A 57,671-nucleotide genomic window follows, 5' to 3' on the forward strand; every position below is an offset into this window, starting at 1 on the left:
TCCTGCCCCGTTGACTGGTACAGCACCGTAGCAGTCACGGCTGCGCCGCCGTTGGTAAACGAGCGTCCATTGTCGCGGGCGATGGTGGAGCGCGTTCTGGCGCACTGGCAGTATCCTGCGCACTGGAGTAACGAGATTCGCGTCGATGTGCGTTCGTCAATTCCCGTTGCCAAAGGCATGGCCAGCAGCACCGCAGATATCGCCGCTACGGCGGTGGCAACGGCGCATCATCTTGGCCATTCGCTGGATGAAACCACCCTTGCACAGCTTTGCGTCTCAATCGAACCCACTGATAGCACCGTTTTTCATCAGTTAACGCTGTTTGATCATAATAATGCGGCCACGCAAATCGCCTGCGAGCCACCGCCGCCAATCGATTTGCTGGTACTGGAAAGCCCGGTCACACTGCGCACGCAAGATTACCACCGTCTCCCTCGCCAGCAGAAATTAATAGCAAGTTCACCAACCTTGCAGCAGGCCTGGAATCTGGTGCAGGAAGCCTGTATAACGCAAAATCCGCTCCGACTGGGTGAGGCGGCTACGCTTAGCGCTATCGCCAGCCAGACGCTGTTACCTAAGCCAGGATTTACCGCCCTGCTGTCGCTGGTCGAAGAGTGTGATTTATACGGATTGAACGTGGCACATAGCGGTAGCGTGGTGGGTCTGATGCTGGACCGGAAACGTCATGACATTGCGCGCCTGAAAGGTAAGCTGGCAGAGAAAAAACTTACCCGACACTGGCCAAAACAACATTTACTCAAGATGGTCACAGGCGGGGTCAAACTGCAGTGAGAGCCTGATATACGCTCCCACTGCCGTAGCGCATTATTCGGCTTTTACATCGGCGTGTTTCATTTCGCCCATCGCTTTCAGCTTTTTGGAAATGTCGCGACGCTCTTTGGAGATTTCGGCATTTTTAATGATGTAGTCATCAACGCGATCTTCATAGTCGCTTTTCATACTGGCGATGATACCCTGAATCGCCTCAACGCTCATACCTGGCTTGATGTAGTCGCTCAGGTTGTCCAGCAGCAGCACACGCTTCTGGTTGTCACGGATCTTCTTCTCAATGTCCTGAATTTCACGCTGCAGTTTATTTTTACGACGGAACAGACGAACAAACTCCAGCACGTCCTGGAAAGAAGGCTTGGTTGTTTCCATTTTTACACCCCTGATAATGTGAGATTCGGATTCGTTAAGCAACTGCTAGTGGATAAACATTACGTTTATCCCCGTCATACTTCAAGCCGCCAGAGGAAACACCGTTACGTCGCCGTCTGGGGAAACCTGAAGGTTCGGGGATAAAATCGTTGCCAGTAGCACTCATTTTATCCTTATATTAGTATCATACTCTTAATCTTTGCTGAATCGAAGCAGCAACAAATTCATTCGCCCCATCTGCTTTTTATTTGCGCAAAGCCCGGCAGATCAAATGTGAAAGCAGTTCCAACTGTCGGGCCGTTTCCATACTTAGCCAAACATAGCCGTGGATGGGGGTTTCAGCCACCGCGTCGCCCTGCTGCTCGTTCATTAGCTGCCGCAACTCGGCAGCAATATCATTCAGTTTACCGGTGTTTGCCAGTACCGGTTGCGGGTTGCCTTCAAACAACGCGTGGGCGATCGTTAGCAAGGTTTGCTGCGTCATCTGCTGGGTTTCACGCAATGTGTGCGCGTTAAGCATCACAAAATGGCTGGCGCGCGTCGCCCAGTGGGCATTGATTTGTAATTCAAGCATACAAACCAGATTGCGGTTGATAGTCTGAATGGCCTCGAAAATAGATTTTTGTATCCGGGTTTCTTTACTGGCTGGCGTTATCAGCCCGCGCATTTTGACGACATCGTTCAGCAACCGTTGCAAATGTTTATCCAACCGGGGGCGCTCCAGCAAATTCGGCGACAGCGCTGCCTGATACACCCGATTATACGCCGTGACGCAATGCGCCAGTTGGATGCGCCAGTGCAAAAAGGCGCGCTGTGGCCAGATGCCGGTAAACAACATCGCCAGTAGCGACCCCAAAATCACATCCCCGCCACGCCATAATGCCGTATCCATATCACCAGCGGGAGCACCGACAACAACGGCAAGCGTTATGCCTATCAGTAGCGCCTGATACGGTTTTTTCCCTAAGGCCAGCCAGCCGCACAAAAACATCGCTATCGCACACCACACCAGCATCAGCGGTAAGGAAAAGAGCTCCAGGCGTAACGCCACCAGCCCTAACGCCGCGCCCAGGATCGTACCGCCTATGCGCTCAAAAGCACGAGGCACTACATTTCCCCAGAATGCGATGGGCCCCATAATCACCACTAACGTGATGAGCGGCCATGTGCCCTCGGGAATAGAAAACAGACGAACCAGCAGAAAGGTAAGAATGAACGCCAGGGCGATACGTATGCCATGCACGATGCGATAATGACGGTACAACCGTATTTCAAAAGGGCTTAATGACTTATCGGCACGCACGCTTGCGCTCCTTACGGGAATGGCAAAAAATGCATTGTACCTGCTTTATAGCAAAAATAGCGCACTGGCGGACGGAACACATTATCCGTCCGCTCTTTTCAGCCAGGAAACCAGTCGATCACTTCCGCTGTACCGGAATATACATTTCAATATCCCAGTATCCATCTTCCATGCCGTTATTCAGATAGGTTTCAAAACAGGGCGCAGAGGCTATCTGATAAGCGCTATCCTGCTCGAGGACATCAAAAAACCGTTCCCACGGCTTCGCAAAGTCACGGTCTTCCACTCGCGCGACAGCAGTGGCATATTCGCCGCCTTCAATGGCGGTCACGATTACGCCTTCGCTATTGTCCGGCAGGATGAAATTCTCTGCCACGGACACCACGGTATCGCAGCGGAGTTTTTCTGCAGGTACGACATCTGGATTGTCGTAATAGACGGCAATCCATTCAACTGGCACGATCCGCTGTCGATCCACCCACGTCATCAGTTGTTCAAAACCCTGCTTCACGGTGTGTTCCCATGGACCGACCATGTGGAAACCGGCTATCTTGCGTTTTTGTTCCTGCCTGATTTCGTAATCCATGCTGCCTCCGTCACTTTACTATACTGTATGAATGTACAGTATAATTACAGCCTTTTACGGTCACAAGGACAGCGTGATCATTTTGTGAGCAACCTCGCAATCCCGCCCTTTTGGCACCTCAGATGACGGTGAACGGTGTGTGACAACGGCTTACGCTTTATGCTGAAAATAGTCGCTCAGACGAGAGAACATACCGCCTTTACCCACCGATTCCAGAGTGACCAGCGGCCACTGAGCGATCAGTTTATCCCGATCGTAGAGCTCTATTTCACCTACCCGTTGATGAGCGGCGATTGGCGCCTCCAGCTCTTTTCTATCCAGCACATATTTTGCTTTGATATGCGGAATTTCCGCTTTAGGCAGCGCCATCCAGAAATCCTGTTCCGTACCCAGCGCAATCTTTTCTTTGTCTCCATACCAGATTCGCTCGCTGCCCACTTTTTTACTGCTGTGCAAAATCTGCACCGTCGCAAAGTTTTGCTGGCCCCACTGCAACAGTTTTCGCGCCTGTTCCTCACGACCTTTCGAACTTTTTGCTCCCATCACGACGGCGATAAGTCGGCGCTGCCCGTCCACCGCCGATGCGATAAGATTAAATCCCGCCCCCGATGTGTGTCCGGTTTTAAGCCCATCGATATGCATGGTCTTATCCCATAACAAGCCGTTGCGGTTCTGCTGCGTGATGCCGTTCCAGGTCAGGCTTTTCTCGCTGTACATGTGATAAAATTCAGGTTCGCCGTGAATAATCGCCCGGGAGAGTACGGCCAGATCATACGCGGAGCTATGTTGTCCCGGCGCATCCAGACCGTGGACGGTTTCAAAATGGGTATCCTGTAAATTGAGTTTTTTCACATAGCTGTTCATCATCGCCACAAACTGCGGCTGCCCGCCCGCGATATAATCCGCCAGCGCCACACAGGCATCGTTACCGGAATCCACAATTAAGCCACGGCTTAAATCGCGTACCGACACGCGATCCCCTTCTTTTAAAAACATCAACGAGGAGCCGACAAACACCGGATTATCCTTCGCCCAGGCGTCGCGCCCAACGGTGACGATATCGTCAGGGCTGATACGATGACTATCGATGGCGCGATCGACGACGTAGCCCGTCATTAGCTTGGTAAGGCTGGCGGGATTACGTTGCTGGTGTTCATTACCGGCGGTAAGAACCTGCCCCGTAGTGTAATCCATCAACACCCAGGCGCCTGCATCAATGGCTGGCGGTTGGGGAGCAAAACTTACGGCATCGGCCGCAAGCGCAGGAGAAAGGTGCATCGCGAATAAAGAAGCGGCAATAAACAAACGGCGTTTCAACAGCATGTCCTCAGGATGGTCTCTATTTGCCGTTCTTTTTACGGAAGTTCAGTTAAACAAACATGGATAAATTGCAAGAAAATGTGACACAAGGCACATTTTCTTGCTGACATTATTTTATGGATACGCTCAGACGGCGGACTTATCCCCGCGCGGCGCGGTACGATGACGATGATAGCCGTCAACCATGCTACGGAAAATTTGTCCCGGCGTGTCGCCAAGAGTACACAGATAGAGATGCGCGCAAATAAACAGTAAGCCGATGATAGCAAGCGCCATATGCAGCACCAGCATCACAGGGCCCAGACCCGCAACCTGCGGATAGAGACACAGCAAACCGGTGATGATTAACAGCGGTACCAGCGCGTACATAATCGCCAGATATGCCAGTTGTTGCAGTGGATTGAACTTATTCTGCTCTGTTGCCGCGAACGGATGCGCTTCCCCTTTCATAATGCCAAAAAGGTAAAAACGCGTCTGGCGTATGCAACGCGTTACCAGTCCGGAAAAATTTACCCGATAGTGACGCCCGTTACCTGTGGTGAGGTTGATCAGCACAAACCCGCCCCAGAAAGCCAGTAAGGCAAAACCACACCAGGTATGCACTTGTACCATTAGCGCTACAGGGCCGAGAGAAAAATGACCAAATAAACCGCTTAACAGTAATAAAACAAACAGTAACGCATTTCCCCAATGCCAACGGCGAATCGCCAGCGAGTAGAGATAGTCACGATGCTCTTCGCCGCCCGCCGTTTTTGGCGCCAGCATCCGGCGCAATAACGCATGGATAACCAGCCCAACAAGCATGAGCAGCACCACGACGCCTGCATAAATTAACCACAGCGGCCAATAATCTGGCGCATAGTGTAGTTCCGCTCCCCAGATAGTATTCATGCTTTACCCTCCTGATGGACTTCTTTACGACGGTACAGACTGACCGCGCCGCTACGCGCCTCCTGCTGGCGATAGACCTCTTTCTGACCGACCCAGCGCTGGATCTCGCTCTCATCCAGTCTGCCGAATTTCAGCGCGTCCGTTGGGCAAACGGATACGCACGCCGGAGACTGGCCAGCCGCCAACCGCGTGTCGGCGCAGAAGTTACACTTGTCGGCGACACCGGTTTGCGGATTCAAATAGCGCACATGGAAAGGACACGCGGCAACACAATAATCGCAGCCAATACAGCGCGATTTATCCACCTGCACGATCCCGTTTTCATCACGATATGACGCTCCGGTAGGACAAACGCTGACACATGGCGCATTTTCACAGTGCTGACAGGAGACGCGGACAAATTGAAAATGGGTTAGTGCGTTGGATGCCTGTTCAGGGGCGCGAATTTGTACCTGTACGCGGCTAAATCCCTCCGGTACGTCATTAAGCACTTTGCAGGCAACGGTACACGCCTGGCAGCCGATACAACGTTTTTCATCATGCAGCATGACGTACTGATTCGTAAAATGATTCATGGTTCCCTCCTCCCTCATGCCCGGCTCAGCGTCACGCCTGCGGTATGCACTACCGTACCGGATACCGGACTCGTCACGTGCGGCAGTAAATTTCCGCAGTGGATACCGTGTGTCGTCGCCGCCGTTTTGGCCCCAGCTTTAGCGCCAAATCCCATATAGACAAAAAGCGTGTCCGGGCGGATACCGGGCGTCACCAGCGCCTTACCTTTCTCTTTACCCGTGGCATTTTCCAGCCAGATCTCATCGCCGGTCTTAATGCCTTTTTCTTGCGCCGTTTGCGGATGAACCCAGACCGCGTTATCCCACATTAGCTCGCTGAGTAAAGGTACATACTGCGTCGCGCCATTGGTATGCACGGCCACCTTGCCCTGAATGAAGTAAAGCTCATTCTCTTTTTTCAGCGCAAAGTCACGAACGCGCGGAACGCCGTAGCCAGGGAGCAATTCCTCCAGGGTTGCGGAATAAAGTTCGATTTTGCCGGAGGGCGATTTGAAGCGAAGCTGTTCGCCATAGGTGTTGTCACTGTCCGTCGCGATAGCGCCGGGGTAACGCGCCGTAAACTGACGAACGGATTCTGGTTCGCGTAATAGCAGCGGAACGCCCCATTCGAGATACCCTTTCTGTCGCAGTTCCTTCGCTAAGGCATGGTCGCCGTTCAACTGATAGAGTTGGCGCGTCTGCATATCCTGCCACGGATAGTACTGCCCTAATCCCAACTGCTCGCCAAGTTCTTTCCAGATTTGCCAACTCGGACGCGCCTCGCCAATCGGCTCTACGACCTGTTGGCGCAGAGCGTAAGCCGGGTGCAGTCCCGACATATCGGATACCTCTTCGTCCCGTTCGAGATAGGTGCATTCCGGCAGCAGATAGTCGGCATATGCCGCGCTCTCGCTCAAATAGACATCGCAGCTGACCACCAGATCCAGTTGCTCAACGGTTTTTACCAGGTCCGAACGACAGGTGACGGTCTGGAAAGGATTATGCCGCGACATAATCCACGCCTTTATCGGGTAAGGCTTCTGGGTTAACGCCGAGTCAATAATGCTTTGCACCACGCCGCCGCCAGCGGCGATATATTTAAACTGCGGTGCGACCAAATCGATGCGTTGCGCCGTCGGTTTCGGCATATTTTTAATGTTGAGTTTCGCCAGCGTTGGCGCGACCTTTTCTCCGGCCAGTTTATTGTAAACAGACGCGTTTTTTTTCTGATATAGCCCGCCTTCGCGCTCAATATTACCGAGCAGCACATTAAGCGTAAAAATCATACGCCGCATATCGATCTCTTCCTGCGAGAACGTCGCGCGATGACCAGGACTGACAATAGCGTGAGGCGCGCAGGCAGCCAGTTCGCGTGTCACCCGGACAATAACGTCGGCTGGGACATCGGCCTGCGCGGCGGCCCATTCCGGCGTCGTCTCTTTTACCGCCTGTGCTAACTGTTCAAATCCGCTGGTATAACGCTCAACAAAAGACGCATCGTAGAGCTGTTCATCAATCATGACGTGGCACATCGCCAGCAGAACCGCTAAATCCCCCCCGGGACGAATAGCGTGCCACTCATCCGCCTTGCTGGAAAATATCGACAAACGCGGATCGAAGCTCACCATTTTGGCCCCCTTCTCTTGCGCGGTCATTAACTCATGGGTATCGGCAACTTCAATCCCTTCATACAAATTGTGGCCAAACGAAACCAGATAGCGCGTGTTAGCGATATCCATCGCCAGATCGCCGCCCATCATCACTTTTGCCGCAATGGCTTTCCCGGCAGGGCATGTTGAGGCGTGAGTAAAGGTATTAGGCGAACCAAAGGCCGTAGCCAGATGGAAAAGATGGCTGGAGAGCGAGCCCGATTTGGAAGAGAAAGCCACGCTCTCGGGGCCATGCTGCGCTTTGATGGCATTCATTTTCGCCGCGATTTCCTGGTAAGCCTGTTGCCAGCTAATCACCTGCCATTCACCGTCGCCGCGTGGCCCGGTGCGTTTCATAGGTTTTACAATCCGTTGCGGGTCATTGACCAGGCTGACGCCGCTCCCGCCCCTGGCGCATATGCGCGTCCCCTGCTGCGGCGCAGAAGGATTGCCCTGGATAAAAACGGTCTTGTTATTGACTACCTGCGCCTGAATAGGGCAACGAAAGGAACACATTTCGCACAAACTTGGCGTTAGCGTGGTTTTACCGTTAATGCCGGCAATCGGGTTGCGCGCCAGCGCCCCGGGCGGAAAAGCGCCCAGCGCGCAGGCAGAGCAGCCTATGCCTACCCCCTGCAAAAAAGAACGACGACTAATGCTCATATAACCTCCTGTTATTAGATATAGCTGAAGATTATATTTAATTTGTATTATGAAATGTCGGCTTCAATCACAATTTGAAATAGTTGTTAAAATGAGCATGCCAACACGATAAAACCTTTTATTTTATAAATATTTTACATTTTCTGAACACGCACATGGACTGTCATCGAATAATCAGCAGAATTACCAAACAACCCACTGTTAATTATAAAAATGATACAATTCCAATAACACGTAATAATATTTAAAAGAAAACGATTATTTCCTGAAAAGCGATTTCACGCGCTTTACGCAGTTCTTTCTCATACGCGCCGGAACGTCCGCCGACGATATCCCGAATGCCGGTGAAAAACGCTGGTTGAGCATCGAAGCGGGTTTACTTTTGCGTGCACACGGGCTTCGTTACCCGACCCGCTCCCTTATGCCTTGATTTTTCCGCAGATACGTCAGCGTCCCACAATACGGTGACATGATGACAGGATGGACACTTTCTGAAAGAAACCTGCCAGATAACATGGTGAATTGTGATCTCCATCGCCATACCGACATATGAAGCTTACTTTTAAGGCGTTAAAAATCCAGACCGTTTTTTCATAATGATGTTGATAAGGAATTCTAATGAAGATATCATCAGGCGCAATTAATTTTTCTACTATTCCTAACCAGGTTAAAAAATTAATTACCTCTATTCGTGAACATACGAAAAACGGGCTCGCCTCAAAAATAACCAGTGTTAAAAACACGCATACATCTTTAAATGAAAAATTTAAAACAGGAAAGGACTCACCGATTGAGTTCGCGTTACCACAAAAAATAAAAGACTTCTTTCAGCCGAAAGATAAAAACACCTTAAACAAAACATTGATTACTGTTAAAAATATTAAAGATACAAATAATGCAGGCAAGAAAAATATTTCAGCAGAAGATGTCTCAAAAATGAATGCAGCATTCATGCGTAAGCATATTGCAAATCAAACATGTGATTATAATTACAGAATGACAGGTGCGGCCCCGCTCCCCGGTGGAGTCTCTGTATCAGCCAATAACAGGCCCACGGTTTCTGAAGGTAGAACACCACCAGTATCCCCCTCCCTCTCACTTCAGGCTACGTCTTCCCCGTCATCACCTGCCGACTGGGCTAAGAAACTCACAGATGCAGTTTTACGACAGAAAGCCGGAGAAACCCTTACGGCCGCAGATCGCGATTTTTCAAACGCAGATTTCCGTAATATTACATTCAGCAAAATATTGCCCCCCAGCTTCATGGAGCGAGACGGCGATATTATTAAGGGGTTCAACTTTTCAAATTCAAAATTTACTTATTCTGATATATCTCATTTACATTTTGACGAATGCCGATTCACTTATTCGACACTGAGTGATGTAGTCTGCAGTAATACGAAATTTAGTAATTCAGACATGAATGAAGTGGTTTTACAGTATTCAATTACTACACAACAACAGCCCTCTTTTATTGATACAACATTAAAAAATACGCTTATACGTCACAAAGCCAACCTCTCTGGCGTTATTTTAAATGAACCGGATAATTCATCACCTCCGTCAGTGTCAGGGGGCGGAAATTTTATTCGTCTAGGTGATATCTGGCTGCAAATGCCACTCCTTTGGACTGAGAACGCTGTGGATGGATTTTTAAATCATGAGCACAATAATGGTAAAAGTATTCTGATGACCATTGACAGCCTGCCCGATAAATACAGTCAGGAAAAAGTCCAGGCAATGGAAGACCTGGTTAAGTCATTGCGGGGTGGCCGCTTAACAGAGGCATGTATCCGGCCAGTTGAAAGTTCGCTGGTAAGCGTACTGGCCCACCCTCCCTATACGCAAAGTGCGCTTATCCGCGAGTGGCTCGGGCCTGTTCAGGAACGTTTTTTTGCCCACCAGTGCCAGACCTATAATGACGTTCCCCTGCCGACTCCTGACACATATTATCAGCAGCGCATACTGCCAGTGTTGCTGGATTCGTTTGACAGGAACAGCGCCGCCATGACCACTCACAGCGGACTCTTTAATCAGGTGATTTTACACTGTATGACAGGCGTGGACTGCACTGATGGCACCCGCCAGAAAGCTGCAGCGCTTTATGAACAGTATCTTGCTCACCCGGCGGTGTCTCCCCACATCCATAATGGGCTCTTCGGCAATTATGACGGCAGCTCGGACTGGACAACCCGCGCTGCAGATAATTTCCTGCTGCTTTCCTCCCAAGATTCAGACACGGCGATGATGCTCTCCACTGACACGCTGTTAACAATGCTAAACCCTACTCCTGACACTGCATGGGACAACTTTTACCTGCTGCGAGCCGGAGAGAACGTTTCCACCGCGCAAATCTCTCCGGTAGAGTTATTCCGTCATGACTTTCCGGTGTTTCTCGCCGCATTTAATCAGCAGGCCACGCAGCGACGCTTTGGGGAGCTGATTGATATCATCCTCAGCACTGAAGAGCACGGGGAGCTGAACCAGCAGTTTATTGCCGCCACGAACCAGAAACATTCCACCGTGAAGTTGATTGATGATGCCTCAGTGTCGCGTCTGGCCACCATTTTTGCCCCCTTGCTTCCTGAAGGCAAACTCAGCCCGGCACACTACCAGCACATCCTCAGTGCTTATCACCTGACGGACGCCACCCCACAGAAGCAGGCGGAAACCCTGTTCTGTCTCAGTACCGCATTCGCACGCTATTCCTCCAGCGCCATTTTCGGCACTGAGCATGACTCTCCGCCCGCCCTGAGAGGCTATGCGGAGGCGCTGATGCAGAAAGCCTGGGAGCTGTCTCCGGCGATATTCCCGTCCAGCGAACAGTTTACCGACTGGTCCGACCGTTTTCACGGCCTCCATGGCGCCTTTACCTGTACCAGCGTTGTGGCGGATAGTATGCAACGTCATGCCAGAAAATATTTCCCGAGTGTTCTGTCATCCATCCTGCCACTGTCCTGGGCGTAGTCCAGCCTCAACCCGCATGGAGTTAAGGGACACAGCGTTGTGTCCCTCTGTAAATAGACCCGTTTTAGTCCATGCATTTTTTGAGATCCCGGCCAGATTGACCCTGGCCTAAATTCCATACAGTACTAAATCAGAATCAGTAATTTCAGATGGGCCGGAATATGGTTTACCATAGAGGGAGCGTAGCTTAGTGTCGCTGATGATCATTTTAGTATTTTGTACTCAATGATTTTAATGTTTATGTACTCACCATCGCATGTACGAACATTAGCAACAATATCAATTGGTGTACAAATACAATCAATCAACGACAAAATAAAAGAATAAAATATTTCATATACAGATAACATCAGGCGTGTACATCAAGTGACAGTTAAAAACGACAGCATACAGAGCACATTCCTCTTCCACGATTACGAAACCTTCGGTACGCATCCGGCCCTCGACAGACCTGCGCAATTCGCCGCGCTCCGTACGGATAACGACTTCAACGTTATTGGCGAGCCGGAGGTGTTTTATTGCAAACCCGCCGATGATTATCTACCGCAGCCCGGCGCGGTGCTGATTACCGGCATCACGCCGCAGGAAGCGCGTGAGAAAGGAGAAAACGAAGCCGCTTTCGCCAGACGCATTCATGCGCTGTTTACCGTTCCTAAAACCTGCGTTGTGGGCTACAACAATGTGCGCTTTGATGATGAAGTCACGCGCAATATTTTTTATCGCAACTTTTACGATCCCTATGCCTGGAGCTGGCAGCATGATAATTCACGTTGGGATCTATTGGATGTCATGCGCGCCTGTTATGCGCTGCGCCCGGAGGGAATTAACTGGCCGGAAAACGACGACGGCCTGCCCAGCTTTCGTCTGGAACATTTAACCCAGGCGAACGGGATCGAACACAGCAACGCGCATGATGCGATGGCGGATGTCTACGCCACTATTGCGATGGCGCAACTGGTGAAAACACGCCAGCCGCGACTGTTTGATTATCTTTATAGCCACCGCAGTAAACATAAACTGGCGGCGCTGATTGACGTTCCGCAGATGAAGCCGCTGGTGCATGTCTCCGGCATGTTTGGCGCGTGGCGCGGTAATACAAGCTGGGTCGCGCCGCTGGCGTGGCATCCTGAAAACCGTAACGCGGTGATCATGGTCGATTTAGCAGGCGATATTTCTCCTCTTCTTGAGCTGGACAGCGACACCCTTCGCGAGCGGCTTTATACGGCCAAAGCCGATCTTGGCGATCACGTCGCAGTGCCGGTAAAGCTGGTGCATATCAATAAATGTCCGGTACTGGCGCAGGCGAATACCTTGCGCCCGGAGGATGCCGACCGGCTGGGAATTAACCGCCAGCACTGCCTGGATAACCTGAAAGTGTTGCGTGAAAACCCGCAGGTCCGCGACAAAGTGGTGGCGATTTTTGCCGAAGCCGAACCTTTTGCCGCCTCGGATAACGTTGATGCCCAGCTCTATGATGGTTTTTTCAGCGATGCCGATCGCGCAGCCATGAAAATCGTACTCGAAACCGAGCCGCGTAACCTGCCCGCGCTGGATATTACCTTTGTCGATAAGCGCATTGAGAAGCTGCTGTTTAATTACCGCGCACGCAATTTTCCCGGTACGCTGGATGACGCAGAGCAGCAGCGCTGGCTAGAGCATCGCCGTCAGGTGCTGACGCCGGAGTTTTTACAACAATATGCCAATGAATTGCAGATGCTTTCTCAGCAGTATGCGGAAGATAAAACGAAGCTGGGGTTGCTGAAATCACTGTGGCAGTACGCAACTGAGATTGTGTAATTGACCAATGCCTGACGAGCATTGTTAATCCAGATCGGATAAAGAGTGACGCCGCCATCCGGTAAACATGCTGGATGACAAACAAAAAACCGGAGGCACTGCCTCCGGTTTTACTATTGCCGATAATACGCGCGATTACGCGACGTCTTCGTACTGTGGAACCGGGTTGCGGAAGCTTTTAGTTACGCACGCCAGATAAATCAGCCCGATACCCGCCCAGATCAGGCCCAGTACCATTGAGCTCTCTTCCAGGTTAACCCACAACGCACCAACCGTGAGCGCGCCGCACATGGGCAGGAACAGATACTGGAAGTGATCTTTCAACGTTTTATTACGCTTCTCACGGATCCAGAACTGCGAAATCACCGACAGGTTAACAAAGGTAAACGCGACCAGCGCACCAAAGTTAATCAGCGCCGTCGCCATCACCAGGTCAAAATTAATCGCTAGCAGCGCGATCGCCCCGACCAGGATGATGTTCATCGCTGGCGTACGCCATTTCGGATGAACGTAACCGAAGAAGCTTTTCGGGAATACGCCGTCGCGCCCCATTACGTACATCAGGCGCGCTACGCCTGCATGCGCCGCCATACCGGAAGCCAGTACGGTGATAGTAGAGAAGATCAGCGCGCCCACCTGGAAGGTTTTACCCGCCACGTACAGCATGATTTCCGGCTGAGACGCATCCGGATCTTTAAAGCGAGAGATATCCGGGAAGTACAATTGCAGGAAATAGGTTGCAAAGATGAAGATCAGGCCGCCAATCAGCGCGGTCAGAAAAATCGCACGCGGGATCACGCGCTCAGCATCTTTGGTCTCTTCCGACAGGTTACTGATGCCGTCAAAGCCGGTAAAGGAGAAGCACAGGATCGTCGCTCCCGTAATCATCGGGATAACGTGCGCATCGCCGGACCAGAACGGACGGGTGCTCGCCAGCGTACCGGCGCCTTCGCCTTCAAATACGCCATAAACCACCATGCCCAGAATGACCGCAATCAGCACCACCTGTAGCACTACAATCACGGTGTTGAAGTTAGCGACCGATTTGAGGCTGCGCAGGTTAAAGGCCGTCATAAAGGCCACCAGCGCCACGACAAACACCCATGACGGAATGGAGGGCACCAGCGCTTCAAAATAAATTTTCGCCAACAGAATGTTGATCATCGGCGCGAACAGGTAATCGAGCAGAGAAGACCAACCCACCATAAAGCCAACGGTCGGGCTGATGGATTTCTGGGCATAGGTGTACGCCGAACCCGCGGAAGGATAGCGACGCACCAGTTTCCCGTAGCTCAACGCCGTAAACAGAATCGCGATTAACGCGAATGCATACGCCGTCGGTACGTGACCGTCAGTGAGGCCTGAAACGATACCAAATGTATCGAACAGCGTCATCGGCTGCATATAGGCAAGACCCATCATTACAACCGGAACTAACGTAAGCGTTTTACGTAATTCCACGCGAGAGGTGTTTGGAGTAACGTTATGCGACATGGTCATTCTCCTTTACGGCGAATGCCGTCGCGTAAGCAAAAAATTGCCCCATTTTCTGGATTCCTCAGCGACAACAACTGTCGATTTTTAAGTAAGTATCTATCCGGTACGAAGCCCGGCCTCTTGGTATTGAATGATGTGTTTGAAGCAAAAAAATAACCGACGCGTATTAAAACGTCGGTTAGTGTCATTTTTTGCAAGCGGCGTATTCTGCCCTAAATTGAAGTGAAATGACAAGAGAATGCGAGCGCGTTCAAAAAATTATTTTTCATAAGCGATTGATTTTTAAACCGGCGATTTTGCATACACCCCAGCAATAGCATTATTTGCTAAAATTTCATCCCGCCACCAGCCGCTGGCCAGCCCGGCGGTCTGTTCATTCCAGCCAACCCACACCGGTTCATAGACGATTTGCGCCACAACTTTCTTCTCTATAAGCGCGCCGCTTTCCAAAAATCGCTGCGCCAGATAACGCGGTAAATAGCCGCATCCCAGGCCGCTAATTTGCAGCTCCAGCTTGGTTTTAAAATCAAACACGGTAATCGCTTCCTGAGCGTCGAGCAGTTCAGACCCTATTGATCGCGAGGAATGGACGCTATCGCCAACCACAATCGCGCGAAAACGTTTGATCGTCTGGCGGCTAAGCGGTTCCTCTTCATGAACCAGCGGATGATGCGGAGCGACAGCAAACACCAGTTCAAGATCGCCCAGTCTTGCAAAGCCAAAGCCGGTGTCAGGCGGCGGCGCGCGCATGGCGCCAACAATAATATCCGCCCTTCCCTGCGTCAGCGTCTCCCATGAACCGCCGAGAACGCCATTGACAAATTTAAGGCGCGTCACGCTGTGGCGTTGATAAAAAGCGTCGATAAGCGGGGCCAGAAGAGAAAAGGGAAAGGTATCATCCACACCGATGACCAGTTCGTTCTCCCAGCCTTCATGCAGTTTAATCGCCTGCTTTTCCAGCTCGCGAACGGTGTGCAGCACTTCACGGCCTTTTTCCAGTAGCATCTTACCGGTTCGCGTAAATCGCGCGCGATGCCCGCTACGGTCGAGCAGTTGGATATTAAGATCGTTTTCCAGCTTATGAACGGTATAACTGAGGGCGGACGGCGTTTTAAATAATTTTGCCGACGCCGCCGCGAAGCTGCCTTCTTTTTCTAACGCATCAAGAATAATCAGAACGTCCAGCAGTGGTTTCATACTCGTCCCCTTGCGCTATATGGCGACCACCTGCTGGACAGCGACTCACTCCATCGGCATCACCAGCGGATCGGGATATTGATATTCAAATCCCAGCTCATTACAAATCCGGCTACCGTCGATAATCTTCCCTTTGCCGTTGTCCGGTGCGTCACGAAAATGCGGCGGCGCCATTCCCAGCAAGCGCGTCATTTGCGGATAAAACACGTTGCGGGCTGGATGCGCCGGCGCACATATATTATAGATGTGCCCCCCTTTTGGCGCCTGTAGCAAAAGGGTAATTGCGCCAACCACGTCTTCAAGATGCACCAGATTGACCCCGTGTTGACCATCCGGCGCGGTTTTTCCGGCAAAGAAACGACCGGGATGGCGTCCAGGCCCGACCAACCCCGCCAGCCGCAGAATATCCACTGACGTGCCCGGCAGATTATGCAGCCAATCTTCCAGTTCCTTCAGGGTACGCCCGCTGGCCGTGACCGGATTACGCGGCGTATTCTCTTTCACCACGCCTTGCGCATCGCCGTAAACAGACGTCGAACTGGTAAAAATAATACGCGGGATACGATAAGCCAGCGCGCTGTCGACCAGCTCCTGCATCGCCTGCAGATAAAAATCCTCTCCCGGACCGCTACGGCGCGCGGGCAGTGTTATCACCAGCGCATCGACATCCAACAGAGCGTCAAGATCGTCCGCCTCACAGACCAGCTCCGGCTCCAGACGCAGCGGATAGCTTTCAATTCCACTCATACGGGCCGCTTCCACCCCGTCAAGGGTGGTTTTGCTGCCGGTAACCTGCCAGCCTCTCGCTGCCAGCGACATTGCCAGCGGCATGCCTAACCAACCTAAACCGACAATTGCGACCTTTTTCATCCATTTTCTCCTGACTTTAACGCCTTATACATAAGGCTACGCCAGCCCGCCGTGACTGACAATTCATACTATAAATGCGAAATGAAAAAAGCGCTTGCTTTAAGGCGTAAAAGTGGTTTAGGTTAAAAGGTATCAAATGAATAAGCATTCATCGGAATTTTTATGACACGCGTTCAATTTAAACACCACCATCATCACCATCATCCTGACTAGTCTTTCAGGCGATGTGTGCTGGAAGACATTCAGATCTTCCAGTGGTGCATGAACGCATGAGAAAGCCCCCGGAAGATCATCTTCCGGGGGCTTTTTTTTGGCGCGCGATACAGACCGGTTCAGACAGGATAAAGAGGAACGCAGAATGTTAGACAACACCCGCTTACGCATAGCTATTCAGAAATCAGGCCGTTTAAGCGATGATTCACGAGAATTGCTGGCCCGCTGCGGCATAAAAATTAATTTACACACTCAGCGCCTGATTGCGATGGCGGAAAACATGCCGATTGATATCCTGCGCGTGCGTGATGATGACATTCCGGGTCTGGTGATGGATGGCGTGGTCGATCTCGGCATTATCGGCGAAAACGTGCTGGAAGAAGAGCTACTCAACCGCCGCGCGCAGGGCGAAGATCCACGCTATTTAACCCTGCGCCGTCTTGACTTCGGCGGCTGCCGTTTATCACTGGCAACGCCGGTTGACGAAGCCTGGGACGGCCCGGCGGCGCTGGACGGTAAACGTATCGCTACCTCTTATCCGCACCTCCTCAAACGCTACCTCGACCAGAAAGGCGTCTCTTTTAAATCGTGTCTGTTAAATGGTTCTGTCGAAGTCGCGCCGCGCGCGGGGCTGGCCGACGCTATCTGCGATTTGGTCTCTACCGGCGCGACGCTTGAAGCTAACGGCCTGCGTGAAGTCGAAGTTATCTACCGCTCTAAAGCCTGTCTGATTCAGCGCGACGGTGAGATGGCACAGAGCAAGCAGCAGCTGATCGATAAATTGCTGACCCGTATTCAGGGCGTGATTCAGGCGCGCGAATCGAAATACATCATGATGCACGCGCCAAGTGAACGCCTGGAAGAGGTTATCGCCCTGCTGCCAGGCGCCGAAAGGCCGACAATTCTGCCGCTGGCAGGCGAGCAACAGCGCGTGGCGATGCACATGGTCAGCAGCGAAACGTTGTTCTGGGAAACCATGGAGAAACTGAAAGCGCTTGGCGCCAGCTCGATTCTGGTACTGCCGATCGAGAAGATGATGGAGTGATCTGACGCCTGATGGCGCTGCGCTTATCAGGCCTACGTAATGCGTTGATATTTTGGGTTCTGTAGGCCGGATAAGGCGGAACCCTGTGATGGAGTAAAGACCATGAGCTTCAATACCCTGATTGACTGGAACAGCTGTAGCCCTGAACAGCAGCGTGCGCTGCTGACGCGTCCGGCGATTTCCGCCTCTGACAGTATTACCCGGACGGTCAGCGATATTCTGGATAATGTAAAAACACGCGGTGACGATGCCCTGCGTGAATACAGCGCTAAATTTGATAAAACAGAAGTGACAGCGCTACGCGTCACCCCTGAAGAGATCGCCGCCGCCGGCGCGCGTCTGAGCGACGAATTAAAACAGGCGATGGCCGCTGCCGTCAAAAATATTGAAACGTTCCATTCCGCGCAGACGCTACCGCCTGTAGATGTGGAAACCCAGCCAGGCGTACGTTGTCAGCAGGTTACGCGTCCCGTCTCGTCTGTCGGTCTGTATATTCCCGGCGGCTCGGCTCCGCTCTTCTCAACGGTGCTGATGCTGGCGACGCCGGCGCGCATTGCGGGATGCCAGAAGGTGGTTCTGTGCTCGCCGCCGCCCATCGCTGATGAAATCCTCTATGCGGCGCAACTGTGTGGCGTGCAGGAAATCTTTAACGTCGGCGGCGCGCAGGCGATTGCCGCTCTGGCCTTCGGCAGCGAGTCCGTACCGAAAGTGGATAAAATTTTTGGCCCCGGCAACGCCTTTGTAACCGAAGCCAAGCGTCAGGTCAGCCAGCGTCTCGACGGCGCGGCTATCGATATGCCAGCCGGGCCGTCTGAAGTACTGGTGATCGCAGACAGCGGCGCAACACCGGATTTCGTCGCTTCTGACCTGCTCTCCCAGGCTGAGCACGGCCCGGATTCCCAGATGATCCTGCTGACGCCTGATGCTGACATTGCCCGCAAGGTGGCGGAGGCGGTAGAACGTCAACTGGCGGAACTGCCGCGCGCGGACACCGCCCGGCAGGCCCTGAGCGCCAGTCGTCTGATTGTGACCAAAGATTTAGCGCAGTGCGTCGCCATCTCTAATCAGTATGGGCCGGAACACTTAATCATCCAGACGCGCAATGCGCGCGATTTGGTGGATGCGATTACCAGCGCAGGCTCGGTATTTCTCGGCGACTGGTCGCCGGAATCCGCCGGTGATTACGCTTCCGGAACCAACCATGTCTTACCGACCTATGGCTATACTGCTACCTGTTCCAGCCTTGGGTTAGCGGATTTCCAGAAACGGATGACCGTTCAGGAACTGTCGAAAGCGGGCTTTTCCGCTCTGGCATCAACCATTGAAACATTGGCGGCGGCAGAACGTCTGACCGCCCATAAAAATGCCGTGACCCTGCGCGTAAACGCCCTCAAGGAGCAAGCATGAGCACTGAAAACACTCTCAGCGTCGCTGACTTAGCCCGTGAAAATGTCCGCAACCTGGTACCGTATCAGTCCGCCCGCCGTCTGGGCGGTAACGGCGATGTCTGGCTGAACGCGAATGAATTCCCGACAGCGGTGGAGTTTCAGCTCACCCAACAAACGCTTAACCGCTACCCGGAATGCCAGCCAAAGGCCGTGATTGAAAACTACGCGCAATATGCTGGCGTAAAGCCGGAGCAGGTGCTGGTCAGCCGCGGCGCGGATGAAGGGATCGAACTGGTGATCCGCGCCTTCTGCGAACCGGGGAAAGACGCCATTCTCTACTGTCCGCCCACTTATGGTATGTACAGCGTCAGCGCCGAAACCCTTGGCGTAGAGCGCCGGACGGTTCCCGCGCTTGAAAACTGGCAGCTGGATCTACAGGGGATTTCCGACAACCTTGACGGCACAAAAGTGGTGTTCGTTTGTAGCCCCAATAATCCTACCGGACAACTTATCAACCCGCAGGATCTGCGCACGCTGCTGGAGTTGACACGCGGTAAAGCGATAGTCGTCGCCGACGAAGCTTATATTGAGTTTTGCCCGCAGGCCACGCTGACAGGCTGGCTGGTTGAATATCCTCATCTGGTTATCCTGCGCACATTGTCGAAAGCTTTTGCGCTGGCGGGTCTGCGCTGCGGCTTTACACTGGCTAATGAAGAGGTGATCAACCTGCTGTTAAAAGTGATCGCCCCTTATCCGCTTTCTACGCCAGTGGCGGATATCGCCGCCCAGGCGCTGAGCCCGCAGGGAATAAACGCAATGCGCGATCGCGTGGCGCAGACAGTGCAGGAACGTCAGTATCTGGTGAATGCCCTGCAACAGACCGCCTGCGTAGAACACGTCTTTGACTCTGAAACCAACTATATTCTGGCGCGGTTTACCGCCTCCAGCAGCGTGTTTAAATCCTTATGGGATCAGGGCATTATCTTACGCGATCAGAATAAACAACCTTCTTTAAGCGGCTGCCTGCGGATTACGGTCGGCACCCGCCAGGAAAACCAGCGCGTCATTGACGCCTTACGTGCGGAGCCAGTATGAGTCAGAAGTATCTTTTCATCGACCGGGACGGAACCTTAATTTCCGAACCGCCGAGCGATTTTCAGGTAGACCGCTTTGATAAACTGGCCTTTGAGCCAGAGGTGATTCCCGTATTGCTGAAGCTGCAAAAAGCCGGTTTTAAGCTGGTGATGATCACTAACCAGGATGGACTTGGCACGCAAAGCTTCCCGCAGGCGGACTTCGACGGACCGCACAACCTGATGATGCAGATTTTCACCTCTCAGGGCGTATGCTTTGATGAGGTGCTGATCTGCCCTCACCTGCCCGCAGACGATTGCGACTGCCGCAAGCCCAAAGTGAAGCTGGTGGAGCGTTATCTTGCGGAACAAGCGATGGATAGCGCTAACAGCTATGTGATTGGCGATCGTGCGACCGATATCCAGCTCGCTGATAATATGGGCATTACTGGTTTACGCTATCACCGTGAAACGCTGAACTGGACGATGATTGGCGAACAGCTAACGAAACGCGATCGCTATGCGCATGTGGTCCGCAACACCAAAGAGACACAGATTGATGTCAGCGTCTGGCTGGATCGCGAAGGCAACAGCAAGATTAATACCGGCGTCGGCTTCTTTGACCATATGCTCGATCAAATCGCCACCCACGGCGGCTTTCGCATGGAGATTACCGTTAAGGGTGATCTCTATATCGACGATCACCACACGGTAGAAGATACCGGACTGGCGCTCGGTGAGGCATTAAAACTGGCACTTGGCGACAAACGCGGTATCTGTCGTTTTGGCTTTGTACTGCCGATGGATGAATGTCTGGCGCGCTGCGCGCTGGATATTTCCGGTCGTCCGCATCTGGAATATAAAGCTGAATTTACCTACCAACGTGTGGGCGATTTGAGCACAGAGATGATTGAACACTTTTTCCGCTCACTCTCTTACACGATGGGCGTCACTCTGCATCTCAAGACTAAAGGTAAAAACGATCACCACCGTGTCGAAAGTTTGTTTAAAGCCTTTGGTCGGACGCTACGCCAGGCTATTCGCGTGGAGGGCGATACATTACCGTCCTCGAAAGGAGTGCTGTGATGAACGTCGTCATCCTTGACACCGGCTGCGCCAATTTAAGCTCGGTAAAATCCGCCGTGGCGCGCCACGGTTACACCCCGGTGGTCAGCCGCGAAGCGGAAATCGTATTACGCGCTGACAAACTCTTTCTGCCCGGCGTCGGCACGGCGCAGGCCGCTATGGATCAACTGCGCGAACGTGAACTGATCGACTTAATTAAAGCGTGTACTCAGCCGGTACTGGGTATCTGCTTAGGGATGCAACTGCTGGGTCGTCGCAGCGAAGAGACGCGCGGCGTGGATCTGCTGAACATTATCGAACAAGACGTGCCGAAAATGACCGACTTTGGTCTGCCGCTGCCGCACATGGGCTGGAATCGCGTGTATCCGCAGGCGGGCAACCGGCTGTTTCAGGGCATTGAAGATGGCGCCTATTTTTACTTTGTTCACAGCTACGCGATGCCGGTCAACCCGTGGACTATCGCCCAGTGCAATTACGGCGAGCCGTTTACCGCGGCGGTACAGAAAGATAATTTCTTCGGCGTACAGTTCCATCCGGAACGTTCGGGCGCGGCGGGCGCACAGTTGCTGAAAAACTTCCTGGAGATGTAATGATTATTCCGGCATTAGATTTAATTGACGGCACCGTGGTGCGTCTCCACCAGGGCGACTACGCCCGGCAGCGGGATTACGGTAACGATCCCCTGCCCCGTTTGCAGGATTACGCCGCCCAGGGCGCCGGGGTGCTGCATCTGGTAGATCTGACCGGCGCTAAAGATCCGGCTAAGCGACAGATACCGCTGATTAAAACCCTGGTCGCGGGCGTGAACGTGCCTGTTCAGGTCGGCGGCGGCGTGCGTACCGAAGAAGACGTTGCGGCATTACTGAAAGCTGGCGTTGCCCGTGTGGTCATCGGTTCAACGGCGGTGAAATCCCCTGACGTGGTGAAAGGCTGGTTTGAACGTTTTGGCGCGCAGGCGCTGGTACTGGCGCTGGACGTTCGCATAGACGAACACGGCAACAAGCAGGTGGCGGTTAGCGGCTGGCAGGAAAATTCCGGCGTCTCGCTGGAACAACTGGTGGAGACCTATCTCCCCGTCGGCCTGAAACATGTACTGTGTACCGATATTTCTCGCGACGGCACGCTGGCGGGCTCTAACGTTTCGCTGTACGAAGAGGTATGCGCCAGATATCCGCAGATCGCCTTTCAATCCTCCGGCGGTATTGGCGATATCGATGATATTGCCGCCCTGCGCGGCACCGGCGTGCGCGGCGTGATTGTCGGACGCGCTCTGTTAGAAGGGAAATTTACCGTTAAGGAGGCCATCCAATGCTGGCAAAACGTATAATTCCGTGTCTGGATGTTCGTGATGGTCAGGTGGTGAAAGGCGTACAGTTTCGCAACCATGAGATCATTGGCGATATCGTTCCGCTGGCCAAACGCTATGCCGACGAAGGCGCGGACGAACTGGTGTTCTATGACATTACCGCCTCCAGCGATGGTCGCGTAGTCGATAAAAGCTGGGTGGCGCGCGTTGCCGAGGTGATCGACATTCCGTTTTGTGTAGCGGGCGGTATCCGGTCAATTGACGACGCCGCCAAAATTCTTTCTTTCGGGGCGGATAAGATCTCTATCAACTCCCCGGCGCTGGCTGACCCAACGCTGATTACCCGTCTGGCTGACCGTTTTGGCGTACAGTGCATTGTCGTCGGGATTGATACCTGGTTTGACGACGCCACGGGGAAATATCATGTTAACCAGTATACCGGCGATGAAAACCATACCCGCGTGACGCAGTGGGAGACGCTGGACTGGGTGCAAGAGGTACAACAGCGCGGCGCGGGGGAAATCGTCCTGAATATGATGAACCAGGACGGCGTGCGTAACGGTTACGATCTGACGCAGTTGAAAAAAGTCCGTGACGTTTGCCGCGTGCCGCTGATCGCCTCCGGCGGCGCGGGCACGATGGAACACTTTCTTGAGGCATTCCGTGATGCCGATGTCGACGGCGCGCTTGCCGCCTCCGTTTTTCACAAGCAAATCATCAATATTGGCGAATTAAAAGCGTACCTGGCAGGCCAGGGCGTGGAGATCAGGATATGTTAACAGAGCAACAACGCCGCGAGCTGGACTGGGAAAAAACCGATGGCCTGATGCCAGCCATCGTGCAACATGCGGTATCCGGCGAAGTATTGATGCTGGGCTATATGAACCCACAAGCGCTGGACAAAACCATTGAATCCGGCCATGTCACGTTCTTCTCACGCACGAAACAGCGTTTATGGACCAAAGGCGAAACCTCAGGCCATGTGCTGAATGTCGTCAGCATTGCGCCAGATTGCGACAACGATACACTGCTGGTGCTGGCAAACCCTGTCGGGCCGACCTGCCACAAAGGTACCAGCAGCTGCTTTGGCGACGCCAGCCATCAGTGGTTATTCCTGTATCAACTGGAGCAGCTACTGGCAGAGCGCAAAACCGCCGATCCGACCAGCTCTTACACGGCGAAACTGTACGCCAGCGGTACCAAACGTATTGCGCAAAAAGTTGGCGAAGAAGGTGTGGAAACCGCGCTGGCGGCCACCGTCAATGATCGTTTTGAATTAACCAATGAAGCGTCTGATTTGATGTACCACCTGCTGGTGCTGTTGCAGGATCAGGATCTCAACCTCACCACCGTGATCGACAATCTTCGTAAGCGTCATCAATAAGCGTAAAAAAACCGGGCAATGCCCGGTTTTTTAATGAGAAATTTTACCTGTCGTAGCCGACCACCATCCGGCAAAGAAGCTTACAAGGCTTTTGGCTTATAGCTACGTAGCGCATTGCGTCCCAGCACAATCCCGGCACCGATCATCCCACCCAGCAATACAGCCAGCACGAGGGTAATGGCTGTTTTCGGGCTATCGCGACGGACCGGCAGCGTCGGCTTCATCACATAACGATAGACGTGCACCGTATCGGCAGTCACTTTCAGATTTTTAATGTCCAGCAGTGTCTGCTTCGTCTGGTAATAGGCCGGAGAAAAGACCAGTGGACGCGTCGCTTCGTTCTGTATCATCGATTTTAGCGCATCGCTCCCCAACAGGAACATCGTGTCCTGGGTAACATCCTGGGTTTGCTGAATCTGCGGCTGCGTGATTTTGGCCTCATCCGCATAGCGCAACGCTTCTTCGATTTGCTTAATACGCAGATCTTTTTGCTCCTGCGCCACAACTTCCTGCGTCTCAAGGGACTCCTGCAACGTTTTGGTTTGCAGCGTGATGTTATCTTTCAGGTCAACTTCCAGTTCCTTAGCGACCTCTTCATCCACCTGTTGGATATATTCCGCCAGCCGACGCTGCGCCCCTTCAGCGGTAGTACTCACATAAGAAACCGAGAGTGGCAGCGCCTGCCCTTTTACCGACTGTTCAATGGTAAGCTTTTCCCGCTCTTTCTGATTATCCAGCACTTCCGATAATGCGGAAAACGCAGAGCTAAAGCGGCTTATAAAATTCGCCTGCACTTCAGAGATTTTGGGGGCATTCCCACCATACAAGACGTTGAGCGCGTTGGTATAGGTGGCAACCTGCGCGGCATCAGGTTGGGTAATAATCGCCGTGGATGTCCATTTTTCTTTGGCTATCATCAGGTAGCCTACAGCCAGCAAAATGGCGATAATAACGGCTACAATAATGGTCATCTTCCCACGCCATAACTGTAGCAATAACTCAATCAAATCAATCTGTTCCGGATCGTTCCCACGCCCGGAAGACGTATTACTATCCACTGTCATAGATACCCTAACTAAAAAAAGGATGAAGCTGGAGACAGTGTAGCCATAAAGCAAATATATGCCATAGGATTAATGATAAAAATCAGACATTATTTCCATTTGGTCAATAAATCATCGGGACTCATCAGCCCCGATTGCCTTATTAATCACTACCGAAAAGATCGCGGGTATACACTTTTTCAGCGACATCCAAAAGCTCTGCCGCCATCCTGTTGGAAATAATGACATCCGCCTGCTGTTTAAAGCAGTGCAAATCACGTTCAAGACGTGAGTTAAAGAAAGTATCTTCTTCCATTACCGGCTCATAGATGATGACCTCTACGCCTTTCGCTTTAATGCGCTTCATAATCCCCTGAATCGATGAGGCGCGGAAGTTATCGGAGCCACTCTTCATAATCAGGCGATAAATGCCCACCACTTTAGGCTTTCTGGCGAGGATAGCGTCGGCAATAAAATCTTTACGCGTACGGTTTGCTTCAACGATAGCGGAGATAATATTATTAGGCACCGACTGATAATTGGCCAGCAACTGTTTGGTATCTTTTGGCAAACAATATCCGCCATAACCAAAAGAGGGATTATTATAATGATTGCCAATACGCGGGTCGAGGCACACCCCTTCAATAATTTGTCGGGTATTTAATCCTAACGTTTCAGCATAGCTGTCTAATTCATTAAAATAAGCGACTCGCATAGCGAGATAAGTATTGGCGAAAAGTTTAATAGCTTCCGCCTCAGTGGAGTCCGTAAACAGCGTTGGAATCTCCTGTTTAATAGCGCCTTCCTGGAGTAATGCGGCAAATTCTCTGGCGCGCTCAGACTGTTCCCCAATCACGATACGGGAGGGATAAAGGTTATCGTAAAGGGCTTTACCTTCACGTAAAAACTCCGGAGAGAAAATGATATTTTCTGTCGCAAACTTCTGACGCATTGCCGCCGTGAAGCCAACCGGCACCGTAGACTTAATAATCATCACGGCTGCGGGGTTGATGCTGATCACATCCTGAATGACCGATTCCACACTGGACGTATTAAAATAGTTGGTTTTGGGATCGTAATCCGTAGGCGTAGCAATGATGACGTAATCTGCATTCTGGTACGCATCAAACTTATCCAGCGTTGCCCTGAATCTGATGTTATCTTCCTTTAAAAATTGCTGAATTTCTTTATCAACAATCGGAGATATCCGATCATTTAACAGTTCAACACGGGAAGGAACAATGTCTAACGCCACCACATCATGATGTTGTGCAATAAGCAAACCATTAGACAAGCCAACATAACCCGTCCCGGATATCGTGATTTTCATTATTCGCTCTCAGAATTAACTTAATTATGAATCATGATGTATTTCGCATCCTGATAAGATATTAAAGTTTTAACGCCTGAGTATATAAAGTGCAACGCAGACGAAAACAATTCAGATTATCTTCATTACGATAAACACAGATTATTAAGTTAATATTAAGCAAAAGCAATAAATCAATAAGAATAGAGATAAAAAAAAAGCCCGGTATTAAACCGGGCTTAAACATTTTTGCAGAAATTATTCCAACCATTCGGTATGGAAAATGCCTTCTTTATCAGTACGTTTATAGGTGTGCGCACCAAAGTAGTCACGCTGCGCCTGAATTAAGTTAGCTGGCAGTACTGCGGCGCGATAGCTGTCATAGTAGGCCACTGCCGCAGAGAATGTCGGCACCGGAATGCCGTTCTGCACCGCGTAAGCCACGACATCACGCAGCGCCTGCTGGTACTCATCAGCAATTTTCTTGAAGTAAGGCGCTAACAGCAAGTTAGCGATACCGGCGTTTTCTGCGTAAGCATCAGTGATCTTCTGCAGAAACTGAGCGCGAATGATACAGCCCGCACGGAAAATCTTAGCAATCTCGCCGTAGTTGAGATCCCAGTGATATTCATCAGACGCGGCGCGTAGCTGCGAGAAGCCCTGCGCATAGGAGACGATCTTGCCAAGATACAGCGCGCGACGCACTTTCTCGATAAATTCAGCTTTGTCGCCTGCCGGCTGCGCTTTCGGCCCGGAGAGCACTTTAGATGCGGCAACACGTTGCGCTTTCAACGAAGAGATGTAACGCGCAAAGACGGATTCGGTAATCAGCGACAGCGGTTCACCCAGATCCAGCGCGCTCTGGCTGGTCCATTTACCGGTCCCTTTGTTGGCGGCTTCATCAAGAATGACATCCACCAGGTAGTTTCCGTCTTCATCTTTTTTAGTGAAGATGTCTTTAGTGATGTCGATCAGATAGCTGCTCAGCTCGCCGTTATTCCACTCAGTAAAAGTGTTCGCCAACTCTTCATTGCTGAGATTCAGGCCGCCTTTCAGCAGGGAGTAAGCTTCAGCGATAAGCTGCATATCGCCATATTCAATACCATTGTGGACCATCTTGACGTAGTGACCAGCACCATCGGCGCCGATATAGGTCACGCACGGTTCGCCATCTTCCGCCACAGCAGCAATCTTCGTCAGGATCGGCGCCACCAGTTCATAGGCATCTTTCTGACCGCCAGGCATGATAGATGGCCCTTTCAGCGCGCCCTCTTCACCACCGGAAACACCGGTACCGATAAAGTTAAAACCTTCCGCAGACAGCTCGCGATTGCGACGGATTGTGTCCTGGAAGAAGGTGTTACCGCCATCAATAATGATATCGCCTTTTTCCAGATACGGTTTCAGCGAATCGATAGCTGCATCAGTACCTGCACCCGCTTTCACCATTAACAGGATACGACGAGGCGTTTCGAGGGATTCAACAAACTCTTTCACCGTGTAATAAGGCACCAGCTTTTTGCCGGGATTCTCGGCAATCACTTCTTCGGTCTTTTCACGGGAGCGGTTGAAAACGGAGACGGTATAACCACGGCTTTCGATGTTGAGCGCGAGGTTGCGCCCCATCACTGCCATACCGACGACGCCGATCTGTTGCTTGGACATTACATACTCCTGTCAGGTGTGGAAACCCTGCCACAAACGGTCATGGCAGGTTAAAGGTGAATAGTATGTTAACTCAAAGGTATGATATTAAGGTAGCGATTGATGCGTTCAGATTTTACGCAGGCTATTTTATACAATTATTATTCAGTACTTCTCGGTAAGCTTAATACGCACCATCTCGCCGCAAAACAACTTTCGCTGTTTTAAACAGAATGGCAATATCATTCCAAAGCGTCCAGTTTTTAACATACCAGGAATCAAAATAAACACGAGTGTCATAATCAACATCATTACGCCCACTCACTTGCCATAGACCTGTCATGCCCGGCTTTGCCATCAAATAATAATCAACATCATCACAATAACGCTCCAGTTCATCCGAAACGATAGGTCGTGGTCCAACCAGGCTCATATCACCTTTTAGTACATTAAAAAGTTGTGGCAACTCATCAAGGCTAGTTTTACGTATAAATCGACCTACAGCTGTGATTCGAGGATCATTTTTCAGTTTAAAATCTTTCTCCCATTCAGCCCTGGCAATAGGATCGTTAGCCAAAAGTTCTTTTAGTACCTCTTGAGAATTCATAACCATAGAACGAAATTTGTAGCATGGAAAAAGTTTTCCATGCCGACCTACTCGCTGGTGACCATAAATAGCCGGACCACCATCTCGAGTAACTTTATACCACAGATAAATCATAAGTGGTGATGCAATTATAAGAATCATTATTGAACAAACAATATCAAATGTCCGTTTGAGAAAACGGGACGACCTTTTAGCCAAGTTATTTTGTATCCTTAATAACATAACTTCATGGCTAAAGATAAAAGACATATCAGTATTATATAATGGCAATCCTCTAAACGAGGGGACTACAGTAACAGAACGACAATGATGTTTTGAAAGTTCACGTAGCCAAAAATGTGTTTTCTCCAACTCGGTGTATTCATAAGCAAGGATATAATGGACATCACCTGTACGATTTAAATCCCAAATAATCTCAGTATCCTTTATCACCGGCAACATATTTATTTCAGCATCTGACGCATCCGTATCAAAAAAAGCGATAACATCAAACCCCATCATCTCCTCACTTTGCAGCGCAGAATATGCACCACGAGCATTCGATCCGCTCCCCAGGATGATAGTTTTTTTCTTCCAGATACCTAGCTTGTTCAATAAATGCTTTGTAAGTGCGCGAAAAAAAGGCACCAGGATTAGAGCAAAAGTCCAACAAAACACCCAGACATAGCGTGAAAATTGCCATTTTGTAAACGCTATCAGAGCCAAATCAAATATAGCAAAAATAACGATCGTACGAAAAATTTCTTTTAACTCATACCAAAATGGCTTGCGGTATGTATAATGTCGCAAACGAATCCAAAACCAACCGACACATACTACTGACAAAATAAAATGCGTAATAACTCTTGTATCTAATTGGTCTTGAGGAATAAATCGCTGTACTTGATCAAAAATAAAATAGACACATCCTAATGAAAACCATAAGGCTAAATTAAAAAAAATCAAATCCGATATAGCCAAAAAAATTTTACATAGCTGTGGATTATACTTATTATCAATATTATCCATTTAATCCTCACCCTCTGACCGTGCATAATGTAAATAAAATAGGCATATTAAGTAAATAACATTCAATTTTTTACAGCAAGCATCGTTTTTTAATATTAGCAAGCGTTGTATTTACAAGATCCTGAGCCCTATTTAATAAATTAGCTTCTGCATAGCAGCGTAACTCAGGTGCATTACCAGAAGCGCGCAAATGCACAATACATCCATCACGTAAAGTAATTCGCATACCATCTGTCATATCTGTAGAAATTGCACCTTCATTCTCCAAACCAATATAGCTTAAGAGGTTGCTCAGATTTTCTCTGCCCATACTAATTAAGGATTGACTTTTATCAGTTGTAATCCCCTGTAATCTGTCAGAATGGGTGTAACGAGTTGGGAGTTCATTGACTAAAGCGCTAATGCTGGTATTCCTACTTTTGTAAAGCAGCATTATTGCTGGTAATACAGCATCACGAGTTGGTAAGGCATGAAGATTCTGCTCGTTAATACAGATGTCGCTTCCTAATAAAAAACCGCCATTGGCTTCAAAACCGACAATACGACTATAACTCCGCGATAATTCATTAAAAGCTTCGATAACATAAGGCGAGCCAATTTTTGTAAGCTTAACATGTTTAAAAAAGCGGCCAGAAGAAATTATGCTGTTACAACTAACAGGAATAGCGACGGCTTCTGCATCCAATGCAAGTGAACATAATAGACCTAGTATATCGCCTCTTAGCCACTCACCGGCCTCATCAGCAATAAGAGGGCGATCACCATCCCCATCTGTCGAGAATATGGCATCTAAATCGAACTCTTTAGCCCATGAGCGAGCTTTTTCCCGATCCTCTTTGCTTACAGCCTCTGTATCTATAGGTACAAAATTATCGCTTCTACCCAAGCTAACGACTTCAGCCCCCAATGCAATAAATAAAGGCTTATAAAGATCACGCCCAGCGCTTGAATGTTCGTAAATACCAATACGCTTATTTTTCAGGAATGGAGTAGAAAATAAAGATGTATAACGAGATATATAATTAACAGCAGCCATTTCTGAAACTATGAGTTCTTTAAGCTCTAAATGGCTGCACGTATCTTCAACACTAAGGATCGCAGCCTCATCATGTTTCGTGATTTCACCATCAGGACGATAAAACTTGAGGCCGTTCCGCTCGAATGGAATATGACTTCCCGTAACCATTATCGCAGGCATATTGTCAGACATAGACTGAAAGGCCAAAGCTGGGGTTGGTACCACTCCATAAAAAATACAGTTAACGTCTTTATCCGCCAATGCAGCAGCACACGCCTGAGCCATCCCATAACTACTTGGACGATTATCTATTGCCAATGCTACGGTATCAAAGGAAAAATGTTCCTGCATAACGGCAACAAATGAAACCGTAAAAGCAGCACATACCTGAGGTGTAAAATCTTTTACAAGACCGCGAGCCCCACTCGTTCCAAACACAATACCTGATGAATAAATAACATCACGGCTATTATTAACTACGTTCATTAGTCCACTCCTTCGAAAATCCAGAACGTTGTTCTAAACGAATAATATCATCCTCACCAAGATAGGTACCTGATTGAATCTCAATTAACTTCAGGGGGGTCATTCCAGGATTTTCCAGCGCGTGAATAGTATTCGGAGGAATAAATGTTGATTCATTTTCAGAAACCATATAAATCTGCTCTCCCTTTGTAACACGAGCAGTCCCGGATAATACTATCCAATGCTCAGCCCGGTGGTGATGCATCTGCGCCACAAATTTCTCACCCGGCTTAACAGTGATACATCGAACGAGGTAATTTTTGCCGCTATCAATCACATTATATTTTCCCCAGGGGCGGAAAACTTCTTGATGTTGTTTATATTCGTTCCTATCATTCCGTTTTAAATAATCGACAATTTTTTTAACATCTTGTACTGTATCTTTATTAGCCACCAGTAAAGCGTCTGTTGTTTGAACAATGACAAGATTGCTTACACCAATCGCACTTATAAACATATCTTCGGAATAAATGTAATTATCATTACAAGCATGTGCGAAGATATCTCCTTTTAAAACATTTCTCTGATGATCTTTATTCGATATATCCCAAAGTGAGGACCAGGAACCCACATCCGACCAGCCAGCGCTCATTGGTATCACCACCGCATGCTGTGTGTGCTCCATAACTGCATAATCGATAGAATCACTCGGGCATGACATAAACTCTTCTTTATCAATACGAATAAAATCAAGATCGGGATTTATATGTCCTACCGCCTTTTCACAAGCTTTATAAATTTCAGGTGATAAATACTTTAATTCGTTTAAATAAGAGCTTGCACGAAATAAAAACATACCGCTATTCCAGTAATATTTCCCTGATTTGAAATAGTCACCGGCGGTATCGATATCCGGTTTCTCCACAAATTCAGCCACTGCATAAGCGTCATTTCCTATCAACTCACCACGACGAATATATCCATAACCCGTTTCAGCATGCGTTGGAACAATACCAAAAGTTACAAGCTTACCATTTGCAGCGTATTCTTCAGCATGTCTGACAGCTTTCGTAAAAGCTATTTCATCCTGAATCACATGATCTGCAGCAAGAACCAACAAAAGAGGATCAGCATTATCAGCATTCTGGAGCGCACAAAACGCGGCAAGAGCGATCGCTGGTGCAGTATTACGGCCTACCGGTTCGAGAATAATATTATTTGCTAACTTGTCAATTTCACGGAGTTGTTCAGCGACTAAGAAACGGTGTCTGTCATTGCAAATGACAACGGGTTCTTCTGTAGAAAGTGAAGCTAATCGCTTTATAGTATTTTGCAGCATTGATAGTTTACCTTCAACGCTTAGAAACTGCTTCGGATGATATTCGCGTGAAAGCGGCCATAAACGGCTACCTGTGCCGCCAGCCATAATTACGGGAAGAAAAGACATTTATTTTATCTCTTTTGACGAAGAATATTGGATATTATTCCAATAACTCTTGTACATGCTAAAATAGCGACATGTAGACAACGGTAAAGATTGCCAATGCTTGCCTAATTTGTAACCCAAGAATTTAGCAAAGGTTGTTAATAAAGCTCTTGGAATCCAGAACGGTGCATTTTTAAGCAGGAATTGAATCTCTGATTTTACGAAGCGGAAACCCTCACCACCGGCTCCGCCAAAGTCACGCTGAATCCACGGAGAACAAGCATGAAATACACCAGTATCAAAATATCGTTGAAACTCTTCTCGCGGGGTATAATTATGGGAGTGTCTTACCACCGCTTCAGCGCAGTAGGCGACCTTATAACCCGCCTGAATCATCTTAGCCGCCATAAACATATCCTCGGCAAGAATTGTATGTTCAGGAAACCCACTTAACTCTTCAAAAACGGAACGGCGATAGGCAGCAAAAGAATTGGACATAAATACAGTTTTAATACCCAATTTTTCTATATCTGCCTTACTTTTAACAATAGATTTTGAACTATAATTAAAATTTCTGGCATGCACTGCAAGGGGATTAGCATCTTTATGAGGAAGTTGTCTACCACAAACCGCTGCTATCAATGGATCTGAAAAATAATAAACCAAATTTTTAATTGCATCCGAATCCGCGAGAATTGCATCTTGCGTTAGAAAAATTATAACATCAGCGTCCAGAGTTTTTGCAACTGCTAAATTTCTGGTTCCTCCATGATTAAAATCTTTAGAGTCAATATTAAATATTGATATATTTTTCAGGTCTGAGGCTAACGGAACCGTTTCATCTTTAGAACCTGAGTCTATAACAATCAATTTATCCGGATATATAGTTTGCTGCTTAATCGCATCCAGAACATTAGGCCAAAGCGACCCTGCATTATATGTGGGAATAATTAATGTTATTTTCATTTATTTTGATTCCGCCAACCAATTGCCAACCATCTGCTTCATATTATCAAAGTCATACCGTGCGACATAGTTGTTAAATCGGGAAATTGCATCAGGCAACTGCTCTATATTTTTAATTGCACTCTGCCAGCTTTTTTCATCATCCGGATTCACATATAATGCACCATTGGTTAACACTTCATGAAATACTGGTATATCGGACACTATAACTGGAGTATTTGATGCCATCGCTTCAATAGGAGGTATACCAAAACCCTCATCAATAGATGGATAAACAAGCGCGTAGGCTTTAGAATATAAAATCTTTAATTCATTAAATGAGACTTCATGTAAAAAAGTCACTTTATCTTTTAGTTCCAGATCAACGACCATTTGTTGGAGAGACATTGCATAGTCAGTACGACCACATACAATAATTAAATTATAAGAGTCAGACCAAACTTTTTTATTTTTTATGAATGAATGAATATTTTTATGTGGCCAACTTGCACCAACAGCTAAAAAGTAATTCTCTTTTTCTTTTTTTTGTATAAAATCAGATTTATTAACACTATTATAAATTACTGATATTTTCTCACTATCTACATTATAAGTTTTAGCAATGCTATCTTTAACGGTATAAGATACCGTTAAAACATGCTTACATCGCTTAACGGACATTTTTAATAAAAAGCGAAAATACACTTTCTGAATAAAACTATCTGGATAATAAAAAGGTCTTATATCATGTACGGTTATCGTTTGGTTTCTCAGTAAGGGGATAGTGTGATGTGTAGTACACACCAATTTTTTATTACCAAACTTAATTAAAACCCTCAGCGCAAGCCAGTAACTATATACATACCATACTAATGGTCTAAGTCGCGATGTTTTTGATGTGTTGCTAACAATATTCGGAACAGTAACTACTGCATAACCGAGCTTTTCAAAATAATCAGCGTGTACCTTGCTACAGATTATTGCGTCAACATCAGCTATTTCTCGCAGTGCCGTTAAAAATTTAATCGAGTATTGCCACATTCCCGTACCACTTTTACCTAAACGTGATAGGTTAACGATCATTGAATAGCTCTCCGTTTTTCCATTCATGCTTGTATAGCGATTATCACAAGGACGACCAATAGTTATTAGGAAACATTTTCATTAAAATGAACCACGGATCATAATTAAAAATGAATAAGGAATCATATCCAAATAAATATAAGCAAGCCTTGTAATTATTATAAAATCACCATTAAAATCAGTTCATAATACTAAGCCAAATATTATACCAAGTAAAAATGCCACAAAAAATAGCATCTGCCATAATATACTCACTCTATGGTAAACACTAAGATATGCAAGAGCATAGTAAGCAAAAGAAAGAAAACTAGGGTTTCCGACAATCTCTAATTGCCACAAGTCTTAATTTTGAAATTGATAAATAGTCAAAAACAACCCCGTCCATGCATATTATAGATACATATATAGCATCTGTTACTGTATCCGAAAAAGCAAGAGTATTTAAAGGTTCTAATTAAGGAAATTGCAAATAAATCATCCTACAAAACACGTATAAACTATACGCTAAATAGTCACGACAATAATAGCATAAGCATTTCTTATACTATAAACTCGATTTGTATTGATGTTGATACTATGAAAATATTTTTTTTATTACCATTTTTGCTAATTTTATTTTTTTAGTGTAGCTAGCCAGCCCTTTAAGACGAAATATTAAATTGGTGGCTATTTTCGGATATCCCAACTTCTTATAAAATGATGCAAGTTCAGCCCTATCGGTGGAATCACCATAACATGCCATAGCTAAAGAAGTATAAAACCAAGGACGCTCTTTTGTAAGAACCCGTCCAAATGAGATATATATTTTTGTATTGTTATTATAAAAATCCTCCCTCAGTTTTAAATAACCGATGAAATCAATTTTTATTCGACGAGCCTTCCCATTACTTTCGAATGTATCGTTATCTCCTCTGCAATCAACCAGTGGCAGTGATATGTACTGCAGGGTCGAATTCATATTGTTAATTATTCTTAATAAAATATATACATGCGCATAAGCTGTACCAATGTATGACTCGTCAAATATGACGTCAGACCATTTATTCCTTTTCACTATAATAGAGCTTAAGTAGCTAAAAAGTCCGCCGACTGAGTTACATTTACTAAAGTACTCTATCAAATCAGCTTCATTGCTAAAAGAAAATAATCTACTGCCACCATTTAACCATCGCCGATGTGGATTAGATATTTTCGTCATTGAAATATCTAATTCTCGTCTGTCACATAAATAAATGTCACTTCCGGCAGCCAATTTATCTTCCATCAATGCAAGGGAATTTTTTGTAAGAATATCATCACTTCCGAAAATCCAACAATAATCTCCAGTCCCCATATTAACTGCAGATAAATAATTCCTATCTGGCCCAATATTTTCGTTATGCCTTTGATACAAAATTGGAAAATTAAATCTATCTCTCCAGATATTTATTGACTCTTCCGTTCCATCAGTTGATGCATTATCTGAAATACATACTTCTACAATTAAGGAGTGAGAAGATTGATTATTAATACTTTCAAGAAGGTCTTCAATGAATTTTACTCGATTATACGTTGGGATACAAAATGACACCTTCATATTATGCTAGCCTTTTACTCTTATACATATAATACACTGGCAATCCCCAAAAAACAGTTAGCGAGAACGATAAAATTAGTCCGTATAAAATACCAACTATTCCATAATGCTCTGCAAAATACCATTGAGTCACACCACCAATTAATGCCTGACACGGAACTATGAGCCAAAGAATTTTTAATTGGTTCATACTTTGAAGTAACATAGCAAATGTATCACACCAAACTCTTATACTAAAATACACAGCCAGTAAAACAAAAACAGCCCCACTAATATTATAATCTATACCGTTAGCAATTATGCTATAGATATAATCCTTTAAAACATAAATGAATAACGTACCAAGACCAACAAAAAATACCCCACCAATAATATTTAGGAAAATGATTCTATGCAACTTTCTCCACTGCATTTTCACTCGTAATTCAGCACATACTGGCCATAATGCTTGTAATACTGCAGTATAAATAAAAAACATTAAACCAAATGTTTTCATCGTTACAGTATATTTTATAATATCTGCAGCAGATAATTTCTGAGACATCACAATATAATCAGTTTGTAAAACTATTATCGATAAGGACGAAAAAATCAGAAACCCTGATGAACGTGATAGTAATAATTTATAGGTGTTAAAGTTTACTTTCGTTTTAAGAACATATATGTACCGAAACGATATATATATAATGGGCAGTATTGCTACCGGAGCATACAATGCTACTAAAGCGAAGGTAATACTCGAATCTGGCATTAAATAATGGATCGCAACTACATCTAAAAAACCTAAAAGATAAGATAATGCATTAATTATATTAGCTTTCCACCCTAACAGTTCCGCAAATAATATTTTATAGACCACACTCCCAACGCCAATGAATATAAATAATATACTTGCTATAAAAAAATAACTTCCTGAGTTGTTTTTCAATTCATCGCTAAATGAAGTAAGATATAGTGACGATAATTTATCTGATAAGAAGAATAATGTAGAGCTTAAAATGATTAAGGATGCGAATAGAATATGAATTGCGGCCTTGATATATGCATCATATGATTTTCTATCAGCTTTCAACTCAGATATATAATTTTGTAGACTACTACCAATCCCAATATCTGCAATGCTAAACCAGACCAATAATCCAGTTAAAAGAGTAAATACAGCGTATGATTCTTCGCCAAGAATTTCCAAAAGAAATTTAACACTTACTAACTGAACACCGGCAATTATTATCTTTGAAAGCCAAGAGGAAGCGGCAATAATAAGATGTCTTGGAATTCTAACCAACCTCAGTTTCCTCACGTCAGCTTCATCTTTTAATTATAAAAAATATTTCATTCTTTAATTATGCCCGCTTTCGCGGGCAGAAACATCATATAGAACTAGTCCAATCATACATTTTCTGGACACCATCTTTTGCCGAGACTTTCGGGCTCCAGTCAATTGCATTAGTGATTTTTTTAATATCTGCAACAAAAACACGCTGATCACTTTCCCTTACTGGTAAATTAGTGAACCTCATATCAATGTTGCAATAATCTTCAAGCAATTTGAATAATTCAAGTAATGATAGGCTGTTGACAATGGTACCACCAATATTAAAAGCGTTCCCCCTAATTTTTGATACATTTGCCAAGGCAGTGAAATATAACGAAATCATATCTTCAGCATGCAAAACATCCCTAACTTGCTTACCATTACCAGAAATAGTGAAGGGTTTGTTAATACCATTTTTAATTTCAACCGCTTTTTGACAAAACCAACCTACCCAGCCTTGATCATAAGTAGCAAACTGTCTCCCACCATACATTGATGAATGCCTGAACACCACTGTATTCAAACCAAAAATCCTTGCATAATCAAGCATGTATTGATCTGCAGCACCTTTTGAACAACCATATGGTGAGTGGAAATCTAATTGTGTGCTCTCATCATATCCATTAGGCTTATCTATACAAGTATATCTAGTTTCTGTTTCATTGTATTTATATTGCTCAAGATCGCCGTATACTTTATTTGTTGATGAATAAATTATATTACAATTTGAATTATACTGCCGTACTGCCTCAAGTAAATTTAAAGTTCCACCTACATTAATTTCAAAATCCATACAAGGATTGTCAATAGATGTAGTCATTGCCACTTGACCTGCAAGATGAAAACAGCTATCAGGCATATACTTAGTTATTAATCTTGTAACATCATTTTTGTTGCGAATATCACCATGTACAAACTCAAAGTTTCCTAAGGAGGATAACCAATGTAAATTATCTGTTGCACCTTTACGTGATAGATTATCGAATACAATTAAATCAATCCCTTGACTTAAAGCAAAGGAGGCAAGATTACTCCCAAGAAAGCCACATCCACCGGTAATTAAAAGCTTCATTTCCCTTCCTCTTCAATTATTTCAGTTAATGCATCAACAAGAGAGAACTCTCTTTTCCATCCTATTTTTTCAAGTTCTGCTATATCAGCACAACTATACATCAATTCATTGGCTCTTTCTTTGACCACACCAAATTCAATTATAGAATTGCTTTTTGTGATATTTTTAACAGTCTCTACATATTCACGAATTGATATAGCCTTTCCACTACCAACTTCAATACTATGAAATTTGGGGAAATTATTAACATTATTTATAATACAATCGAACGCTGTTAGTAGATCTTTTATATACAAGAAATCTCTCTGTTGCAAACCAGATGTTAACTTTACTGGCTGGTTACTTAAACAACGTCTAATAACCATACTGGTAAACTTATCGTCTCCATCAAAAGCTCCATAGAAATGCTCCAATTTTAACTCTATATATTTACCACAAACTTTATCTATAATGGCGGCGGCGAGTTCATTTGCTTTTTGTTTAGTATATGCATATAAACTCGTATTTGGTGGCAGTGATGTTCCACAATTTATGAATACTGCATCAAGTGATGAGATAGATTCTAATACTCTGATAGGCATAAGAATATTGCTTTCTATTAAAGCTGTTGCAGGTTCGTTATGTCTTCCATAGCAAGCAATAGTGTTAATAATAATATTCGGTTCAAATTCTACTATTTTTTCGATCCAATTATTTTCTGTCGTGTAAATAATATTATTTATGGTAGCTTCATTGTTCCTCTTCCTTGCTAAGCCAATCACAGTATGTCGACTTTCGAAGTAGGATGTAAGTCGTGATCCAAGGAACCCAAACGCTCCCATTATTAGAATTTTCATGAAATCATAGAGGGGAATTCCCCCCCCCCTCAAAAATTAGAAATTTAAACCAAAAAACTCTTCAAATTTGCTAACTACATAATCTAAATGCTCTGTAGTCAAGCCAGGATAAATACCAATCCAGAACGTTTGATTCATTATACGGTCGGTATTTGTCAACTCACCCACTACACGATATTTCACATTAGCAAAATACGGTTGGCGAATCAGATTTCCAGCAAACAGTAAACGTGTACCGATTTTTGCTTCATCAAGGAATTTCACCAGTTCGACACGGTTAACACCGCTAGTTTCTTTCAGGGTGATAGGGAAGCCAAACCAGGATGGGTCTGATTTCTCTGTTGCTTCTGGTAATTCGAGGAATTCAGTGCAAGATTGCAAGCCCTGTTTCAGATAGGAAAAGTTAGCTTTACGCTGCTCTACAAACTCTTCTACGCGCTCCAACTGAGCCAGACCACATGCTGCCTGCATGTCCGTGATTTTGAGATTATATCCGAGGTGGGAATAAGTATATTTGTGATCATAGCCTTGAGGAAGTGATCCCAATTGCTGACCAAAACGTTTACCGCAGGTGTTATCGCATCCTGGCGCACAATAACAATCCCGGCCCCAGTCACGGAACGACTCAATAATTTTCTTCAGTTCACCTGACTTGGTGAATACAGCACCGCCTTCACCCATTGTGATATGGTGAGCCGGATAAAAACTAACGGTTCCGATGTCACCAAAGGTACCTACCATCTGGCCTTCATAAGTCGTCCCAAGGGCATCACAGCAGTCTTCAATCAACCATAAGTTATATTTATCGGCAATCCGACGAACTTCACTCAGGTTAAATGCATTACCGAGTGTATGAGCGATCATTATCGCTTTTGATTTCTCAGTAACTGCAGCTTCAATGAGAGAGGCATCGATATTATATGTCGGGATATCAACATCCACGAATACCGGTATTAAACCATTCTGGATCGCCGGGTTAACTGTAGTCGGGAAGCCAGCAGCGACAGTAATAACCTCATCACCAGGTTTGAGAGCACGCTCGCCTAATTTTGGGGAAGTCAGCGCAGTCAGTGCCAGCAAGTTTGCCGAAGAGCCAGATGTAGTCGTTAAAACATGAGGAACCCCAATAAATTCCCCAAGTTTTTTCTCAAAGGCATCATTGAAACGACCAGTAGTTAGCCATCCATCAAGAGACGCCTCAACCATCAATTGTAACTCTTTGGCACCAATAACCTTCCCGGAAGGAGGCACAACGCTTGTACCTGCAACAAAAGGTTTCGGGCTCAATGCCTCATTCGCATACTGAGCGACAAGCTGAGAGATTTGCTCACGCAGGTTATTTGCTGTCATTACTTTGATTCCTTAAACTTATTTTCTTAACGAGTAGTTGCAGACATATAGTCGCTGATTTCACGCTTTGAACAAATCAACATATCTTCGCCGCGAATCCATGCTTTATGCCATTTTACGATGCGACCAAGTGTTTCAGTCAATCCCCAACGCGGATGCCATCCTAATTGCATATTTGCTTTAGAGCAATCCAGTTTCAGGTAATGTGCCTCATGAGGATGATTCTCACCATCCAGTAACCAGCTTGCATCATCACCCCAAAGCGTGACCATCTTGTCAACAATAAATTCGACCGTCTTCGCATCTTCATCACGCGGGCCGAAATTCCATCCTTCAGAAAACTTAGCACCTTCTGTATATAAGCGTTGCGCCACCACAATGTAACCAGAAAGAGGCTCCAGTACATGCTGCCAGGGACGGATAGAATATGGGTTTCGAATAATAACCTGCTGGTTATTTTCAAATGAGCGCAGAATATCGGGAATTAAACGGTCTTTAGCCCAATCGCCTCCGCCTATGACATTACCAGCCCTCACAGACGCCAAACCAACGCCATGTTGCTCATAATTTGCAGGATTGAAGAATGAGTTCCGGAATGCAGACGCGACTAATTCTGCACAACCTTTACTATTAGAGTATGGATCGTACCCTCCCATGGGTTCGTTCTCACGATAGCCCCACACCCACTCACGATTGTCGTAGCACTTATCACTGGTGATATTTACGACTGCCTTTATGTTACCTACTTGCTTAACTGCTTCAAGCAAATGGACAGTACCCATAACATTTGTTGAGTATGTTTCGATTGGCTGTTCATAAGATAGGCGCACTAAAGGCTGGGCTGCCATATGGAAAACAATTTCTGGCTTAAATTCTGCAATAGAATTGCGCAGCTTTTCAAAATCACGAATGTCGCCAATATGAGATGCCATAAGATCACTAAGACGCACTATCTCAAATAAACTTGGAACAGTTGGCGCATCAAGTGCATAGCCTTTTACAATTGCACCCATTTCAGTCAGCCATAGCGAAAGCCAGCTTCCTTTAAAGCCAGTATGGCCGGTAACGAATACACGTTTACCTTGCCAAAAATTTTTATCAATCATCTACTTACTCCCAGGTTTTCCACGGAGCTTTACCTTTTTCCCACAGCCCTTCAAGGTAAACTTTATCACGTAGGGTATCCATCGGCTGCCAGAAACCTGGGTGTTCAAAAGCCATTAACTCCCCCTGTTGTGCCAATGTCATTAATGGCTCTTGTTCCCAGGTTGTTGCATCGTTATCGATGAGATCGATAACCGATGGATTCAACACAAAGAAACCACCATTGATCATTGCCCCATCGCCTTTCGGTTTTTCCTGGAATGACCGGACCTGACCAGCTTGGATATCTAATGCGCCAAAGCGTCCTGGTGGAAAAGTAGCTGTTAAAGTCGCTTTCTTACCGTGAGCCTTATGGAAATCGATAGTCGCTTTGATATCAAGGTCGGCAACGCCATCACCATAAGTAAACAGGAAAGCCTCGTCATCTTTTACGTATTCAGCAACACGTTTCAGACGACCACCAGTCATTGAAGAATCACCCGTATCAACCAATGTGACATTCCATGGTTCAACACGTTTATGGTGAACTTCCATACGATTTTCAGCCATATGGAATGTTACATCTGACATGTGAAGGAAGTAGTTCGCAAAATATTCTTTAATCACATATCCTTTATAACCACAGCAGATAATAAAATCCTTGATACCATGCACAGAATACATTTTCATAATGTGCCAAAGAATAGGCTTGCCACCAATTTCTACCATCGGTTTTGGTTTTACAATTGTTTCTTCACTTAGTCTGGTACCAAGTCCACCAGCCAGGATGACCGCTTTCATAAATTATCCTCAATATTATTTAGATGCGGTAAATGCATCAGAATAGAAATGTTCTACAGAGAGATTTTTCATCATAAAGTCCTTTTTACTGGCATCGATCATCACAGGTGAACCACATGCATATATATCGAAGAACTCTAGAGAATCAAAATCATCCATCACAGCATGATGGACAAATCCCTTTCTTCCCCCCCATTCGGCGTCATCACCAGAAACAACAGGGATATAATGAACGTTGTCGTGCTGTTCACTCCACTGCTGCGGTAATGCAGAGTAAAAATCTTTACTATCTTGCATTCCCCAGTAGATGTAGATCTCACGACGACATTTTCCCTGAATGAGATGCTCAACCATTGATTTAACTGGAGCGAATCCAGTACCGCCTGCAAGGAAGATTATAGGTCTGTCACTTTCACGAATAAAAAATGTTCCGCAAGGTCCCTCAATGCGCATAAGAGTATTTTCTTGTAACTCCCCAAAAATGAGAGAGCTCATCTGACCATTGGGAACATTCCTTACATGCAACTCAATACCATTCGACTCATCACTATTAGCGATAGAATAACTGCGAGTTACACCTTTATAATGTAAATTGATATACTGCCCTGGAAGGAAGCCAATTTTTGCTGTTGGTGGTGTGCGTAACTTCAAAGTCATAACATCGCCTGAAACCAGTACAGCACTATTTACCTTGCATGGGACAATTTTTTTTGTCTGTCCAGCTAGTTCAGGAAAAAAATGCGCATTTAGCTCAAGGGCGGTTTTAGGTTTACAGCAGCAGGTTAGTATTTTATCACCCTGTCCAAAAATATTACCTTTGGAGTCAACAACTTCTCCCGCCAACAAATCGGACTCACAGATACCACAATCACCCGCTTTGCAGCTATGTTCAAGATGGATGCCAGCCGATAGCGCAGCATCGAGGATTGATTCATCCTCTCTACCGGAAAATTCAATATTTAATGGAAAAATCTTAATAATATGAGACACGATGCTTACTCTGTTAACAAGGCTTGATGCAGTAAAGGTGCTGCAGCATCTTTTGCTGAAAGCTCAGGCAGCTGAGAAAAAGGCCATTCAATACCTATTGTCTCATCATTCCATAAAATGCTACCTTCCGATGAAGGTGAGTAATAATTAGTTGCTTTGTACAGAAACTCTGCATACTCACTAAGAGTAACAAAACCATGAGCAAAACCTTCTGGAATCCAAAGCTGTCGCTTATTCTCAGCAGATAGATTTACGCCAACCCATTGACCAAAAGTAGGCGATTCTTTTCGGATATCGACCGCAACATCAAAAACCTCACCGACAGCACAACGAACTAACTTCCCCTGTGCATTTTCTCCTCTCTGAAAATGTAGCCCTCTGAGTACGTTCTTTTTGGATTTTGAATGATTATCTTGAACAAATGTAACTTTACGTCCAATCAACTCTTCAAAGGTCTGCTGGTTATAACTTTCAAAAAAGAATCCCCTCTCATCGCCAAAAACTTTAGGCTCTAAGATCAAGACATCTGGTATTGCTGTTTTAATCACAATCATCACTTATAAACCTTTCACCATCTTCAGCAAATATTTGCCATAATCATTTTTTGATAATGGCCCGGCCAGTTCTATAACCTGTTGTGCATTTATAAAATTTTTACGAAATGCGATCTCTTCCGGGCAGGACACTTTTAGCCCCTGGCGTTCTTCGATGGTTGCAATAAAATTACTGGCCTCTATCAAACTCTGATGCGTCCCTGTATCCAGCCAGGCATAACCGCGCCCCATCATGGCGACAGACAATCTTCCCTGATCCATATAGATACGGTTAATATCCGTGATTTCTAACTCACCGCGAGCGGAAGGCTTAAGATTTTTCGCCATCTCCACCACGCTATTATCATAAAAATACAGCCCCGTTACCGCGTAATTACTCTTCGGTTGTAACGGTTTTTCCTCCAGACTAACGGCTGTGCCACTTTGGTCAAACTCAACCACACCGTAGCGCTCCGGATCGTTTACATGATAAGCAAAGACGGTAGCACCACTTTCTTTATTAACGGCAGCTTCCATTAACTTTGGTAAATCATGACCATAAAAGATATTGTCACCCAGTACTAATGCACAATCATCATTACCAATGAACTCTTCACCAATAATAAACGCCTGTGCTAAGCCATCCGGGCTTGGCTGTACTTTATATTGAAGATTCAGCCCCCACTGGCTGCCGTCTCCCAGCAGTTGTTGAAAACGCGGCGTGTCCTGTGGCGTACTGATGATCAGGATATCCCGAATGCCTGCCAGCATAAGCGTGGAAAGGGGATAGTAAATCATCGGTTTATCATAAATTGGTAGCAATTGCTTACTTACCGCCATGGTCACCGGATAAAGACGGGTGCCGGAGCCCCCCGCTAAAATAATGCCCTTACGCGTTTTCATTTCCATTTCTCATTCATAGAAAATGCCCTGATGGGCATTTAAATTTATCAGATGGTTGTCGTCGTAAACATTTCAGTCAGCATGCGCTTAACTCCTAATTCCCATTGCGGCAGAATAAGGTCAAAATTACGCTGAAACTTTTCAGTATTGAGACGCGAATTGCCTGGTCTGCTCGCCGGCGTCGGGTAGGCGCTGGTCGGCACAGCATTAAGCTCAGTCAGCGCAAGCGTTATCCCTGCTTTGCGCGCCTCGTCAAAGACTAAGGCCGCGTAGTCATGCCAGGTTGTGGTTCCCCCGGCAACCAGATGGTAAAGACCTGCGACTTCTGGTTTCTTTAACGCCACACGGATCGCATGAGCCGTGCAGTCAGCCAGTAATTCTGCACCGGTTGGCACACCGTACTGATCGTTGATGACTGAAAGTGTCTGACGCTCTTTCGCCAGACGAAGCATTGTCTTTGCGAAATTATTGCCCTTACCTGCATAAACCCAACTGGTGCGGAAGATAAGATGCTTAGGGCAGTTATCCTGCAGGGCCTTTTCTCCCGCCAGTTTGGTCTTGCCATAGACATTCAGCGGCGACGTAGCGTCCGTTTCCTGCCATGGGATATCGCCGGTACCAGGAAATACATAATCGGTTGAATAATGCACTACCCATGCGCCAGTTTCGTTGGCTGCTTTAGCGATGGCTTCCACACTGGTGGCGTTAAGTAACTGCGCCAGTTCTGGTTCAGACTCTGCTTTATCTACTGCAGTATGTGCTGCTGCGTTAACAATCACATCGGGACGAAGCTTACGAACGGTTTCGGCAACGCCTTTCGGATTACTAAAATCACCGCAAAACTCTTTTGAATGGACATCCAGGGCAATCAGATTCCCTACTGGTGCCAGAGAACGTTGCAACTCCCAGCCTACTTGCCCTGTCTTACCAAAAAGTAAGATATTCATTACTGGCGTCCTTCATAGTTCTGTTCTATCCAACTCTGATACGCCCCACTTTTAACATTGTTTACCCATTGAGTATTTGCAAGGTACCATTCCACTGTTTTACGAATACCGCTTTCAAAGGTCTCCAGCGGTTTCCAGCCTAATTCGCGGCTAATTTTACCTGCATCAATGGCATAACGACGATCATGGCCCGGACGATCCGCGACATAAGTGATTTGTTCACGATAAGAAGTCGCTTTGGGTACAATCTCGTCCAGCAGATCACAGATGGTAAATACCACATCGAGATTTTTCTTCTCATTGTGGCCACCAATGTTATAAGTCTCCCCCGCCTTGCCTTCAGTCACTACCATATGAAGCGCGCGAGCATGATCTTCTACATATAGCCAATCGCGAATCTGATCCCCTTTGCCATAAATTGGCAAAGGCTTTCCTTCCAGTGCGTTCAAAATGACCAACGGAATCAGTTTTTCAGGGAAGTGATAAGGGCCATAGTTATTAGAACAATTGGTAACGATCGTTGGTAGACCATAGGTACGCCGCCAGGCACGGACTAAATGATCGCTGGATGCTTTTGACGCAGAATAGGGGCTACTTGGCGCATATGCCGTCGTTTCAGTAAATAACGGCAGCGTAACGCTGTTTTCAACTTCATCAGGATGCGGTAAATCGCCGTAAACTTCATCAGTGGAAATATGATGAAAACGAAAATTATTTTTTTTATCTTCGCCAAGCGCAGACCAGTATTTACGCGCAACTTCAAGAAGTACATAGGTGCCGACGATATTGGTTTCAATAAATGCTGCTGGCCCGGTAATCGAACGGTCCACATGACTTTCCGCAGCCAAATGCATCACCGCGTCCGGCTGGTACTGCTCAAAAATACGCGTTATTTCAGCGGAATCACAAATATCCGCGTGTTCAAAATTGTAGCGATTACTTTCAGAAATATCAGAAAGGGATTCAAGATTACCGGCGTAGGTTAATTTATCAATATTAACTACAGTGTCCTGTGTATTCTTAATAATATGGCGGACAACAGCTGATCCAATAAAACCTGCCCCGCCAGTAATAAGTATCTTCACTTTTCTATTCCATAAGGCGTATTTAATGTGGTATTTAATTTGCCAATAAAAATTAATTGCTCAAGTCGTTACACACGCTACCGCCCCTGGCTCATCAGCTACCAGTGCACTGCGTACATATCGACTTGTTACAAACCTCGCCCAGCAGGGCAAAGCTCACTAAAACTTAAACGCTAATTGTCTTATTAATTGCATCCGGAAACAAGGATTAATCTTATAAAATCAGCATTAAAATGCTCCAGATAACCCCTTGTTACTTAAGCCCTTTATACAAAACTAAAACGGCAGTCAACACTCGCTTCAGCCAACTTGCCGCTTCGAATGTTCACTGCCGTTATTATGTTTATCACCAACCATTTATCACGGTTGTTAATACTTATTCATGCAAAAGCTGCTCTATGCTCTTACGGAACTTCGCTCCTTCTTTCAGGTTGCGCAGCCCGTACTTCACAAATGCCTGCATGTAGCCCATTTTTTTACCGCAGTCATAGCTGTCACCCGTCATTAGCATCGCGTCAACCGACTGTTTTTTCGCCAGTTCTGCAATGGCATCGGTGAGCTGGATACGGCCCCAGGCGCCCGGTTCGGTTCTTTCCAGTTCCGCCCAGATGTCGGCTGAAAGCACATAACGGCCTACCGCCATCAAATCGGAATCCAGCGTCTGCGGCTGATCCGGTTTTTCGATAAACTCCACAATCCGGCTGACTTTGCCTTCATTATCCAGAGGTTCTTTCGTCTGGATAACGGAATACTCCGATAAATCACCTTTCATGCGCTTCGCCAGCACCTGGCTGCGACCCGTTTCATTGAAACGCGCCACCATCGCCGCAAGGTTATAGCGCAGCGGATCGGCGGTAGCATCATCGATAATAATATCCGGGAGTACCACAATGAAAGGGTTATCGCCCACGACCGGACGCGCGCACAGAATAGAGTGCCCCAGCCCTAACGGCTGCGCCTGGCGAACGTTCATAATCGTCACGCCCGGTGGGCAGATAGATTGCACTTCCGCCAAAAGCTGGCGCTTAACGCGCTGCTCAAGAAGTGATTCAAGTTCATAAGAGGTGTCGAAGTGGTTCTCAACGGCGTTTTTAGACGCGTGAGTCACCAGTACGATTTCTTTGATCCCTGCAGCCACAATCTCATCGACAATGTACTGAATCATTGGCTTGTCGACGATCGGTAGCATCTCTTTTGGGATTGCCTTGGTGGCAGGCAACATATGCATACCCAAACCCGCTACCGGTATAACTGCTTTCAAATTCATCATTGTTTCTTCCACCTGTAAAATGGTTGCTGAATTATAGCTCTTTAGCTTGTTTTCGCCAGCATGAATTACTCTGCTGCCAGGGATAATGATGGCACGCTTTACATTACGTCTTAGTCGGCACCATAACATTAAGTATGAACAACTTTTTCCCAGGAATTTTCGTAAAAATAGCGGTACTTACCCTCCTCGCTTCGGCAGCGAAAAATTCACTGCTTCGACATTCACGGTTTGGTGATTAATCCTGTCGATATCCACGGAACTCTGCCCGTTTTCATTGATGGCATGAACATTAGCGAGGGAAAGCAGCGTGTCCTGGCGGGCCATAAATTGACCACGGACATCTTTACGCAAATCGAAATGCATTTTTAACGCCGGGCCAATCGCTGAAGTTTGCATCACGTTGATATTACGCAGAAAGAGGTGCTGCGGTTGATTATGCAGTTCCAGCGTAGCACGCGTCATCCGTACATTGGTGATGGCGACAAAAGAGGGGATGTTGCCGGAGGAAATTTGAATGCCGCGTAATTTATAAGCAACCTGGCGATTATCCAACCGAATAGCGTTTAATTTAAAGTTTTGCGGAATTGACAGGTATTTTCCTTTAACGACGCCATAGCCGATGAGCATCCCAGCACTATTCGTCATATCAATATTATCAATGACGAAATTATCACAGCCATAAATGGCGATCGTTGCGTTATCAATACCCGCATTTTTACTGAAATCGGGCGTGATGTTTTTGGCTTTGACATTGCGAATGACGAAATGTTTGCCATTTTCTACGTGCACCAGCTGTCGGCAATCAGATCCGGTAATATTGGCCACCACAAAGTTTTTTACTGCCTGATCTTCAGGATAACTGTTGTCATAGGTGCTACCCGCCAGCCCGATGCCGATCCCCCAGTTGATTTTGCCATTGGTACAATCAATGCGTTCGATGACATGATCGGAAATCAGGATGTCGCGGTCGTGAATCGCGACATTCCACTCAATGGCGTCCCCCTGCAAATCGCTAAAGCGGCTATGCGTAATCCGCGCGCCGTCCATTTGGTTATGAAATCCCTGGCGGAGAATGGCGTAGTTGGCGTGGGTAACGGTGATGTCATCGATAATGAGATTACGCATCACCTGCGGTTCCTTACCGCCGATGAAAATTTGCGCGACGGGGCCAAAGCCGCTCATCGTCACGCCTTTAATCACACAGTCCGACCCGCGAACATCCAGCGTCACATTGTGCAGACTGCCGCCCTGCTCCCCCACCACCTGACACCCGTCCTGCAAAATAAACCGTCCCCGGCCATTCCCACGCACCGCGCCCTGTACCCGCAGCGTTTTTCCCGCCGGAATCGTTATCGCCGCATTGATATTTTCACACACCCATCCTGGCGGTACGACCACGGTCTGTCCGTCGGCGAAGGCCTGTTTGAACGAGGCGATACCGTCATCCGCCGGATAATCCTTAATATCGACGGTCTCGCGAGGTTCACGCGCCTGTACCGGCAAGGCGCGCAGAAAAGGAAGAACAGCAAGCGCGGAACCTGCCGTCAGGAGGGTACGTCGGGAGAACTTATTCACGGGCATACCACCTCGTTTATATCGTTTGTAGCAGGCTGGCTAGCTGGCGATTAATCGCCTGCTGATTAAAATCTTGCGCCACTTTTTCACGGGCGCGCGTGATCACCGACTCCAGCGTGTCGTGGTCAATCCGGCTGAACTCAGCGAGTCGGGCCGCCAGCGCCTGCGCATCGTTTTCCGGCACCAGCCAGCCGGATTTGCCGGCCTCCACCAGTTCCGGAATACCGCTATGCACGGTAGATACCACGGGAATCCCTACCGCCATCGCCTCCATCAGCGCTACCGGAATACCTTCCATATCGCCATCCGTACCGGTAATCGACGGCAGCAAAAAAACATCGGCGTCATCCAGCATCGCCTTCACTTCATGGCTCGGTTTAAACCCCGGCATCTCAATGACATCCTCTAGCTGATACTGCTCGATGAGCGTGCGCAGCCGACGTTCCCACGGGCCAATGCCCAGAATGCGGTAGCGAAACGCCACGCCCTGCGCTTTCAGTTGCCGACAGGCTTCAATCGCCACATGCAGGCCTTTTTTCTCAGTCAGGCGCGCGACGGAAATCATCTCCAGCGGCATCCCTGGCGCTTTCACCGGACGATGGGTAAAACGCGTCATGTCGACGCCCATGCGCGAAACGGCAATCTTTTCCGGCGGACAGCCCATACTTTTCAGGCGACCGGCCCACAGTTCGCTGATGGGCAGCATCAGATCGCCACGACGAAACAACTGCTGATACTCCGGCGTGTAATGACTGAGCACTTCGCGGCTGGAAATATCAATCCCGTGGAAAATAGTCGCGATTTTGCCGCGAAGCACGCCCAGTTCGCGTAGTTTGGCCGCCGTCACGCCCGCCGGACCAAAGTGTGCGATGAACACATCCGCCCCAAAAGGCTGGCTCACCTGCGCGCAAATCGCGGAAAGGATCAAATTGCGTGATTCATCGCCATAGCGGGTAAAATTGAGCGCTTTCCAGGTCGCCGCCCGATGCAGCCCCGGCAGCGTTTTACATGCCCGGTAGCGCAGTTTCGCCAGCCGTCCCTGGGGCTCATCCTGTAACCAGCGGGTTTTCGCCGCCAGGCCATACTTCTCCCAGGCGGCGTGAGTATGTTGGGTATCGCCTTTTTGTAACGCGACAATCTCCACCTCATGGCCCATATCAATAAACGCAGTAATCTGATTCAGCACAAAGGTTTCCGATGAGAGTGGAAATTTCAGCAGAAAAAAGCTGACTTTCATTGCGCCTCCCGAATTCTGTCGAGAACAGATTTGATCATCGTGAACCCTTTCGCCCGCTCCTCGGTGACGGCGTTAGCCACTTTTGCCTTTAGCGCAGGCAATTGATTGAGCGTATCGGCCACCACGCTTTGTAATGAACCGTTCAGCAAGTGACGGATATCGATGGCCAATTCCGCCAGGCCTAGCTGCTGCATAATCCCGGCGGATTTATGTTCATAATTAATGGCGATGGCGGGTGTGCCAAAATTCATGGAGATAATGGCGGAATGCAGGCGCGTCCCGATGGTCAGTACGCAGGAGGCGAGGATCTTTCCGATTTCCACGTCATTGAGTTCGTCCATCGCGATATGGAAATTCTCTGAGTCGTTTACATACTTCGCCATCCGTAACGCAACCATCCGGTCATCGCGGTTATAGCGATCGATACTGGTGCAGGTTGACAGCGCCAGTACCTGATAACCGTCCGCAATCAGGCGATTCACGACCTGGGCAAATGCCTGCTCATAGGCCTGCTGAGTGGTGCCCAGGCGTTTATCAAACGGCTCCAGATCGCGCAACGTAATCGCGACGGTTTTGCGGCGCGCGGTGACGTCCAGCCAGTGCTGCACAGCATAACTGGCAACAAACTCGTCGTGACGGCGTTCGACTAACCAGGCGGTATCCACCCCCTGCTCCACTTTCCGGGTATCGATCTGCGCGGCGGTCATCATATCGCGGCTGACGGTTTCACGCAGGATCAGCGCACTGGTGCGGCCAAAAACATAATTGGCGAGCTGGTTAAAGTCAGGATTCTGGAAAGGGCCGACGCTATGTCCCACCATATAAATTGGTTTGTTCGCCATAAACGCGCACAGCGGATATTCAAAGTGAGTCAAACCGTATAAGTCGACATAGTTTGAACCGCCCACCTGAATGACGGCGTCATACTGCGCAATAAATTGCGCGAATTCGGCAAATTCCGGCGCGATAGCAAAATTACGCAGCGATCCTTCCTGGGCGACTTTAGACAATAAAATTTTATGCTGAAAACGACGGCGTAATACTTTTTTCACCCGACCGTTAAGCCCTGCCGCCGCCTGCTGTTTCTGGCTTAACTGATACAGCGGGTCGGCAATAATCGGGCGCCCCTGCAACCAGGCGGAACTCACCGGGAAACGGCTCATCACATCCATCTCCGCCTCCGGCGCCTGTTGACGGATGGCATCAAGCAAACCGCGCATAATGGCGCTATCACCACGGTTGCCGCATGTGTGGTTGCCTAAAATTAATAATTTCATAAATAGCCTCTTATATCCCCGTCATCCGACACGTAATAACTTTTTCATTTTTGCACTGCCAACAAGCTGATTTTTAATTTCCATCACCAGCGCATTGCGTGAAAAAATAATCATCAAAATAAAACTCAAAATACCGACCATAACCTGTAGTGCGAATACCCCTGACAACGGTAAATAGCCGTCGGCCAGCTTTCCTGCGCCGTAGCTGGTAATAAATGTTGGCAATGAGAGATAAAACGGTAGCCACAGGCTGAGAATATACTGACGATAGCTGGAGCCGAGTACCGGCTTAATCATCACGAAATAGCTCAGAATGGTGTTGATGATTTGCACCACCAGGAACCCCAGCGTCACGCCAATCGCCCCCGCCAGATGGCCGCCAATGAGAATTGCCGGGATAAACAGAAACGTTTTAAAGACGTTGAACTTAAAGCTGATATCCACGCGCGCTTTCGCCATCAGCAGCGAACCAATCGGGTTGCCGACCGAGCGCAACAGCCCCACCACGCACAGCAATTGCAGGATCGGGATAATACTGTTCCACTTCTCGCCAAACACTAACGGCACAAAATTGTTCGCCACTACCATCAGGCCCAACAGCGCGGGAAAATTGATAATTCCCACCACGGAAAGCAACTTATAGAAGTTGACGCGCAGCTTCTCGGTATCGTCCTGGATTTTGGCGAATGCCGGAAATAGCACGCGAGTAATGATGGGGTTAAGCTTCGCCGGCGGCACAACCGCCACGTTGTACGCGAGGTTATATCCCCCGGCGACGCTTGCGCCGAGAATTCTCGCCAGTACCAGCGTCGATAAATTCGTGTTGATGTAATTGACGATACTGTCCGCCGTCAGCCACGCGCCAAAACGCAGGTTCGTGGACACCGATGCCAGCGAAAAATGCAGCCCCGGACGGTAAATCTTGCGGCCAAAGTAACCAAACAGCAGCGTTCGCACCGCACTGTTCACCAGATAGCCGAGAATCGCGGTTAACGCCAGCGGCCAGTAATGGGCGCTAATCACCGTAAAGGTGAACCCCGCCAGCACGGAGGTCGTTTCGATCATGCCGATCTTATTGAACTCCAGCTCTTTTTGCATCAGAGCGCGGAACTGCTGCCCGTGAGGGATCACGATGAACGCCAGCGACAACGTTTTGATTAACGGCGCGAGATCCGGGTTATGCAAAACATGGGCAATCGCATCGCTCAGCCAAAAGACCACCGCAAATACCACAATCCCAAGCCCAACATTTAGCCAGTAGAGCGTGGTCAGCTCCAGATGCCCAATCGTTTTACGCTGGATAATCGAGTTCGCGATGCCAAAGTCCGAGATCGTGTCGGCCAGCGCGATAATCACCAGCGAGACGGTCAACAGGCCAAACTGGTGGTTGTCGATGATCCGCGCCAGCACCGTCATCTGAATTAACCCCAGACCGATAATCACTATCGTGGCGATAGCCGACCATTTAGCGCCGCTGATCGTTTTTTGTCGTAAACTCATTCTTTTCTCCAGAACCTGTTCACAAGGCGTCATTGGCGCAGCCAGATTGAGCACTGCCCTGGTGCAATATGGCAAGTAAAATAGCCTTGTGGGTCAGGTTCTTAATACGCCGCTTTATTAACAAACCCTTTAAAAATCGTCAGAAAAACGATTTTGATATCGAACCAAATACTCCATTCGCGGATGTATTCCAGGTCGAATTCCACGCGTTTTTCCATTTTCTCCAGCGTATCGGTCTCACCGCGCCAGCCATTAATTTGCGCCCAGCCGGTGATGCCCGGCTTCATCTTGTGGCGTAGCATGTAACCTTCAATCAACTGACGATACTGTTCGTTATGCGCCACCGCGTGCGGGCGAGGACCGACGATGGACATCCCGCCAGTTAATACGTTGATAAACTGCGGCAATTCATCCAGCGAGGTACGACGCAAAAAGTTACCTACCCGGGTGACGCGCGGATCGTTTTGCGTCGCCTGGGTAACGACCTTATCGTTCTCCATCACCTTCATTGAGCGGAACTTCCAGACCTTGATCGGCTTGCCGTCCATCCCGTAGCGCGTCTGACGGAAAATCACCGGCCCGGGCGAGCTCAATTTGACCGCCAGCGCAATGCAGCACAGTACCGGTGAGATGAGCAGCAGAATCAGCGACGCCAGCACGATATCTTCTGCCCGTTTAAGCAGACGGTTAATCCCTGATAGCGGCGTGTCATACAGCGGAACGACCGGAACGCCGCTCATCTCCTCCACGCGCGAGTGGAGAATATTAAAGGTGAACACATCGGGAATAAGGATCACCGAGCAGGTGGTGTCGGCCAGCTCGCGCACCAGTTTTTTCACCATGGCGCCGTCGCTCATCGACATGGCGATATAAACATTGTGAATTCGCGAGGCTTTCGCATCGTCAATTAACTGCTCGAAGTTCCCGGCCCAGTCAGCAGAGACGCCGCCCGGTTTAGGATCGTGATAGACGCCCACCACCTCAAAACCCAGCCACGGCTCATTACGGAAGCTATCCAGCAACGCCTGACCCGCAGGCAAATCTCCGGCGACGGCGACCCGGCGAGTGTTATAACCACGATTGCGTAGCCAGCCCGCGCCGAAACGAATAAATGAACGGCATAACACTAAGCCCAGGCTGGACAGCGCATACCAAGCCAGCCAGGTGGCGAGGCGGTTGTCAAAGTCATCATTAAACGCCACCAGACCGGCGCTGAAGATCAGGCTCAGCGTCCAGTTTTGCAGTAACAGCGTTAACTCTGTCGACATTTTGACGCCGCGCCAGGCGCGATAAAAATCGGTCATCCCGCCCAGCATTTGAAAAACAACCAGCGTAATCAGCGCCACCAACAGGTGCATGTACAGGAATGGCAGTCCACTGACTTCACAGATGAACCACAGCCCGCCAAACATGATGGTGATATCTGAAAAGCGTTGCACCATAGAGATTAACGATGCATTGGTTTTGGCTCGTTCGCGCTTTTTTAGATTTGTCATCGTTGTTCCTGTGTTTGGCCCCTTACCCGCAGGCGGTAAGGGGAGATCTGACGTTACTGATTCAGCAGCGCCAGCAGAGTGCGTGTTCGCGCTTCCATCAGCGGAATATCGCCGCGTGATTCCACATTCAGGCGCACCACCGGTTCGGTGTTCGACGAGCGCAGGTTGAAACGCCAGTCGGCGAACGACATGCTGAGACCGTCCGTGCGATCCACCGCCTGCGCCTCTTCCGCAAAGTGCGCTTCCACCCGCGCAATGGCCGCCGCCGGCTCCGCCAGTCTGCTGTTGATTTCCCCGCTCGCCGGGAACGCCGCCATCCGGTCGCGAACCAGCTCACCCAGCGACTGTCTCTTCAGGCACACCAGCTCCGCCACCAGCAGCCACGGGATCATCCCGCTGTCGCAGTAGGCAAAATCACGAAAATAGTGATGCGCGCTCATTTCCCCGCCATAAATGGCATCCTCCGTACGCATCCGCTCCTTGATAAAGGCGTGCCCGGTTTTTGACATCACCGGCGTCCCGCCCGCCGCCGTCACCACTGCCTCCGTGTTCCAGGTCAGGCGCGGGTCGTGGATAATCTTCGCCCCCGGGTGTTTTTCCAGAAACGCTTCCGCCAGCAGCCCGACGATGTAGTACCCCTCGATAAACTGCCCTTTCTCATCGAACAGGAAGCAGCGGTCGAAGTCGCCGTCAAAGGCGATGCCCATGTCCGCCCCGTGTTCAATAACGGCCTTGCGGGTGTCGTCGCGACACTCCGGCAGCAACGGGTTGGGAATGCCGTTCGGGAAGGTGCCGTCCGGGGTGTTGTGGATTTTGATGAACTCCACCGGCGCGCCCAGCGCCTTCAGGCGCGCTTCGATGGCGTCAATGACCGGCCCCGCCGCGCCGTTGCCGGCGTTAAACACCAGCTTCAGCGGGGTGAGATTGTTAACACTGATATAGCCGAGCAGGTGGCCGATGTAGGCGTCGCGCAGGCTGATTTGTCTGTAGCTGCCGCGCGCGGCCTCGTTCACCGGCGGGAAGTCGCCCGCTTCCGCCAGACGCTGAACGTCGCGCAGACCGGTGTCGCCGCTTATCGGGCGGGCGCCCTCGCGTACCAGCTTCATACCGTTGTAGTCCATCGGGTTATGGCTGGCGGTCACCTCAATACCGCCGTCCACGCCAAGGTGGAAGGTGGCGAAGTAAATCTCTTCGGTGCCGGACATACCGATATCCAGCACGTCAACGCCCGCGTCCTGTAACCCTTTCGCCAGCACCAGCTTCAGCGCCTCGCTGGTCAGACGCACGTCGCCGCCCAGCACGATGGTTTTCGGTTTTAAATATTCGCCGTAGGCGCGGCCAATCCGCCACGCGATATCTTCATTGAGCTCTTCGCCCAGCCTGCCGCGAATGTCGTAGGCCTTGAAACAGGTTAATTTTGTCATGTGCTTACCCTTCTTCAGGCAACAGTTAGCCCTGACCGTAAATGGCCAGCATCGTTATTGTTATTCATTGCCGGATGGCGCGTTGCGCTTACCGGGCATAATTGCAGGCGTCAGACCCGCCCGTAACGGTCCTCGAACAGCACCACGTCGTCCTCTTCGAGATACGAGCCGGAACGCACTTCAATTAAATCGAGCGGTATTTTTCCCGGATTTTCCAGGCAGTGAGTCGCCCCCAGCGGAATATAGATGGACTCGTTTTCACCGAGCAGCTTAACCTCGCCGTTGATGGTGACTCTGGCGGTCCCCGCCACCACCACCCAGTGCTCGGCGCGGTGATGGTGCATCTGCACCGACAGTCCCTCCCCCGGCTTGACGGTAATACGCTTCACCTGATAGCGCTCGCCCGCGTCGATGGAGTCGTATTTGCCCCACGGACGGTAAACCTCACGGTGCATGTGGTGCTCATGGCGTCCGTCGGCCTTGATCTTCTCCACCACCTTTTTCACGTCCTGCACCGCGTGGCGATCGGCAATCAGCACGGCGTCTTTGGTCTGCACCACCACCAGATCCTTCACGCCGACGGTGGTCACCAGGCCGGATTCGGCGTAAACGTAGCTGTTTTCCGTTTTATGGCTGATGACGTCGCCGTGGTGGACGTTTCCCTCCGGGGTGTGGGCGCTGATTTCCCACAGCGAGGACCACGAGCCGACATCGCTCCAGCCCGCGTCCATCGGCATCACCACCGCGTCCACCGTTCGCTCCATCACCGCGTAGTCAATGGACTCTTCCGGACAGGCGAGGAAGGCCTCTTCATCCACACGAATGAAGTCAAGATCCGGATCGACGCCGCGCATCGCCTGTTCACAGGCGGCCAGAATATCGGGGCGGAACTTTTTCAGCTCT

At 48.1% G+C, this 57,671-nt stretch carries 50 protein-coding genes, 3 pseudogenes and 1 other annotated feature (2 of these 54 only partly in view); of the genes and pseudogenes, 12 read left to right on the top strand and 41 right to left on the bottom strand.

The features are described 5' to 3' along the window. Positions 1 to 792, top strand: the 3' portion of a protein-coding gene (gene pduX, locus N7E69_RS23385; protein WP_001808089.1) for an L-threonine kinase PduX. 75 nt of this gene lie to the left of the window's left edge; only the last 792 of its 867 coding nucleotides appear in the window; its start codon lies beyond the left edge, outside the window; its stop codon occupies positions 790 to 792. Positions 793 to 825: 33 nt separating this feature from the next. On the opposite strand, the gene N7E69_RS23390 is transcribed toward pduX, so the two are convergent. The 8 genes and pseudogenes from N7E69_RS23390 to N7E69_RS23425 all read right to left on the bottom strand — a co-directional run. Further along, positions 826 to 1,161 (bottom strand): DUF496 family protein, encoded by a 336-nt coding sequence (locus N7E69_RS23390; protein ID WP_000450405.1) that lies wholly within the window; start codon positions 1,159 to 1,161, stop codon positions 826 to 828. A gap of 244 nt (positions 1,162 to 1,405) precedes the next feature. After that, a complete protein-coding gene (locus tag N7E69_RS23395) occupies positions 1,406 to 2,464 on the bottom strand; it encodes an FUSC family protein (protein WP_001200849.1) in 1,059 nt (352 codons plus the stop codon). Positions 2,465 to 2,582: 118 nt separating this feature from the next. Then, entirely contained in the window at positions 2,583 to 3,050 is a 468-nt protein-coding gene (sbmC, locus tag N7E69_RS23400; protein ID WP_000384326.1) for a DNA gyrase inhibitor SbmC, read from the bottom strand. 150 nt (positions 3,051 to 3,200) lie between these two features. Then, the gene (gene dacD / locus N7E69_RS23405) at positions 3,201 to 4,373 is read right to left on the bottom strand and encodes a serine-type D-Ala-D-Ala carboxypeptidase DacD (RefSeq protein ID WP_000925048.1); all 1,173 of its coding nucleotides are present in this window, start codon (positions 4,371 to 4,373) and stop codon (positions 3,201 to 3,203) included. A gap of 123 nt (positions 4,374 to 4,496) precedes the next feature. After that, complete coding sequence (gene phsC, locus N7E69_RS23410; RefSeq protein ID WP_001092546.1) at positions 4,497 to 5,261, bottom strand: thiosulfate reductase cytochrome B subunit; 765 nt, start codon at positions 5,259 to 5,261, stop codon at positions 4,497 to 4,499. Next, positions 5,258 to 5,836 carry a thiosulfate reductase electron transport protein PhsB gene (gene phsB / locus N7E69_RS23415; protein WP_001015351.1) on the bottom strand — a complete coding sequence of 193 codons (579 nt, stop codon included), beginning with the start codon at positions 5,834 to 5,836 and terminating at the stop codon, positions 5,258 to 5,260. Before phsB ends, phsC begins: the two co-directional genes overlap by 4 nt. Positions 5,837 to 5,850: 14 nt before the next feature. Beyond that, positions 5,851 to 8,127 carry a thiosulfate reductase PhsA gene (gene phsA / locus N7E69_RS23420; RefSeq protein WP_000028228.1) on the bottom strand — a complete coding sequence of 759 codons (2,277 nt, stop codon included), beginning with the start codon at positions 8,125 to 8,127 and terminating at the stop codon, positions 5,851 to 5,853. A 259-nt stretch (positions 8,128 to 8,386) separates the two neighbouring features. Then, a pseudogene (locus N7E69_RS23425) lies at positions 8,387 to 8,479 on the bottom strand (heavy metal-binding domain-containing protein); the annotation flags it as partial. A 266-nt stretch (positions 8,480 to 8,745) separates the two neighbouring features. Between N7E69_RS23425 and sopA the strand changes: the two are divergent. Next, positions 8,746 to 11,094: an SPI-1 type III secretion system effector HECT-type E3 ubiquitin transferase SopA gene (gene sopA, locus N7E69_RS23430; RefSeq protein WP_000703992.1), complete on the top strand. Its 2,349-nt coding sequence runs from the start codon at positions 8,746 to 8,748 to the stop codon at positions 11,092 to 11,094. 129 nt (positions 11,095 to 11,223) lie between these two features. Here the strand turns inward: sopA and N7E69_RS23435 are convergent. Next, positions 11,224 to 11,301 (bottom strand): annotated as a pseudogene (locus N7E69_RS23435) (hypothetical protein); the annotation flags it as partial. Positions 11,302 to 11,460: 159 nt separating this feature from the next. Between N7E69_RS23435 and sbcB the strand changes: the two are divergent. Then, positions 11,461 to 12,891 (top strand): exodeoxyribonuclease I, encoded by a 1,431-nt coding sequence (sbcB, locus tag N7E69_RS23440; RefSeq protein WP_000216702.1) that lies wholly within the window; start codon positions 11,461 to 11,463, stop codon positions 12,889 to 12,891. 135 nt (positions 12,892 to 13,026) lie between these two features. Here sbcB and plaP read toward each other — a convergent pair whose 3' ends face one another. The 4 genes from plaP to N7E69_RS23460 all read right to left on the bottom strand — a co-directional run bounded on the left by plaP (position 13,027) and on the right by N7E69_RS23460 (position 16,455). Next, positions 13,027 to 14,385, bottom strand: a complete 1,359-nt coding sequence (gene plaP / locus N7E69_RS23445; RefSeq protein WP_001519005.1) for a putrescine/proton symporter PlaP — start codon at positions 14,383 to 14,385, stop codon at positions 13,027 to 13,029. Next, positions 14,375 to 14,437 carry a membrane protein YoeI gene (gene yoeI / locus N7E69_RS23450; RefSeq protein ID WP_096335044.1) on the bottom strand — a complete coding sequence of 21 codons (63 nt, stop codon included), beginning with the start codon at positions 14,435 to 14,437 and terminating at the stop codon, positions 14,375 to 14,377. The genes plaP and yoeI overlap by 11 nt, the downstream gene beginning before the upstream one ends. Before the next feature lie 233 nt (positions 14,438 to 14,670). Continuing rightward, on the bottom strand, positions 14,671 to 15,585 hold the full coding sequence (locus N7E69_RS23455; protein WP_000803316.1) for a LysR family transcriptional regulator: 915 nt from the start codon (positions 15,583 to 15,585) through the stop codon (positions 14,671 to 14,673). Positions 15,586 to 15,630: 45 nt separating this feature from the next. Beyond that, positions 15,631 to 16,455 (bottom strand): SDR family oxidoreductase, encoded by an 825-nt coding sequence (locus tag N7E69_RS23460; RefSeq protein ID WP_000754712.1) that lies wholly within the window; start codon positions 16,453 to 16,455, stop codon positions 15,631 to 15,633. A gap of 162 nt (positions 16,456 to 16,617) precedes the next feature. Between N7E69_RS23460 and hisL the strand changes: the two genes are divergently transcribed. The 9 genes from hisL to hisIE all read left to right on the top strand — a co-directional run bounded on the left by hisL (position 16,618) and on the right by hisIE (position 23,950). Further along, a complete protein-coding gene (hisL, locus tag N7E69_RS23465) occupies positions 16,618 to 16,668 on the top strand; it encodes a his operon leader peptide (RefSeq protein WP_001364200.1) in 51 nt (16 codons plus the stop codon). Further along, positions 16,644 to 16,767, top strand: a sequence feature (His leader region). Its footprint overlaps the gene before it by 25 nt. Positions 16,768 to 16,813: 46 nt before the next feature. Beyond that, a complete protein-coding gene (hisG, locus tag N7E69_RS23470) occupies positions 16,814 to 17,713 on the top strand; it encodes an ATP phosphoribosyltransferase (protein ID WP_000886604.1) in 900 nt (299 codons plus the stop codon). 102 nt (positions 17,714 to 17,815) lie between these two features. Continuing rightward, on the top strand, positions 17,816 to 19,120 hold the full coding sequence (gene hisD / locus N7E69_RS23475) for a histidinol dehydrogenase (protein ID WP_000009624.1): 1,305 nt from the start codon (positions 17,816 to 17,818) through the stop codon (positions 19,118 to 19,120). Then, on the top strand, positions 19,117 to 20,196 hold the full coding sequence (hisC, locus tag N7E69_RS23480; RefSeq protein WP_000102717.1) for a histidinol-phosphate transaminase: 1,080 nt from the start codon (positions 19,117 to 19,119) through the stop codon (positions 20,194 to 20,196). Before hisD ends, hisC begins: the two co-directional genes overlap by 4 nt. Continuing rightward, positions 20,193 to 21,260, top strand: a complete 1,068-nt coding sequence (gene hisB, locus N7E69_RS23485; protein WP_000080044.1) for a bifunctional histidinol-phosphatase/imidazoleglycerol-phosphate dehydratase HisB — start codon at positions 20,193 to 20,195, stop codon at positions 21,258 to 21,260. Before hisC ends, hisB begins: the two co-directional genes overlap by 4 nt. Continuing rightward, entirely contained in the window at positions 21,260 to 21,850 is a 591-nt protein-coding gene (hisH, locus tag N7E69_RS23490; RefSeq protein ID WP_001103591.1) for an imidazole glycerol phosphate synthase subunit HisH, read from the top strand. Before hisB ends, hisH begins: the two co-directional genes overlap by 1 nt. Continuing rightward, positions 21,850 to 22,587, top strand: a complete 738-nt coding sequence (gene hisA, locus N7E69_RS23495) for a 1-(5-phosphoribosyl)-5-[(5-phosphoribosylamino)methylideneamino]imidazole-4-carboxamide isomerase (protein ID WP_000586406.1) — start codon at positions 21,850 to 21,852, stop codon at positions 22,585 to 22,587. Before hisH ends, hisA begins: the two co-directional genes overlap by 1 nt. Further along, positions 22,569 to 23,345 (top strand): imidazole glycerol phosphate synthase subunit HisF, encoded by a 777-nt coding sequence (hisF, locus tag N7E69_RS23500; RefSeq protein WP_000880124.1) that lies wholly within the window; start codon positions 22,569 to 22,571, stop codon positions 23,343 to 23,345. The genes hisA and hisF overlap by 19 nt, the downstream gene beginning before the upstream one ends. Further along, positions 23,339 to 23,950, top strand: a complete 612-nt coding sequence (hisIE, locus tag N7E69_RS23505) for a bifunctional phosphoribosyl-AMP cyclohydrolase/phosphoribosyl-ATP diphosphatase HisIE (RefSeq protein ID WP_000954848.1) — start codon at positions 23,339 to 23,341, stop codon at positions 23,948 to 23,950. The genes hisF and hisIE overlap by 7 nt, the downstream gene beginning before the upstream one ends. Before the next feature lie 80 nt (positions 23,951 to 24,030). On the opposite strand, the gene wzzB is transcribed toward hisIE, so the two are convergent. The 28 genes and pseudogenes from wzzB to cpsB form a co-directional block, all read right to left on the bottom strand. Further along, positions 24,031 to 25,014: an LPS O-antigen chain length determinant protein WzzB gene (gene wzzB / locus N7E69_RS23510; protein ID WP_000215261.1), complete on the bottom strand. Its 984-nt coding sequence runs from the start codon at positions 25,012 to 25,014 to the stop codon at positions 24,031 to 24,033. A gap of 142 nt (positions 25,015 to 25,156) precedes the next feature. Then, positions 25,157 to 26,323 carry a UDP-glucose 6-dehydrogenase gene (gene ugd / locus N7E69_RS23515; protein WP_000704825.1) on the bottom strand — a complete coding sequence of 389 codons (1,167 nt, stop codon included), beginning with the start codon at positions 26,321 to 26,323 and terminating at the stop codon, positions 25,157 to 25,159. Positions 26,324 to 26,560: 237 nt separating this feature from the next. Further along, entirely contained in the window at positions 26,561 to 27,967 is a 1,407-nt protein-coding gene (gene gndA, locus N7E69_RS23520) for an NADP-dependent phosphogluconate dehydrogenase (RefSeq protein WP_000043532.1), read from the bottom strand. 163 nt (positions 27,968 to 28,130) lie between these two features. Continuing rightward, positions 28,131 to 29,561 carry an undecaprenyl-phosphate galactose phosphotransferase gene (locus tag N7E69_RS23525; protein WP_039507376.1) on the bottom strand — a complete coding sequence of 477 codons (1,431 nt, stop codon included), beginning with the start codon at positions 29,559 to 29,561 and terminating at the stop codon, positions 28,131 to 28,133. Positions 29,562 to 29,631: 70 nt separating this feature from the next. Further along, a complete protein-coding gene (rfbK, locus tag N7E69_RS23530; RefSeq protein WP_001103642.1) occupies positions 29,632 to 31,065 on the bottom strand; it encodes an O-antigen biosynthesis phosphomannomutase RfbK in 1,434 nt (477 codons plus the stop codon). Next, positions 31,052 to 32,491, bottom strand: coding sequence for a mannose-1-phosphate guanylyltransferase/mannose-6-phosphate isomerase (locus tag N7E69_RS23535; RefSeq protein ID WP_000009016.1), 1,440 nt, complete (start codon positions 32,489 to 32,491; stop codon positions 31,052 to 31,054). The genes rfbK and N7E69_RS23535 overlap by 14 nt, the downstream gene beginning before the upstream one ends. Further along, the gene (gene rfbN, locus N7E69_RS23540) at positions 32,492 to 33,436 is read right to left on the bottom strand and encodes an O antigen biosynthesis rhamnosyltransferase RfbN (protein WP_000705151.1); all 945 of its coding nucleotides are present in this window, start codon (positions 33,434 to 33,436) and stop codon (positions 32,492 to 32,494) included. Beyond that, positions 33,437 to 34,498 (bottom strand): glycosyltransferase family 4 protein, encoded by a 1,062-nt coding sequence (locus tag N7E69_RS23545; protein WP_001521643.1) that lies wholly within the window; start codon positions 34,496 to 34,498, stop codon positions 33,437 to 33,439. A 574-nt stretch (positions 34,499 to 35,072) separates the two neighbouring features. After that, positions 35,073 to 36,074, bottom strand: coding sequence for a glycosyltransferase family 2 protein (locus N7E69_RS23550; protein ID WP_000868492.1), 1,002 nt, complete (start codon positions 36,072 to 36,074; stop codon positions 35,073 to 35,075). A 1-nt stretch (position 36,075) separates the two neighbouring features. Beyond that, entirely contained in the window at positions 36,076 to 37,374 is a 1,299-nt protein-coding gene (locus N7E69_RS23555; protein ID WP_001228888.1) for an MATE family efflux transporter, read from the bottom strand. Between the two features lie 70 nt (positions 37,375 to 37,444). Continuing rightward, on the bottom strand, positions 37,445 to 38,461 hold the full coding sequence (rfbE, locus tag N7E69_RS23560; RefSeq protein WP_000770933.1) for a CDP-paratose 2-epimerase: 1,017 nt from the start codon (positions 38,459 to 38,461) through the stop codon (positions 37,445 to 37,447). Then, positions 38,458 to 39,297 (bottom strand): CDP-paratose synthase, encoded by an 840-nt coding sequence (gene rfbS, locus N7E69_RS23565; RefSeq protein WP_000697758.1) that lies wholly within the window; start codon positions 39,295 to 39,297, stop codon positions 38,458 to 38,460. Before rfbS ends, rfbE begins: the two co-directional genes overlap by 4 nt. A 36-nt stretch (positions 39,298 to 39,333) precedes the next feature. Beyond that, positions 39,334 to 40,647 carry a lipopolysaccharide biosynthesis protein RfbH gene (gene rfbH / locus N7E69_RS23570; protein WP_000126349.1) on the bottom strand — a complete coding sequence of 438 codons (1,314 nt, stop codon included), beginning with the start codon at positions 40,645 to 40,647 and terminating at the stop codon, positions 39,334 to 39,336. 26 nt (positions 40,648 to 40,673) lie between these two features. Continuing rightward, positions 40,674 to 41,753 (bottom strand): CDP-glucose 4,6-dehydratase, encoded by a 1,080-nt coding sequence (gene rfbG, locus N7E69_RS23575; RefSeq protein WP_000565910.1) that lies wholly within the window; start codon positions 41,751 to 41,753, stop codon positions 40,674 to 40,676. 4 nt (positions 41,754 to 41,757) lie between these two features. Further along, positions 41,758 to 42,531 (bottom strand): glucose-1-phosphate cytidylyltransferase, encoded by a 774-nt coding sequence (rfbF, locus tag N7E69_RS23580; RefSeq protein ID WP_000648783.1) that lies wholly within the window; start codon positions 42,529 to 42,531, stop codon positions 41,758 to 41,760. After that, positions 42,528 to 43,521: pseudogene (locus N7E69_RS23585) on the bottom strand (CDP-6-deoxy-delta-3,4-glucoseen reductase). The gene rfbF and the pseudogene N7E69_RS23585 overlap by 4 nt, the downstream one beginning before the upstream one ends. Positions 43,522 to 43,526: 5 nt before the next feature. Beyond that, positions 43,527 to 44,078 carry a dTDP-4-dehydrorhamnose 3,5-epimerase gene (rfbC, locus tag N7E69_RS23590; protein WP_000973709.1) on the bottom strand — a complete coding sequence of 184 codons (552 nt, stop codon included), beginning with the start codon at positions 44,076 to 44,078 and terminating at the stop codon, positions 43,527 to 43,529. Further along, positions 44,079 to 44,957: a glucose-1-phosphate thymidylyltransferase RfbA gene (gene rfbA / locus N7E69_RS23595; protein WP_000857535.1), complete on the bottom strand. Its 879-nt coding sequence runs from the start codon at positions 44,955 to 44,957 to the stop codon at positions 44,079 to 44,081. Positions 44,958 to 45,004: 47 nt separating this feature from the next. Next, on the bottom strand, positions 45,005 to 45,904 hold the full coding sequence (gene rfbD, locus N7E69_RS23600; RefSeq protein ID WP_261743168.1) for a dTDP-4-dehydrorhamnose reductase: 900 nt from the start codon (positions 45,902 to 45,904) through the stop codon (positions 45,005 to 45,007). Continuing rightward, on the bottom strand, positions 45,904 to 46,989 hold the full coding sequence (gene rfbB, locus N7E69_RS23605) for a dTDP-glucose 4,6-dehydratase (protein WP_000697846.1): 1,086 nt from the start codon (positions 46,987 to 46,989) through the stop codon (positions 45,904 to 45,906). Before rfbB ends, rfbD begins: the two co-directional genes overlap by 1 nt. 376 nt (positions 46,990 to 47,365) lie before the next feature. Further along, positions 47,366 to 48,259 carry a GalU regulator GalF gene (gene galF / locus N7E69_RS23610; protein ID WP_000981469.1) on the bottom strand — a complete coding sequence of 298 codons (894 nt, stop codon included), beginning with the start codon at positions 48,257 to 48,259 and terminating at the stop codon, positions 47,366 to 47,368. A gap of 177 nt (positions 48,260 to 48,436) precedes the next feature. Beyond that, a complete protein-coding gene (gene wcaM / locus N7E69_RS23615) occupies positions 48,437 to 49,840 on the bottom strand; it encodes a colanic acid biosynthesis protein WcaM (RefSeq protein ID WP_001144951.1) in 1,404 nt (467 codons plus the stop codon). A 10-nt stretch (positions 49,841 to 49,850) separates the two neighbouring features. Further along, positions 49,851 to 51,071, bottom strand: a complete 1,221-nt coding sequence (wcaL, locus tag N7E69_RS23620; RefSeq protein ID WP_000868513.1) for a colanic acid biosynthesis glycosyltransferase WcaL — start codon at positions 51,069 to 51,071, stop codon at positions 49,851 to 49,853. Continuing rightward, a complete protein-coding gene (gene wcaK, locus N7E69_RS23625; RefSeq protein ID WP_000770911.1) occupies positions 51,068 to 52,348 on the bottom strand; it encodes a colanic acid biosynthesis pyruvyl transferase WcaK in 1,281 nt (426 codons plus the stop codon). Before wcaK ends, wcaL begins: the two co-directional genes overlap by 4 nt. A 21-nt stretch (positions 52,349 to 52,369) precedes the next feature. Beyond that, a complete protein-coding gene (gene wzxC, locus N7E69_RS23630) occupies positions 52,370 to 53,848 on the bottom strand; it encodes a colanic acid undecaprenyl disphosphate flippase WzxC (RefSeq protein WP_000058677.1) in 1,479 nt (492 codons plus the stop codon). A 101-nt stretch (positions 53,849 to 53,949) separates the two neighbouring features. Then, positions 53,950 to 55,344, bottom strand: coding sequence for an undecaprenyl-phosphate glucose phosphotransferase (gene wcaJ, locus N7E69_RS23635; RefSeq protein ID WP_000183158.1), 1,395 nt, complete (start codon positions 55,342 to 55,344; stop codon positions 53,950 to 53,952). A 53-nt stretch (positions 55,345 to 55,397) separates the two neighbouring features. Then, positions 55,398 to 56,768, bottom strand: coding sequence for a colanic acid biosynthesis phosphomannomutase CpsG (gene cpsG / locus N7E69_RS23640; RefSeq protein ID WP_000164207.1), 1,371 nt, complete (start codon positions 56,766 to 56,768; stop codon positions 55,398 to 55,400). Positions 56,769 to 56,878: 110 nt separating this feature from the next. Then, positions 56,879 to 57,671, bottom strand: the 3' portion of a protein-coding gene (gene cpsB / locus N7E69_RS23645; RefSeq protein ID WP_000605948.1) for a mannose-1-phosphate guanyltransferase. Its footprint extends 650 nt past the window's final position; only the last 793 of its 1,443 coding nucleotides appear in the window; its start codon lies off the right edge, out of view; it ends in the stop codon at positions 56,879 to 56,881.

Origin of the sequence: Salmonella sp. 3C, assembly GCF_025426275.1 — a bacterium.
Classification (GTDB): Bacteria; Pseudomonadota; Gammaproteobacteria; order Enterobacterales; family Enterobacteriaceae; genus Salmonella; species Salmonella enterica.

Coding starts and splice junctions, on each gene's coding strand:
- N7E69_RS23390 (WP_000450405.1), bottom strand. CDS start 1,161: ATGGAAACAACCAAGCCTTCTTTCCAGGACGTGCTGGAGTTTGTTCGT.
- sbmC (WP_000384326.1), bottom strand. CDS start 3,050: ATGGATTACGAAATCAGGCAGGAACAAAAACGCAAGATAGCCGGTTTC.
- dacD (WP_000925048.1), bottom strand. CDS start 4,373: ATGCTGTTGAAACGCCGTTTGTTTATTGCCGCTTCTTTATTCGCGATG.
- phsC (WP_001092546.1), bottom strand. CDS start 5,261: ATGAATACTATCTGGGGAGCGGAACTACACTATGCGCCAGATTATTGG.
- phsB (WP_001015351.1), bottom strand. CDS start 5,836: ATGAATCATTTTACGAATCAGTACGTCATGCTGCATGATGAAAAACGT.
- phsA (WP_000028228.1), bottom strand. CDS start 8,127: ATGAGCATTAGTCGTCGTTCTTTTTTGCAGGGGGTAGGCATAGGCTGC.
- sopA (WP_000703992.1), top strand. CDS start 8,746: ATGAAGATATCATCAGGCGCAATTAATTTTTCTACTATTCCTAACCAG.
- plaP (WP_001519005.1), bottom strand. CDS start 14,385: ATGTCGCATAACGTTACTCCAAACACCTCTCGCGTGGAATTACGTAAA.
- N7E69_RS23455 (WP_000803316.1), bottom strand. CDS start 15,585: ATGAAACCACTGCTGGACGTTCTGATTATTCTTGATGCGTTAGAAAAA.
- N7E69_RS23460 (WP_000754712.1), bottom strand. CDS start 16,455: ATGAAAAAGGTCGCAATTGTCGGTTTAGGTTGGTTAGGCATGCCGCTG.
- hisG (WP_000886604.1), top strand. CDS start 16,814: ATGTTAGACAACACCCGCTTACGCATAGCTATTCAGAAATCAGGCCGT.
- hisD (WP_000009624.1), top strand. CDS start 17,816: ATGAGCTTCAATACCCTGATTGACTGGAACAGCTGTAGCCCTGAACAG.
- hisC (WP_000102717.1), top strand. CDS start 19,117: ATGAGCACTGAAAACACTCTCAGCGTCGCTGACTTAGCCCGTGAAAAT.
- hisB (WP_000080044.1), top strand. CDS start 20,193: ATGAGTCAGAAGTATCTTTTCATCGACCGGGACGGAACCTTAATTTCC.
- hisH (WP_001103591.1), top strand. CDS start 21,260: ATGAACGTCGTCATCCTTGACACCGGCTGCGCCAATTTAAGCTCGGTA.
- hisA (WP_000586406.1), top strand. CDS start 21,850: ATGATTATTCCGGCATTAGATTTAATTGACGGCACCGTGGTGCGTCTC.
- hisF (WP_000880124.1), top strand. CDS start 22,569: ATGCTGGCAAAACGTATAATTCCGTGTCTGGATGTTCGTGATGGTCAG.
- hisIE (WP_000954848.1), top strand. CDS start 23,339: ATGTTAACAGAGCAACAACGCCGCGAGCTGGACTGGGAAAAAACCGAT.
- wzzB (WP_000215261.1), bottom strand. CDS start 25,014: ATGACAGTGGATAGTAATACGTCTTCCGGGCGTGGGAACGATCCGGAA.
- ugd (WP_000704825.1), bottom strand. CDS start 26,323: ATGAAAATCACGATATCCGGGACGGGTTATGTTGGCTTGTCTAATGGT.
- gndA (WP_000043532.1), bottom strand. CDS start 27,967: ATGTCCAAGCAACAGATCGGCGTCGTCGGTATGGCAGTGATGGGGCGC.
- N7E69_RS23525 (WP_039507376.1), bottom strand. CDS start 29,561: ATGGATAATATTGATAATAAGTATAATCCACAGCTATGTAAAATTTTT.
- rfbK (WP_001103642.1), bottom strand. CDS start 31,065: ATGAACGTAGTTAATAATAGCCGTGATGTTATTTATTCATCAGGTATT.
- N7E69_RS23535 (WP_000009016.1), bottom strand. CDS start 32,491: ATGTCTTTTCTTCCCGTAATTATGGCTGGCGGCACAGGTAGCCGTTTA.
- rfbN (WP_000705151.1), bottom strand. CDS start 33,436: ATGAAAATAACATTAATTATTCCCACATATAATGCAGGGTCGCTTTGG.
- N7E69_RS23545 (WP_001521643.1), bottom strand. CDS start 34,498: ATGATCGTTAACCTATCACGTTTAGGTAAAAGTGGTACGGGAATGTGG.
- N7E69_RS23550 (WP_000868492.1), bottom strand. CDS start 36,074: ATGAAGGTGTCATTTTGTATCCCAACGTATAATCGAGTAAAATTCATT.
- rfbE (WP_000770933.1), bottom strand. CDS start 38,461: ATGAAGCTTTTAATTACCGGTGGATGTGGCTTTCTTGGGAGTAATCTT.
- rfbS (WP_000697758.1), bottom strand. CDS start 39,297: ATGAAAATTCTAATAATGGGAGCGTTTGGGTTCCTTGGATCACGACTT.
- rfbH (WP_000126349.1), bottom strand. CDS start 40,647: ATGACAGCAAATAACCTGCGTGAGCAAATCTCTCAGCTTGTCGCTCAG.
- rfbG (WP_000565910.1), bottom strand. CDS start 41,753: ATGATTGATAAAAATTTTTGGCAAGGTAAACGTGTATTCGTTACCGGC.
- rfbF (WP_000648783.1), bottom strand. CDS start 42,531: ATGAAAGCGGTCATCCTGGCTGGTGGACTTGGTACCAGACTAAGTGAA.
- rfbA (WP_000857535.1), bottom strand. CDS start 44,957: ATGAAAACGCGTAAGGGCATTATTTTAGCGGGGGGCTCCGGCACCCGT.
- rfbD (WP_261743168.1), bottom strand. CDS start 45,904: ATGAATATCTTACTTTTTGGTAAGACAGGGCAAGTAGGCTGGGAGTTG.
- galF (WP_000981469.1), bottom strand. CDS start 48,259: ATGATGAATTTGAAAGCAGTTATACCGGTAGCGGGTTTGGGTATGCAT.
- wcaM (WP_001144951.1), bottom strand. CDS start 49,840: ATGCCCGTGAATAAGTTCTCCCGACGTACCCTCCTGACGGCAGGTTCC.
- wcaL (WP_000868513.1), bottom strand. CDS start 51,071: ATGAAAGTCAGCTTTTTTCTGCTGAAATTTCCACTCTCATCGGAAACC.
- wcaK (WP_000770911.1), bottom strand. CDS start 52,348: ATGAAATTATTAATTTTAGGCAACCACACATGCGGCAACCGTGGTGAT.
- wzxC (WP_000058677.1), bottom strand. CDS start 53,848: ATGAGTTTACGACAAAAAACGATCAGCGGCGCTAAATGGTCGGCTATC.
- wcaJ (WP_000183158.1), bottom strand. CDS start 55,344: ATGACAAATCTAAAAAAGCGCGAACGAGCCAAAACCAATGCATCGTTA.
- cpsG (WP_000164207.1), bottom strand. CDS start 56,768: ATGACAAAATTAACCTGTTTCAAGGCCTACGACATTCGCGGCAGGCTG.